57 protein-coding genes (1 of these 57 only partly in view) are annotated in these 55,140 nt (G+C 57.8%); 25 read left to right on the forward strand and 32 right to left on the reverse strand.

Features of this window, described 5'->3' with window-relative positions:
* Window positions 1-261, forward strand: partial view of a hypothetical protein gene (locus tag E3U32_RS15635; protein WP_134349507.1) — the 3' portion only. It extends 174 nt beyond the left edge of the window; only the last 261 of its 435 coding nucleotides appear in the window; its start codon lies beyond the left edge, outside the window; the stop codon is at window positions 259-261.
* Window positions 262-378: 117 nt separating this feature from the next.
* On the opposite strand, the gene E3U32_RS15640 is transcribed toward E3U32_RS15635, so the two are convergent.
* From E3U32_RS15640 to trpS, 7 genes are all read right to left on the reverse strand, one after another.
* Window positions 379-1,143 carry a LecA/PA-IL family lectin gene (locus E3U32_RS15640; RefSeq protein ID WP_134349508.1) on the reverse strand — a complete coding sequence of 255 codons (765 nt, stop codon included), beginning with the start codon at window positions 1,141-1,143 and terminating at the stop codon, window positions 379-381.
* A 342-nt stretch (window positions 1,144-1,485) separates the two neighbouring features.
* Complete coding sequence (gene guaD / locus E3U32_RS15645; RefSeq protein WP_286164369.1) at window positions 1,486-2,865, reverse strand: guanine deaminase; 1,380 nt, start codon at window positions 2,863-2,865, stop codon at window positions 1,486-1,488.
* 426 nt (window positions 2,866-3,291) lie between these two features.
* Window positions 3,292-3,663, reverse strand: coding sequence for a hypothetical protein (locus tag E3U32_RS15650; RefSeq protein ID WP_134349509.1), 372 nt, complete (start codon window positions 3,661-3,663; stop codon window positions 3,292-3,294).
* A gap of 114 nt (window positions 3,664-3,777) precedes the next feature.
* A complete protein-coding gene (locus E3U32_RS15655) occupies window positions 3,778-4,257 on the reverse strand; it encodes an Hcp family type VI secretion system effector (RefSeq protein ID WP_134349510.1) in 480 nt (159 codons plus the stop codon).
* 2 nt (window positions 4,258-4,259) lie between these two features.
* A complete protein-coding gene (locus E3U32_RS15660) occupies window positions 4,260-4,607 on the reverse strand; it encodes a hypothetical protein (protein ID WP_134349511.1) in 348 nt (115 codons plus the stop codon).
* Entirely contained in the window at window positions 4,600-5,283 is a 684-nt protein-coding gene (locus E3U32_RS15665; RefSeq protein ID WP_134349512.1) for a hypothetical protein, read from the reverse strand. The genes E3U32_RS15660 and E3U32_RS15665 overlap by 8 nt, the downstream gene beginning before the upstream one ends.
* Window positions 5,284-5,464: 181 nt before the next feature.
* Window positions 5,465-6,466, reverse strand: coding sequence for a tryptophan--tRNA ligase (trpS, locus tag E3U32_RS15670; RefSeq protein WP_134349513.1), 1,002 nt, complete (start codon window positions 6,464-6,466; stop codon window positions 5,465-5,467).
* Window positions 6,467-6,665: 199 nt separating this feature from the next.
* On the opposite strand from trpS, the gene fosA reads away from it, so the two are divergent.
* Window positions 6,666-7,091 (forward strand): FosA/FosA2 family fosfomycin resistance glutathione transferase, encoded by a 426-nt coding sequence (fosA, locus tag E3U32_RS15675; protein ID WP_134349514.1) that lies wholly within the window; start codon window positions 6,666-6,668, stop codon window positions 7,089-7,091.
* On the opposite strand, the gene E3U32_RS15680 is transcribed toward fosA, so the two are convergent.
* Window positions 7,077-8,084: a LacI family DNA-binding transcriptional regulator gene (locus E3U32_RS15680; protein WP_134349515.1), complete on the reverse strand. Its 1,008-nt coding sequence runs from the start codon at window positions 8,082-8,084 to the stop codon at window positions 7,077-7,079. The genes fosA and E3U32_RS15680 overlap by 15 nt on opposite strands.
* 185 nt (window positions 8,085-8,269) lie before the next feature.
* On the opposite strand from E3U32_RS15680, the gene E3U32_RS15685 reads away from it, so the two are divergent.
* Window positions 8,270-9,358 (forward strand): cellulase family glycosylhydrolase, encoded by a 1,089-nt coding sequence (locus E3U32_RS15685; RefSeq protein WP_134349516.1) that lies wholly within the window; start codon window positions 8,270-8,272, stop codon window positions 9,356-9,358.
* A gap of 50 nt (window positions 9,359-9,408) precedes the next feature.
* Window positions 9,409-10,803 carry an MFS transporter gene (locus tag E3U32_RS15690; RefSeq protein ID WP_134349517.1) on the forward strand — a complete coding sequence of 465 codons (1,395 nt, stop codon included), beginning with the start codon at window positions 9,409-9,411 and terminating at the stop codon, window positions 10,801-10,803.
* A 41-nt stretch (window positions 10,804-10,844) separates the two neighbouring features.
* On the opposite strand, the gene E3U32_RS15695 is transcribed toward E3U32_RS15690, so the two are convergent.
* The 4 genes from E3U32_RS15695 to E3U32_RS15710 are packed head-to-tail and all read right to left on the reverse strand — an operon-like array spanning window position 10,845 to window position 15,591.
* Window positions 10,845-11,666: an alpha/beta fold hydrolase gene (locus E3U32_RS15695; protein WP_134349518.1), complete on the reverse strand. Its 822-nt coding sequence runs from the start codon at window positions 11,664-11,666 to the stop codon at window positions 10,845-10,847.
* 30 nt (window positions 11,667-11,696) lie between these two features.
* A complete protein-coding gene (locus E3U32_RS15700; protein ID WP_134349519.1) occupies window positions 11,697-13,316 on the reverse strand; it encodes an MFS transporter in 1,620 nt (539 codons plus the stop codon).
* Window positions 13,313-13,720, reverse strand: a complete 408-nt coding sequence (locus E3U32_RS15705) for a DoxX family protein (RefSeq protein ID WP_134349520.1) — start codon at window positions 13,718-13,720, stop codon at window positions 13,313-13,315. Before E3U32_RS15705 ends, E3U32_RS15700 begins: the two co-directional genes overlap by 4 nt.
* Window positions 13,720-15,591, reverse strand: a complete 1,872-nt coding sequence (locus E3U32_RS15710) for an amidohydrolase (RefSeq protein ID WP_134349521.1) — start codon at window positions 15,589-15,591, stop codon at window positions 13,720-13,722. The genes E3U32_RS15705 and E3U32_RS15710 overlap by 1 nt, the downstream gene beginning before the upstream one ends.
* Before the next feature lie 217 nt (window positions 15,592-15,808).
* Between E3U32_RS15710 and E3U32_RS15715 the strand changes: the two genes are divergently transcribed.
* From E3U32_RS15715 to E3U32_RS15735, 5 genes are all read left to right on the forward strand, one after another.
* Window positions 15,809-16,495: a hydrolase gene (locus E3U32_RS15715; RefSeq protein WP_047059056.1), complete on the forward strand. Its 687-nt coding sequence runs from the start codon at window positions 15,809-15,811 to the stop codon at window positions 16,493-16,495.
* Window positions 16,496-16,556: 61 nt separating this feature from the next.
* A complete protein-coding gene (locus E3U32_RS15720) occupies window positions 16,557-16,778 on the forward strand; it encodes a DUF1427 family protein (RefSeq protein ID WP_134349522.1) in 222 nt (73 codons plus the stop codon).
* Window positions 16,775-17,035, forward strand: coding sequence for a XapX domain-containing protein (locus E3U32_RS15725; RefSeq protein WP_010427264.1), 261 nt, complete (start codon window positions 16,775-16,777; stop codon window positions 17,033-17,035). Before E3U32_RS15720 ends, E3U32_RS15725 begins: the two co-directional genes overlap by 4 nt.
* A gap of 23 nt (window positions 17,036-17,058) precedes the next feature.
* On the forward strand, window positions 17,059-17,439 hold the full coding sequence (locus tag E3U32_RS15730; RefSeq protein WP_047957675.1) for a response regulator transcription factor: 381 nt from the start codon (window positions 17,059-17,061) through the stop codon (window positions 17,437-17,439).
* Between the two features lie 9 nt (window positions 17,440-17,448).
* Window positions 17,449-23,031 (forward strand): trifunctional serine/threonine-protein kinase/ATP-binding protein/sensor histidine kinase, encoded by a 5,583-nt coding sequence (locus tag E3U32_RS15735; RefSeq protein WP_134349523.1) that lies wholly within the window; start codon window positions 17,449-17,451, stop codon window positions 23,029-23,031.
* 3 nt (window positions 23,032-23,034) lie between these two features.
* On the opposite strand, the gene E3U32_RS15740 is transcribed toward E3U32_RS15735, so the two are convergent.
* Together E3U32_RS15740 and E3U32_RS15745 are read right to left on the reverse strand one after the other, a co-directional pair.
* The gene (locus tag E3U32_RS15740) at window positions 23,035-23,652 is read right to left on the reverse strand and encodes a response regulator transcription factor (RefSeq protein ID WP_134349524.1); all 618 of its coding nucleotides are present in this window, start codon (window positions 23,650-23,652) and stop codon (window positions 23,035-23,037) included.
* 185 nt (window positions 23,653-23,837) lie between these two features.
* Complete coding sequence (locus tag E3U32_RS15745; protein ID WP_134349525.1) at window positions 23,838-24,224, reverse strand: VOC family protein; 387 nt, start codon at window positions 24,222-24,224, stop codon at window positions 23,838-23,840.
* Between the two features lie 81 nt (window positions 24,225-24,305).
* On the opposite strand from E3U32_RS15745, the gene E3U32_RS15750 reads away from it, so the two are divergent.
* From E3U32_RS15750 to E3U32_RS15760, 3 genes are all read left to right on the forward strand, one after another.
* Window positions 24,306-25,076 carry a DeoR/GlpR family DNA-binding transcription regulator gene (locus E3U32_RS15750; protein ID WP_134349526.1) on the forward strand — a complete coding sequence of 257 codons (771 nt, stop codon included), beginning with the start codon at window positions 24,306-24,308 and terminating at the stop codon, window positions 25,074-25,076.
* A 63-nt stretch (window positions 25,077-25,139) separates the two neighbouring features.
* Entirely contained in the window at window positions 25,140-25,742 is a 603-nt protein-coding gene (locus E3U32_RS15755; protein ID WP_047346219.1) for an ATP-dependent Clp protease proteolytic subunit, read from the forward strand.
* A 136-nt stretch (window positions 25,743-25,878) separates the two neighbouring features.
* A complete protein-coding gene (locus E3U32_RS15760; protein ID WP_134349527.1) occupies window positions 25,879-27,000 on the forward strand; it encodes a cupin domain-containing protein in 1,122 nt (373 codons plus the stop codon).
* Window positions 27,001-27,091: 91 nt separating this feature from the next.
* Here E3U32_RS15760 and E3U32_RS15765 read toward each other — a convergent pair whose 3' ends face one another.
* Window positions 27,092-28,507 carry a PLP-dependent aminotransferase family protein gene (locus E3U32_RS15765; RefSeq protein WP_134349528.1) on the reverse strand — a complete coding sequence of 472 codons (1,416 nt, stop codon included), beginning with the start codon at window positions 28,505-28,507 and terminating at the stop codon, window positions 27,092-27,094.
* A gap of 176 nt (window positions 28,508-28,683) precedes the next feature.
* Here E3U32_RS15765 and E3U32_RS15770 point away from each other — a divergent pair, with 176 nt between their 5' ends.
* Entirely contained in the window at window positions 28,684-28,845 is a 162-nt protein-coding gene (locus E3U32_RS15770) for a DUF1127 domain-containing protein (protein WP_134349529.1), read from the forward strand.
* A gap of 40 nt (window positions 28,846-28,885) precedes the next feature.
* On the opposite strand, the gene E3U32_RS15775 is transcribed toward E3U32_RS15770, so the two are convergent.
* Window positions 28,886-30,274: a PLP-dependent aminotransferase family protein gene (locus tag E3U32_RS15775; RefSeq protein WP_134349530.1), complete on the reverse strand. Its 1,389-nt coding sequence runs from the start codon at window positions 30,272-30,274 to the stop codon at window positions 28,886-28,888.
* 102 nt (window positions 30,275-30,376) lie between these two features.
* Here E3U32_RS15775 and E3U32_RS15780 point away from each other — a divergent pair, with 102 nt between their 5' ends.
* Entirely contained in the window at window positions 30,377-30,856 is a 480-nt protein-coding gene (locus E3U32_RS15780) for a carboxymuconolactone decarboxylase family protein (RefSeq protein WP_134349531.1), read from the forward strand.
* Here E3U32_RS15780 and E3U32_RS15785 read toward each other — a convergent pair.
* Entirely contained in the window at window positions 30,843-31,745 is a 903-nt protein-coding gene (locus E3U32_RS15785) for a LysR family transcriptional regulator (RefSeq protein WP_134349532.1), read from the reverse strand. The genes E3U32_RS15780 and E3U32_RS15785 overlap by 14 nt on opposite strands.
* A gap of 100 nt (window positions 31,746-31,845) precedes the next feature.
* Between E3U32_RS15785 and E3U32_RS15790 the strand changes: the two genes are divergently transcribed.
* On the forward strand, window positions 31,846-33,261 hold the full coding sequence (locus E3U32_RS15790; RefSeq protein WP_134349533.1) for an aldehyde dehydrogenase family protein: 1,416 nt from the start codon (window positions 31,846-31,848) through the stop codon (window positions 33,259-33,261).
* A gap of 50 nt (window positions 33,262-33,311) precedes the next feature.
* On the opposite strand, the gene E3U32_RS15795 is transcribed toward E3U32_RS15790, so the two are convergent.
* On the reverse strand, window positions 33,312-33,833 hold the full coding sequence (locus E3U32_RS15795) for a GNAT family N-acetyltransferase (RefSeq protein ID WP_134349534.1): 522 nt from the start codon (window positions 33,831-33,833) through the stop codon (window positions 33,312-33,314).
* A 3-nt stretch (window positions 33,834-33,836) separates the two neighbouring features.
* Window positions 33,837-34,106: a DUF1778 domain-containing protein gene (locus E3U32_RS15800; protein WP_134349535.1), complete on the reverse strand. Its 270-nt coding sequence runs from the start codon at window positions 34,104-34,106 to the stop codon at window positions 33,837-33,839.
* A 219-nt stretch (window positions 34,107-34,325) separates the two neighbouring features.
* Between E3U32_RS15800 and E3U32_RS15805 the strand changes: the two genes are divergently transcribed.
* From E3U32_RS15805 to E3U32_RS15820, 4 genes are all read left to right on the forward strand, one after another.
* The gene (locus E3U32_RS15805) at window positions 34,326-34,649 is read left to right on the forward strand and encodes an antibiotic biosynthesis monooxygenase family protein (RefSeq protein WP_134349536.1); all 324 of its coding nucleotides are present in this window, start codon (window positions 34,326-34,328) and stop codon (window positions 34,647-34,649) included.
* Window positions 34,642-35,037 (forward strand): amino acid-binding protein, encoded by a 396-nt coding sequence (locus E3U32_RS15810; protein WP_134349537.1) that lies wholly within the window; start codon window positions 34,642-34,644, stop codon window positions 35,035-35,037. Before E3U32_RS15805 ends, E3U32_RS15810 begins: the two co-directional genes overlap by 8 nt.
* A complete protein-coding gene (locus tag E3U32_RS15815) occupies window positions 35,012-35,707 on the forward strand; it encodes an ArsR/SmtB family transcription factor (RefSeq protein WP_134349538.1) in 696 nt (231 codons plus the stop codon). The genes E3U32_RS15810 and E3U32_RS15815 overlap by 26 nt, the downstream gene beginning before the upstream one ends.
* Before the next feature lie 178 nt (window positions 35,708-35,885).
* Window positions 35,886-36,689, forward strand: a complete 804-nt coding sequence (locus E3U32_RS15820; protein ID WP_134349539.1) for a DUF4225 domain-containing protein — start codon at window positions 35,886-35,888, stop codon at window positions 36,687-36,689.
* Here the strand turns inward: E3U32_RS15820 and E3U32_RS15825 are convergent.
* Entirely contained in the window at window positions 36,664-36,993 is a 330-nt protein-coding gene (locus E3U32_RS15825) for a hypothetical protein (protein ID WP_134349540.1), read from the reverse strand. The two genes, E3U32_RS15820 and E3U32_RS15825, sit on opposite strands and share 26 nt — an antisense overlap.
* Window positions 36,994-37,354: 361 nt before the next feature.
* On the opposite strand from E3U32_RS15825, the gene E3U32_RS15835 reads away from it, so the two are divergent.
* The 3 genes from E3U32_RS15835 to E3U32_RS15845 are packed head-to-tail and all read left to right on the forward strand — an operon-like array spanning window position 37,355 to window position 39,943.
* Complete coding sequence (locus E3U32_RS15835; protein ID WP_134349541.1) at window positions 37,355-37,825, forward strand: MarR family winged helix-turn-helix transcriptional regulator; 471 nt, start codon at window positions 37,355-37,357, stop codon at window positions 37,823-37,825.
* Window positions 37,822-38,889, forward strand: a complete 1,068-nt coding sequence (locus E3U32_RS15840; RefSeq protein WP_134349542.1) for an HlyD family secretion protein — start codon at window positions 37,822-37,824, stop codon at window positions 38,887-38,889. The genes E3U32_RS15835 and E3U32_RS15840 overlap by 4 nt, the downstream gene beginning before the upstream one ends.
* Window positions 38,879-39,943, forward strand: coding sequence for a DUF2955 domain-containing protein (locus E3U32_RS15845; RefSeq protein ID WP_134349543.1), 1,065 nt, complete (start codon window positions 38,879-38,881; stop codon window positions 39,941-39,943). The genes E3U32_RS15840 and E3U32_RS15845 overlap by 11 nt, the downstream gene beginning before the upstream one ends.
* Here E3U32_RS15845 and E3U32_RS15850 read toward each other — a convergent pair.
* Both E3U32_RS15850 and E3U32_RS15855 read right to left on the reverse strand, forming a co-directional pair.
* Window positions 39,934-40,314 carry a tautomerase family protein gene (locus E3U32_RS15850; RefSeq protein WP_134349544.1) on the reverse strand — a complete coding sequence of 127 codons (381 nt, stop codon included), beginning with the start codon at window positions 40,312-40,314 and terminating at the stop codon, window positions 39,934-39,936. The genes E3U32_RS15845 and E3U32_RS15850 overlap by 10 nt on opposite strands.
* Window positions 40,314-40,622, reverse strand: coding sequence for a carboxymuconolactone decarboxylase family protein (locus E3U32_RS15855; protein ID WP_134349545.1), 309 nt, complete (start codon window positions 40,620-40,622; stop codon window positions 40,314-40,316). The genes E3U32_RS15850 and E3U32_RS15855 overlap by 1 nt, the downstream gene beginning before the upstream one ends.
* A gap of 95 nt (window positions 40,623-40,717) precedes the next feature.
* Between E3U32_RS15855 and E3U32_RS15860 the strand changes: the two genes are divergently transcribed.
* Complete coding sequence (locus tag E3U32_RS15860; RefSeq protein WP_134349546.1) at window positions 40,718-41,581, forward strand: LysR substrate-binding domain-containing protein; 864 nt, start codon at window positions 40,718-40,720, stop codon at window positions 41,579-41,581.
* Here E3U32_RS15860 and E3U32_RS15865 read toward each other — a convergent pair.
* Together E3U32_RS15865 and E3U32_RS15870 are read right to left on the reverse strand one after the other, a co-directional pair.
* Entirely contained in the window at window positions 41,571-42,839 is a 1,269-nt protein-coding gene (locus E3U32_RS15865; RefSeq protein WP_134349547.1) for a DUF445 domain-containing protein, read from the reverse strand. The genes E3U32_RS15860 and E3U32_RS15865 overlap by 11 nt on opposite strands.
* Before the next feature lie 56 nt (window positions 42,840-42,895).
* Window positions 42,896-43,540 (reverse strand): hypothetical protein, encoded by a 645-nt coding sequence (locus E3U32_RS15870; protein ID WP_134349548.1) that lies wholly within the window; start codon window positions 43,538-43,540, stop codon window positions 42,896-42,898.
* A 208-nt stretch (window positions 43,541-43,748) separates the two neighbouring features.
* On the opposite strand from E3U32_RS15870, the gene E3U32_RS15875 reads away from it, so the two are divergent.
* A complete protein-coding gene (locus tag E3U32_RS15875) occupies window positions 43,749-45,119 on the forward strand; it encodes an NAD-dependent succinate-semialdehyde dehydrogenase (protein ID WP_134349549.1) in 1,371 nt (456 codons plus the stop codon).
* 43 nt (window positions 45,120-45,162) lie between these two features.
* Here the strand turns inward: E3U32_RS15875 and E3U32_RS15880 are convergent, their stop codons facing one another.
* On the reverse strand, window positions 45,163-45,483 hold the full coding sequence (locus tag E3U32_RS15880) for a hypothetical protein (RefSeq protein ID WP_134349550.1): 321 nt from the start codon (window positions 45,481-45,483) through the stop codon (window positions 45,163-45,165).
* Window positions 45,483-46,028 (reverse strand): YfaZ family outer membrane protein, encoded by a 546-nt coding sequence (locus tag E3U32_RS15885; RefSeq protein WP_134349551.1) that lies wholly within the window; start codon window positions 46,026-46,028, stop codon window positions 45,483-45,485. The genes E3U32_RS15880 and E3U32_RS15885 overlap by 1 nt, the downstream gene beginning before the upstream one ends.
* A gap of 412 nt (window positions 46,029-46,440) precedes the next feature.
* On the opposite strand from E3U32_RS15885, the gene E3U32_RS15890 reads away from it, so the two are divergent.
* On the forward strand, window positions 46,441-47,799 hold the full coding sequence (locus E3U32_RS15890) for an esterase-like activity of phytase family protein (protein ID WP_134349552.1): 1,359 nt from the start codon (window positions 46,441-46,443) through the stop codon (window positions 47,797-47,799).
* 430 nt (window positions 47,800-48,229) lie between these two features.
* Here the strand turns inward: E3U32_RS15890 and yjiA are convergent, their stop codons facing one another.
* The 6 genes from yjiA to hpaB form a co-directional block, all read right to left on the reverse strand.
* Window positions 48,230-49,183, reverse strand: coding sequence for a GTPase (gene yjiA, locus E3U32_RS15895; protein WP_134349553.1), 954 nt, complete (start codon window positions 49,181-49,183; stop codon window positions 48,230-48,232).
* A gap of 10 nt (window positions 49,184-49,193) precedes the next feature.
* Complete coding sequence (locus tag E3U32_RS15900) at window positions 49,194-49,397, reverse strand: YbdD/YjiX family protein (RefSeq protein WP_003856610.1); 204 nt, start codon at window positions 49,395-49,397, stop codon at window positions 49,194-49,196.
* Window positions 49,398-49,462: 65 nt separating this feature from the next.
* Entirely contained in the window at window positions 49,463-51,616 is a 2,154-nt protein-coding gene (locus E3U32_RS15905) for a carbon starvation CstA family protein (RefSeq protein ID WP_134349554.1), read from the reverse strand.
* Window positions 51,617-51,807: 191 nt separating this feature from the next.
* A complete protein-coding gene (locus tag E3U32_RS15910) occupies window positions 51,808-52,725 on the reverse strand; it encodes a helix-turn-helix transcriptional regulator (RefSeq protein ID WP_134349555.1) in 918 nt (305 codons plus the stop codon).
* A gap of 178 nt (window positions 52,726-52,903) precedes the next feature.
* Window positions 52,904-53,413, reverse strand: a complete 510-nt coding sequence (locus E3U32_RS15915; RefSeq protein ID WP_134349556.1) for a 4-hydroxyphenylacetate 3-monooxygenase reductase subunit — start codon at window positions 53,411-53,413, stop codon at window positions 52,904-52,906.
* A 17-nt stretch (window positions 53,414-53,430) separates the two neighbouring features.
* Complete coding sequence (hpaB, locus tag E3U32_RS15920) at window positions 53,431-54,993, reverse strand: 4-hydroxyphenylacetate 3-monooxygenase, oxygenase component (RefSeq protein WP_134349557.1); 1,563 nt, start codon at window positions 54,991-54,993, stop codon at window positions 53,431-53,433.
* Window positions 54,994-55,140: the final 147 nt, after the last annotated feature.

Here is a 55,140-nt window from a genome sequence, read left to right on the forward strand (position 1 = left end):
CCGCGACTAACGGAAGACTACTATTTTGAGGCGCATCCAGGCGAGGGTTATGCACCTTCAAATAGTATCGTTTTTAAAAGGGCTACCGAGGTTGCACCGTTGCGCGAGTATCTCACCACGCTGGGATACGTGAAGGAAAAGCGCAGCCTGGGAGAAAAGGAAATCTGGTCAAAGCCCGATCGGTTAAACGGAGATATTTTCTACCTGTACTTTAATGTCGCCAGGGGTCAAGCTGAACTGACCAAAGTGATGAATCACTGAAATAATTAACTTCCGTTGATTTACCCAACCCGAGAAAGTGATAGCGCTTCATCAACTCATGAGCATCTTCCTGGCAGGGTGAAAGTGAATCTGCATTCATTTTCACCCTGCATAACTTTACCGCGTGACGATCAGATTCACGTCGTAACCACCCGTGTTATTGGCATATTCCGATGCCTTGTTGGTATCGTTAAAAATAAAGGAGATTTCACCTTCTGCTGGGGCTTTCCACGGCTTGCCGCCGGAACCGATTGAATGGATATGATCGCCTGTTTTAATCAACAGCGCGCCTGCAATGGCACCCGGCAGAACAAAGGTCGGGTCAGGTGCCTTAGCGGAAGGATGCTGGCTGTCACCGTCCGGTCCGAAGGTGCGCCCGCGGCTGTCATACTGGGCCTGACCTGCGGCAACCAGCAGAATGCTATCGCCCTGGCGGACGGTGATCCCGGTCTTCACCCATTCACTGCTGGTTGCAGGAATGTGGCCTTTCCACTGAACGGGGTCTTGTGTCGCGAGTTCCTCATCACTCCCAAGATAAACATCCGCCTGGAATGAACCGGTATTATCACTGTGGGATGAATCGCTAATGAATAATCTCAGCTCGCCGCTTTCCGGTGCAGCCAGTTGATATACGCCGGTACCGATATCATAGCTTTTGCCAGATTCGCTAAAACGCGCCTTGAGGATGGCAATATCCTTTTTTTGTCCGCCCTTACCGATATTACCGCCCGGATAAGCCCATGCGTGCTCTTCCTTGCCATATTTGATCAGACCCGTAGCGATAATGGTGATCTTATCGCCTTTGTTGACCTTCAGACCGGTATTGATACCTTGTTCTTTGGTTGAATCAATGGCGCCAGACCATGCGCTTTTTGTAGACATGTTCTATCTCCCTTCGGATGTCAGTGTTTTGTATTTCAGCGGGGCTTAATTATTCCCGGCGTGATAATAGTTATCTGATATCAACGGTACGAGACCGTGTGACGTAGACAGCGTAGAATTGGTTATCAGTGACGGCAAATATAAAAATCACGAATTGATGGGTGTTATTTTGCTAAAAATAGGTCATGCCTGGGTTTGAGTATTTGTCTTTTAAGATAAATCTGAGTTAATTCGCTTTGACAAAAAACGGTTCTGAATGAAAAGAGAGGGTTATATAAAGCAATTTCATTCCCCTGAGAAAATACAGGTGTTTTCTCAGGGGGGAATTATTGTGCAGACGCGCTACTGAATATTGACGGCTTTGCCGTCCACCCAGACGCGGCTGATATTATTGCGTCTGGCGTTATAGATAATTTTCTGCAACCTGTCTTCCGGCGCGTCTTCAGCCGTATCGATATAAATGTCGCTCCCGGCGGCCCGGGTATCGATCACAATGGCATCGAACTGGTAGCCGACCGCCAGCTTGCCCACACGCAGGTCAAGCACCTCTCCCGCGCCGCCGGTCGCCAACCAGAACGCTTCCCGGAAGCTGATGGCCGAGCCGGGTCTGCCGCGCTGTTCCGCGGCGATACGGGCATCGACGCCATCATTCAGGGCTTTACTGGCGGTCATGGCGTGGCGGCAGGTATCAAATACCGAAGGGCTATGGCCGCCCGCAATATCGGTGCCTAAGCCGACGTTAAGCCCGCGGTCCAGCATAGCGCGCAGGGGGAAGACCGCATTGGCAAAATAGAAGTTGGACAGAGGGCAGTGTGCGACGCCAGCCTGAGTTTGCTTGATCAGGTCGGCATCGTCATCTTCGATGTGGTTTGAATGCGCGAGTACGGTCTTTCTGGTCAGCAGGCCAAAATCCCGCAGCGCCGTGGTATCCGTTTTACCCAAACGCTGCTTAACGTAAGCATGTTCCCAGTCGCTTTCCGAGCAGTGGGTCTGCACGTGGCAGCCTGTTTCAGTGGCAAGCTTGCCCAGGCCTTCCAGAAGCGCATCCGTACAGGACGGAATAAACCGTGGGGTGATAACCGGCAGCACGCGTTTTGCCGTATTGCCGGGGAGCTGTGCAACCGCGTGAATAAATGCGCGGGTCCCGGCGATGGCTGTCTCCGCGCTTTCATCCCGGTAGTAGTCAGGGCACTGGGAGGGGTCATCCATCGCCACGCGACCAACCAGCGCCCGCTGACCCTGCGCCAGACAAATACGGGCCAGCTCCACGCTGCTTTCGGTGTGTAGAGTGGCGAAGTAGACGGCGGTGGTGGTGCCGTTCGCCAGCAGCGCATTGACCAGTTCCGTGTAGTTGCGGCGGGCAAATGCGATGTCGGCGTATTTTGCCTCCAGCGGGAACGTGTAGTTATTCAGCCACTCTTCCAGCGGCTTATCGAGAGCCTTGCCCATCTGCGGCCACTGAGGGGCATGAACATGGAGATCGATCAGGCCCGGCAGCAGGTACTGGTCTGAAGAGAGTTCGGTCAGCTTGCCTGCCTTGCGGGCCGCGTCTCGCACGGGCCTGCACGCGCCATCGTCACCCTGTATAATATCGACAATGGTGCCGCTACCATCGATACAGAACAGCGTGTCGCTAAAGTGGGTCACACGGTCTTTCGATTCCGCCGTGTAGCCCTGAGCGCTGACAACCTGCTGCCAGGGGAATGCGTGTAGGGTATTCATATCATCGTCCTTATTCATCATCACGCTGAAAGGGAAATTGCCCGAGAGTCAGGTATTATTATTCGCTCAAAAAGCCTGGCATAAAACCAAAATACATCAACTTATTGATGGGTTAATAAGGCGGCATTTGTTTCTGTATTTGCGGGGATAATAAAGGGAGGCTGTAATGATAAACGGAAGCTACTGGAGCTTATTAGGCAAAATAGTTAAATAGCCAAAGTGTTATCCACTCTTTGAACCTCTTTTTTATCACGCTCTTTTTATTATACTTTTTATTGTGGTGAATCCCCCTGTGCGGTGGGGCATAATTTATGGGTTAACGTCATTATGCGGGCTTTGCTCACCGGGAGGCACCCGGCACCACACTCGTTAATTCTGAGGTGCCAGGATACAATTATTCTATATCGTTTCGATTTATATCATTCCTTAATCGTGTTGCATTCGTTCTTTCACCGCGTTAACCAGCACAGCGTGAAGTTCGCCAACGGTTAAATCGCGTATAACAGGTTCGGGTATGCCACGTACCCAGCGTATAAACCGACAGATACCAAAAAAATCTATACCCTCGCCCGTAAACAGATACTCGTTTTCAGCAAGAGAGAAAGTTTTCATATTGCCATCCTCTTCCGTTGCAAGCTGAACGCCAAACGCTTCTTCGCAGTCTTCCAGTAGGTCTTCGCCGTCGATACCGCAAATATGCAAATCGGCCTCAATCAACGTGTTGCTATCGATAGGTTTACGATGCTCGCCTGAGGAGTTTCGAACAACCTCAATGACTTGTGAGAGAGTGGGCTCCATAAAGATGTTCTCCTTTAAAGCGATAGAAATAATCGCTAGCGCTTCCCGGCAGCGCTCCGCTTGTGCGGACCAACAAGAACAAAGTTATATCGGCCCGCGAAATTATGAGTCGATTTAAGCTATTGCCATATGATTCCAGGCATCTCTGTAAATTATATTCCCATCACAGTGTTTCCAGGTGATTGCCTCATATCTTAGCTCGATCGTCTCTGTATGCGTCCCTGTTCCAGAACCCGGGAACAGATTTGGTGTGATACCCGTGATTTTTACATTCTCCAGTATAATGTTGAAATATTCTCTCTCGATTCCTGCATCATCAATTTGATACATTTTTATCGTAGCCGATTTTAATGTTTGGTGTTCACACAGTGCCCTAATGAGAACCGGTGTTGTCTTATCAAACTCTTTCTGAATGGCAATCGGTGTATGTACACGGGTGCCTGTTAGTCGGCCTGTATTTCCACTCGCAGGAATAGTGAGGTGATGAGCGACCGCCTTTAATTCAATAGCACCTAACCGACCGGACACCATGGAACCTCCTACGACTGGCGAGCCATTAGCATCGGTTAACCAAAGATATGCTGGATTTGACATGATTATTCCTCATCTATATTTACAAAAGAAGGTAGGTGCAACATCGCCACGACCCATATGAATAAGCCAATAAGCTTAAGTGGCCACGGTTCAAGGACAGCTATACAAGCAAATGCACCGATGATCAGTAAGGGACCTGATAGCACATCCAGGATCCCGCCAAAAATATGTATCTTTCCTGGCAGTAATTTATTCATTACTAATGAAATAATGTAAGCGCTTAGGGTAATGATGCAAAAGGCGATTGTTTTATCATGCCAGTTGTCAAATTCTACCCAGCTAAGGATATATAATAAGACTAAATATGAACAAAGAAGTAGATTTATAATGGGAATAATAAACTTACTCATACGAGCCTACCGTACGTTTTGCATTAAGTTTTTCATTAAGTTTGTTTATGATCTGATTAAAGACTGGTTTTCCTTCTGAGTAACCTGCATGTATAGCATCTACGAAAGGTTGGACGGCATCAGCAAAGAGAAAGTAGAGTAGGTCGTAGTCTCGGGGTCTGAGAAGTTCGTATATCTCCGGTGCTTCTGCTTTAAGCCTGGCAGATGTTCTGATTGAGCGTTCTGCCATGCCTCCAAACAAAAGGAGTGTACTCAGTCCTGTTATTGGATTTAATTTTCCTTTGAAAACCACAAATGTAAAAGACGTTCTTTCAATAACACGTTTCGCAATGGTTGCTGCTATAATATTTGTTGATACTCTACCCAGTATTGAAGAAGCTGCTGGTCTATAAACCTTATCTTGCTCAGCCTCGGTTAAATATCTGTTGAATAGTTTAAAAATTTGCTTGGCTGCGTTAACGATATTATCGTAATTCAAAATGTCTTTTATGATTGCGGTAGCTATCCGAATTCTTTCGGTTTCGCGTTCATGCCTTGTTTCAGTGTCAAAGATACCATAGATCAAATAGCCATAATCCAGCGGAACGGATAAGCCTCCATTTATAAACGCTGTGACTGTATCTGGAGAGTCGATTATGTTGAATAATCCCAAGGATATATTATCTACATCTGCCATGTTAATCCTTTAAGCGTGTCATAAAAGATTTATCAATGTAATATTAAAGTAACTAAAGCAATTTAAATTATCTAAAAGGAAAATTAAGTATTCTTATAACAAACAATATTTTAAATCGAGAGGCAAAGCGGCTTCGTGCCAATCCCACACTCCACCGCCCAACCTCAATCAACTCACCTCATCAAAACACCGGCACCCCCAGCCCAACCTTCACCTCCCTCAACGTCGCCTGCGTCACCCCCTGCGCCCGTTCCGTCCCGCGCTTCAGCATCGCCATCAGCTCGCCCCTGTCACGCATATACATCGCCCTCCGCTCCCGCATCGGCGCAATCAGCTCCTGCAGGCATGCCTCCAGCTCGTTCTTGCACGCCCGGTCGCCCAGCCCGCCCGCCTGATAGTGCGCCTTCATCGCTGCCACTTTCTCCTTGTCCGGATGAAACGCGTCGAGGTAGGTAAACACCACGTTCCCCTCAATCTGCCCCGGGTCGCTCACCTTCAGGTGGTTCGGGTCGGTGTACATGGCGCTCACCGCACGGTGAATGGTCTCTTCGCTGGCCGAAAGGTGCAGCGTGTTGCCCAGCGATTTCGACATCTTGGCGCTGCCGTCGATGCCGGGCAGGCGGCTGGTGTCGCTCAGCATCGCCTTGCAGTGGCGCAGCACCGGGGCGGGCAGCAGGCTGTTCATCTTGTGCACAATCTCGTTGGTCTGCTCAATCATCGGCAGCTGGTCGTCGCCGACGGGCACGCACTCGGCTTTGAACGCGGTGATGTCCGCCGCCTGGCTGATGGGGTAGGCCATAAAACCGACCGGCAGCGAGCGGGCGAAGCCCTTCTGCGCAATCTCGTTTTTCACCGTCGGGTTACGCTCCACGCGGGCGACGGTGACGATGTTCATATACAGCATCGTCAGCTCGGCGAGGGCGGGCAGGGCGGACTGCAGGCAGATCGTGGTCAGGTTCGGGTCGATGCCCGCGGCGAGGTAGTCGGCCAGCACTTCGGGGATGTTGTCGCGAATTTTCTGCGGGTTGCTGCCGTTGTCGGTCAGCCCCTGCAGGTCGGCAATCAGCACAAATTGGCTGTGCGTCTGCTGCAGCGCCACGCGCTGGCGCAGCGATCCGACGAAGTGTCCAAGGTGCAGCGGGCCGGTTGGGCGATCGCCGGTGAGGATGGTTGGTGCGTTCATAAAGACTCCTTAATGTGCAATTGCCGAAAGGGGTCTTAGAAATGTGAAAGCCGCCTTTCGGCGGCTATCTGAAAATGGGGAAAACAACTCCGTGCCGCCTTTAAGAAGGCAGCCACCAGCGGTTTACGGTGAGCACGGCGTGGTTTATGTTCATCTCTTTACCGTATCACGTCCGGCGCGAAAAACAAAAGGGCACGTCATGCTGCAATCACTCAACCATCTGACCCTCGCGGTCAGCGATCTGCAAAAAAGCGTCACCTTCTGGCACGAGCTGCTGGGGCTGACGCTGCACGCCCGCTGGAATACCGGGGCCTATCTCACCTGTGGCGAACTGTGGGTCTGCCTGTCGTACGACGAGGCGCGCCAGTATGTGCCGCCGCAGGAGAGCGACTACACCCACTACGCGTTTACCGTGGCGGAAGAGGATTTTGAACCCTTCTCGCACAGGCTGGAGCAGGCGGGCGTCACCGTCTGGAAGCAGAACAAAAGCGAGGGGGCGTCGTTCTATTTTCTCGACCCGGACGGGCACAAGCTGGAGCTGCACGTGGGCAGCCTCGCCGAGCGGCTGGCGGCGTGTCGCGAGAAGCCCTACGCGGGCATGGTGTTTACCTCAGACGAGGCTTGATGCCCGCACCTTCAGCCTGCCCGCCAGCGTCACGTGCGTGGCGGCATCTTCCTGATTGCACAGGTACTCCACCGCCAGCCGTCCCAGCTCGCTGTAGGGCAGCTGGATACTGGTCAGCGGCGGGGTGAGCTGCTCGGAGATCTTCTGGTCGTCGTAGCCCGCAAGCAGCATGTCTTGGGGGATGCGCACGCCGTTCACCGCCAGCGCCTGATAGCAGCCAATCGCCAGCCAGTCGCTGGCGCAGAAGATGGCGTCCGGGCGCTCGGCCAGTTCCAGCAGCGAAGTGGTGGCGGTAAAGGACTCGCTGAACTGCCAGTTGGTCTGGCGCACCAGGCCGTCATCGCACGCGAGTCCGGCCTGCTGCAGCGCCGCCTGGTAGCCTGCCAGACGCTGACGCGAGGCCTCCATCCAGCTCTCGCCGGTGATGTGGGCGATGCGCGTGGCTCCGCAGCCGATGAGGTGTTTAGTCACCTGGAAGGCATTGGCGTAGTCGTCCGGGATAAACGACGGCAGCAGCGGCGAGCCGGGGTCGCGCTGGTTGAGCAACACCAGCGGGATGCGGGTGCAGTCCTGGAAGGCCGTCATGTCGACCAGCGTGGTGACCGGAGACGCGAGAATAATCCCGATGCAGTTGCGCTTCTCCAGCTGGCGGATGATGTTCAGCGCCAGCTCGATGTCGTCGCCGTAGTCGTAGACGGTGAGCAAGGTTTCGTTGCGCCACGCGGCTTCCCGCGCCTGGCTGATGGCGTCGATAAACGGGTCGAAGCTCTGCATGGAGCTCACCAGCAGGGCGATCTCTTCCTGGTTGCGCGGAGCGTGAACGGCGGGGAGGCGGTCGTAGCCGAGTTCGGTAGCGACGCCAATCACCCGCTGGCGGGTGTCGTCGCTGAGCTTGATGTTGCGGGACTGGTTAAGCACCAGCGATACCGTCGCCTGCGACACGCCCGCCGCTCGCGCAATATCGTTCATCGTCACTTTCGTTTTTCGCTTCATCCGTCCTCTCCCTTTCGCGACTTCGCATCATACCCTAACCGCGCGCTTTAGCGCCGTCGATCACGTTTCTCATTCATCGAAGCGTGAACTTTGTGAGGGGCATCGCTTTTCTCAACGCCGTGATTTGCGCATTTATCCTGCAGCTAATATTTATTAGCTAAATATTATCAGTAAGAGGACGCGTAATGAAAGAGCAGTGGAGCAGGGAGCAGGCACAGGCGTGGTATCAGCAAAAAGGCTGGCTGTGCGGGTTTAACTATCTGCCGTCGACGGCGGTGAACTGGACCGATATCTGGCAGGAAGAGACCTTCGATGCCGCAACCATCGAGCGCGAGCTGGGCTGGGCGGCGGAGGCGGGCTACAACACCCTGCGCATCAACCTGCCGTTTATCGTCTGGGAGCATGACCGCGACGGGCTGATGGCGCGCATCGACCGGTTTTTGACGATTGCCGACGGCCGCGGCTTCAGCACCATGCTGACCCTGATGGACGACTGCGGCTTCTCCGGCGACGAGCCGTACCTCGGCCCGCAAAAGCCGCCCGTGCCGGGCAAGCACAACAGTCAGGCGGCAGCGAGCCCGGGGCGCGATAAGGTGTGCGATCCCGACTGCTGGCCGCAGATTGAGCGCTATATCCGCGACGTTGTCCGCCAGTTCCGCGAGGATAAGCGCGTGCTGCTGTGGGATCTGTATAACGAGCCGGGCAACCGCGGCATTTTCGCGACCGGCACGCAGGAGGTGCAGTACGATGCGAAGCTGGAGACCTGCGCCCACGCGCTGATGAAGCTGGCGTTCCAGTGGGTGCGTGAAGAAGATCCGACCCAGCCGCTCACCGTCTGCGCGTGGCGTCTGCCGCCGGAAGAGGAGGGCGAGACGTTCTTTCAGCATCCGCTGGACCAGACCGCGCTGGTGCTCTCGGACGTGGTGAGCTTCCACGCCTACACCCACACGGGCAGGATGACGGCGATTATCCAGCAGCTGCAACAGCTTGGTCGCCCGCTGTTTTGCACCGAATGGCTGGCGCGCCACGTGGGCAGCACCATCGAAGAGCAGCTTCCGCTGATGTACGCGGCGAAGGTCGCGCCGTACCAGTGGGGGCTGGTGCGCGGCAAAACCCAGACGTGGCTGCCGTGGCCGGTGGTGATGAAGGAGTCCACGGACTACTGCCGCCTCTGGTTCCACGACGTGTTCGAGGAGAACGGCATTCCGTTCTCGCGCCGTGAAATCGCCCTGATGCAGCAGCTGCGCAAGATCGCCCCGAAGGCACAAGGCTAATAATATCGACCCGGCGGCCGACCGCCGGGCAACCAGGCAGGCATATATCAATGGCAACGACAATGAAAATACCGTCTCGCGAGCTGTGGTCTTATTTTGGTTATGGATTAGGTCAGTGTTTTAGCTTTGGTTTAGTGGGTTCGTTTATTAACTATTTTTACACCGACGTGCTGGGGATTTCGGCGCTGGCGGCGAGCACTATCTTCCTGATTGCCCGCGCGTGGGACGCGGTTCACGATCCGCTGTTTGCCAGCATTATGGACACCATTAACAGCCGATTCGGCAAGTTTCGCCACTTTTTGCTGATTGCCCCGCTGCTGATTACCGGCGTCACGCTGCTGGCGTTTTATAAAATCGAAGCGGACATGACCACCAAAATTCTCTACGCCGGGGTGACGTATATCCTGTGGGGGACGCTGTACGCCATCTCCGATATCCCGTTCTGGTCGATGTCATCGGTGATGACCAACGACTCCGCCCAGCGCACCCGCGCGGTGACGGCGGCGATGCTCGGGGTGAACGCCGGGATTGCCTGCGCCAATATCTTCTTCCCGAAGCTGGCGGCGTTCTTCGCCCAGTACAGCAACGATAAAGGCTACTTTATGGCGGCGCTGGTGATGATGCTGGTGGGCCTGCCGCTGATGCTTAACGGCTTTATGCAGATCAAAGAGCGCGTGCCGCCGAGCCCGGAGAAGGTGACCATCCGCGACACCTTCCACAACCTGCGTCAGAACAAGCCGCTGTTTATCGTCCTGCTGTCGTTCTTCTTCTGCGTGTTCCACAACGTGGCGGGCGGGCTGTATATCTACTTCTTTATCAACAACCTGGGCGACGGCAGCCTGCAGATGGCGATTGGTGTAATGGGAATTGTGGCGGCGGTGCTGTGCCTGGTCGCGCCGATGCTGACGCGCCGGATGCAGAAGCGGAAGCTGTTTATGATCCTCTGCGGGCTGGACGTGGCGGTGCGCGTGGTGATGTGGTTTGTCGGGTATCAGCAGGTGACGATGCTGTTTATTCTGCTCGGCCTGAGCACGCTGTTCGTGATGATGACTAACATCCTCACCTCGTCGATGATTGCCGACACCATCGAGTACGCGGAGTACCACACGAACAAGCGCTGCGCGGCGATCACCTTCTCCGGGCAGACCTTTACCGGCAAGATGTCGGTGGCGGTGGGAGGCGGGCTAATCGGCGTGTTCCTGACGATGATCGGCTACGTGCCGCAGGCGCAAATCCAGAGTGAAGGCGTGCTGTCGGGGCTGTTCTTCGGGATCTGCCTGCTGCCGGCGATTGGGTCGCTGATCCGCATCGTGTTTATGTCGCGCTTTACCTTTACCGAGGAGAAGCATGCGGAGATTTGTCGGCTGCTGGCGGAGCGGAACGCGTCTGCGAAAGCGCCGGGCGGCGGCTGCGCCTTACCCGGCCTACAGGACCAGCCCTTGTAGGCCTGATAAGCGAAGCGCCATCAGGCTTCGCATTTAAAGAGTTACAGCGACTTCACAAATGCCAGCAGATCTTCGTTGAGCTGGTCCTGGTGGGTCAGCGCGAAGCCGTGCGGCGCGTTGTCGTACACCTTCAGCGTGGCGTTTTTGATCATCTCTGCCGCCAGCTTGCCGGTGCTTTCAAACGGCACGATCTGGTCGTTGCTGCCGTGGATCACCAGCGTCGGCACGTCGATTTTCGCCATATCCGGGCGGAAGTCGGTTTCGCCGAACGCGGTCACGCAGTCGATGGTGCCTTTTAGCGACGCCAGCAGGGCGATGTTCAGGGTCTGGGTCAGGGCACCGGCAGAGACGGTCTGCCCGGCGTTGATGCCGTAGAACGGCGTCGCGAAGTCGCTGATGAACTGGGCGCGATCTTTACGCAGCCCGTCGCGAATACCGTCAAACACGCTCTGATCCACACCCTGCGGGAAGGAGTCGGATTTGCCGAAGATCGGCGTCACCGCGCCCAGCAGCGCCAGACCGGCCACGCGCGCGCTGCCGTAGTTGTTGATGTAGCGGGTCACGTCGCCGCCGCCCATGGAGAAGCCCACCAGCGTCACGTCCTGCAGGTCCTGGGTGGTAATCAGGTCGTTGATGTCGGATGCAAAGGTGTCGTAGTCGTAGCCGTTCCACGGTTGATCCGAGCGGCCAAACCCGCGACGGTCAAAGGCGATGGCGCGGAAGCCGCGCTCGGCCAGGTAGTTCAGCTGGCTGTCCCACATGTCGCCGTCCAGCGGCCAGCCGTGGCTGAAGAGAACCGGTTTGCCCGCGCCGCCGTCTTTGTAGTAAATCTGCGTGCCGTCTTTTGCCTTAAACGTTGCCATAGTGTGTTCCTGTGCAGGTGATGATTATGGTTATACCGGCGCGACCAGGTAGCGAATAGCCGGTGATGTTGTGCCCTGATGAAAAGCCAGAACGCGGCTCTGCAGCAGGAGGTCATTCATGGTGTGGCGCTCCTGCTGGCGCAGATGCTCAATCCAGGAGCCCATCAGGAAGGTCTCGATAAACAGGCCGGGGCGCTCAATATCTTCGTATACCGCCCAGCTCATCGCCCCGGCGCGGCGGCGCACCCGGCGCAGCTCGTGGACCGCCTCGAGGAAGGCCTTCGCGTTGTGCGGGTCGATGATGTACTCGTGCGACACCAGCACCGGGCCGCGCTCGTTCGGTAGGTCAATCTCCACGCCGTCCAGCGGCTGACCGCTCAGGTCGAGGTTCAGGTCCGGATCTTTGCCCAGCTTCCAGCGGAACACGGTGGCGCTTGCCAGCACCATCCCCAGCGTGGCGACCACCAGCGAGGTCGGGGTGCCGAACTGCGACGCGATCTGCCCCCAGATGGCGCTGCCCGTGGTCATCGAGCCGAAGAACACCGTCAGGTAGACCGCCAGCGCGCGGGCCTTCACCCAGCGGGCGGCGCTGCGCTGCGCGCCGAGGTTGAGGGTGGAGAGCACCGCAATCCACGCGAAGCCGGTGAAAAACTCGAACAGGTTAAGCAGCCAGACGTGGCGCACGAACGCCAGCGCCAGCATGGTGAGAGCAAACGTCAGGCTGGCGGCCACCATCAGGCGGTCGGCATTCAGCCGCTGGCGCAGGCGCGGCAGCAGGATGGCCCCGGCAATTGCCCCCAGACCAATGCACGCCAGCATTACGCCGTAGCCCGCCGGGCCTAAGCCCAGCTCGCGGCGCGCTACCAGCGGCAGCAGGGCCCAGCCCGCGCTGCCGAAAACGAAGAAAGCCACTGTGCGCACCAGCACGTTGCGCAGCACCGGTGCGGCGTGCACGTAGCGAATCCCGGAGCGCACCGCCGAGAAGAAGTGCTCCGGCGGCAGACGCTGTATGGACGGGGCCGGACGCCAGCGCCACAGCACCCACGCCACGCCGACCACGGACAGCGCGTTCAGGGCAAACACCATCCACGGCCCGGCGAGCGACAGCAGAAAACCGCCCAGCGCGGGGCCAATCGCCCGGCTGATGTTCACCCCGAGCGAGTTGAGCGCCACGGCGGCGCCCAGCTCGGGCTTGCTCACCAGATCGGGCACCACGGCCTGGAACGGCGGCGAGCTCATCGCCGCGCCCACGCTCAGCAGAAACGTCGCCACCAGCAGAACGGTGGGGGTGACGTGTCCGGTGAAGGAGAGCACCGTCAGCCCGGCGGCGGCGATGAACACCCACAGCTGGGAGAAGAGCAGGTATTTACGTCGGTCGACGATGTCCGCCATCACCCCGGACGGCAGGGCGAAGAGGAACATCGGCAGGCTGCTGGCCGCCTGTACCAGCGCGATATCCAGCGGATCGGCGCTCAGGGTCAGCATGCTCCAGTTGATGCCGACGTCGCTCATCCATGAGCCGACGTTAGAGACCACCGTGGCGATCCACAGCATGCGGAACACCGGCTGGCTCAGCGGCTGCCAGGGCGAAACCGTCGGTGCGGGCGTCGTCTCGACGTGGGCGTCGCGAACGTCGTTAACCTGGGTCATGCGAACCTCTCCGCTGCCTTACGCTGCAGCCGCCACTGGCCCGGCCCGGTGAGGGCAAGGGTGGTGAAGATAATCAGCAGCAGCCAGCCAAACTGCCCTTCGGCAATCGACCAGTTCGGGTGGACCGCCAGCATCGCCACCAGCAGCACGGCGATAATCGGCAGGCACGCCAGGCGGGTGTAAACCCCCGCAATGATAAACAGCGGGCAAATCACCTCGGCGACAATCGCCGGGATCAGGCTCGCCCAGGGCCCGAAGCCGAACGGATCCTCAATGCGCGTCAGCTCTTCGCTGAAGTGCAACACCTTCGGCAGGCCGTGCACGTAAAGCAGCAGCAGGCTGCCGGTCAGGCGCAGGAAGAACAGCCCCAGGTCGATCCGGGGCGGCATAGTGGTATTTTTCATCAGAATGCAAAGCAGCTGCAGCCCAGCGCCCCCCAGAAAGCGTTATCGTCGGACACCGGCATCTCTGACGTGCGGGCGAAATCATGCTGGTGGCTGTGAACCCCGCACGGGCCGCTGCAGTGGTGGATAGGGCTCATGCCGACGCGGGCGGCCTGCGGCGGTGCGCTGCGGTAGTGGCCCGGCACCTTCACCACCGGTGACCACTCGGGCAGGACCGGAATGGCCGGCGGCGCGAGCGGGCCAAAGCTGCCTGCGGCGTAGACGATGTCGCCGTTAACCACCGTCAGGACGGACTCGATGCCCTTGATCTCCTCTTCCGGCACGCGGAAGTAGTCTTTGCTCAGCACCGCCAGGTCGGCGAGCTGGCCGACCTTGATCTGCCCCTTCTGGTTCTGCTCGCTGGAGAACCACGCGCTGCCCTGGGTCCAGAGCATCAGCGCGGTATCGCGATCCAGACGGGCACTGTGGTCGTACATCTGCATCCCGCCGACGGTACGGCCAGAGACCAGCCAGTAGAGCGCGGTCCACGGGTTGTAGCTCGCCACGCGGGTGGCGTCCGTCCCTAAGCCCACCGGCACGCCGGTTTCCAGCATTTTCGCCACCGGCGGCGTGTGGCGCGTGGCTTCGATGCCGTAACGCTCGGCAAAGTATTCGCCCTGGAAGGCCATGCGGTGCTGTACGGCAATGCCGCCGCCCAGTTCTTTGATGCGGTCGATGTTGGCCTGGGTGACGGTTTCCGCATGGTCGAAGAACCAGTGCAGGCCGTTGAACGGAATGTCGCGGTTCACCTTCTCGAACACGTCCAGCATGCGGCTGATGGATTCGTTATAGGTGGCGTGCAGGCGGAACGGCCAGCGGTGCTCCACCAGATGGCGCACCACGCGCTCCAACTCGTCCTCCATGCCCGGTGCGAGGTCCGGGCGCGGCTCGAGGAAGTCTTCAAAATCGGCGGCGGAGAAGACCAGCATCTCGCCCGCGCCGTTGTGGCGGAAGAAGTCGCTGCCCTGGCCCGGCGTGAGCATGTCGGTCCATTTTTCAAAGTCTTCCAGCTCGTGGCCCGGACGCTGGGTAAACAGGTTGTAGGCGATGCGGATGGTCATCTGCTTTTTCTCGTGTAGCTCGGCAATCACCTCGTAATCTTCCGGGTAGTTCTGGAAGCCGCCGCCCGCGTCGATGGCGCTGGTCAGCCCCAGGCGGTTCAGCTCGCGCATGAACTGGCGGGTAGAGTTGACCTGCTGCTCCAGCGGCAGCTTCGGCCCTTTCGCCAGCGTGGCGTAGAGGATCATGGCGTTTGGACGGGCGATCAGCATCCCGGTCGGGTTGCCGTTGGCGTCGCGCTGGATCTCGCCGCCCGGCGGGTTCGGCGTGTCTTTGGTGTAGCCGACCACCTTCAGCGCGGCGCGGTTGAGCAGGGCGCGGTCGTACAGGTGCAGAATGAAGACCGGGGTGTCCGGCGCAGCGTCGTTAATTTCGTCGAGGGTCGGCATGCGGCGCTCGGCAAACTGGAACTCGGTCCAGCCGCCCACCACGCGCACCCACTGGGGCGACGGCGTGCGCAGGGCCTGCTCTTTCAGCATCCGCAGGGCGTCGGCCAGGGACGGCACGCCTTCCCAGCGCAGCTCGAGGTTGTAGTTCAGCCCGCCGCGGATCAGGTGCAGGTGCGAGTCGTTCAGGCCGGGGATGGCGGTGTGGCCTTTTAAGTCGACCACTTTGGTGCCGTCGCAGTGGTGTTGCATCACCTCGGCGACGGTACCCGCTTCCAGAAATTTTCCGTCGCGCACGGCAACGGCTTCCGCGACAGGGTTCTCGCGATCGACGGTGTGAAACTGGCCGTTAACCAGAATGAGATCGGCTTTACCGAGGGTAACCATAACTGCTCCTGACTGAGAGGGGAATGGTCAGGATTATGGGAACCGGTTTCGGCAAAGATCCAGTTATACAATAGGATAGGTATACCAAAGTATAACTATACCTAAGGTTAACTATACGAAGAGATAATTACGCGCAAAGACGGAAAACCGCAGGATGAGGGTGATTTTATCGTCGTGGCACTCGCGGCGATTTCACCCTTAACCACTGGAAAATGCTATGACCTCTTCAAAGCTCGAAGTGTTAACCCCTGCAAACTGTCAGGTAATCTTTATCGATCACCAGCCACAGATGGCGTTTGGCGTGCAGTCGATTGACCGCCAGGTGCTGAAAAACAACACCGTGGCGCTGGCGAAAGCGGCTAAGGTGTTCAACATCCCGACCATCATCACCACCGTTGAGACCGAAAGCTTCTCCGGCAATACCTACCCGGAGCTGCTGGACGTGTTCCCGGGCCAGGACATTCTGGAGCGTACCTCCATGAACTCCTGGGACGACCAGAAAGTGCGCGACGCGCTGAAGGCCAACGGCAAGAAGAAGGTGGTGGTTGCCGGCCTGTGGACCGAAGTGTGCAACAACAGCTTCGCCCTGTGCGCGATGCTGGAAGGCGATTACGAAATTTATATGGTGGCGGACGCGTCCGGCGGCACCTCCAAAGAAGCCCACGACTACGCGATGCAGCGCATGATCCAGGCGGGCGTGATCCCGGTGACCTGGCAGCAGGTGATGCTGGAGTGGCAGCGCGACTGGGCGCGTAAAGAGACCTACACCGCGGTAATGGATATCGTGCGCGAGCACTCCGGCGCGTACGGCATGGGCGTTGATTACGCCTACACCATGGTGCACAAAGCGCCGTCTCGCCAGAAGAGCGAGCACCGCACCTTAGCGCCGGTCCCGGCTCGCTAAGCCTCGCTGGCGGGCTGGTCCCTCATCCGGCTCGCCGCTGCCTTTTTCTCTGGAGTTCACAATGAGTATTGGGCTGATATCCCTTGCCGCAGGCGTGTTGATTGGCCTGATGTATGCCGTGCTGAAGGTGCGCTCCCCCGCGCCGCCCGCGCTGGCGCTGATTGGCCTGCTGGGGATGCTGGCAGGTGAACAGGCGACGCGGCATCTGTTATCCCGCGACGCCGCGCCGCCGCCTCAGGTGACCGTTCCACAGGCTACATCGCAGACGGGAGCGTCCTCATGAAAGCGTGGATAATTTCGCTGGTGTGCGGCGTGGTTGCTGGGGTAATTTACGCCCTGCTCGACGTCCATTCCCCGGCGCCGCCGGTTGTTGCCCTGCTTGGCCTGTTTGGCATGCTGGTAGGTGAACAGCTCATCCCGGTGGGACGGCGTTTACTGAGTCGCGAACCGCTTACCCTCGCCTGGTTTCGTCACGAATGCGTGCCGAAAATCAGCGGCACGGCGCCTCCTGCGCCCGCGAAGGACGATCGCGACGTTTAATGATTTGTGAGAGGAAAGACAGCATGACGCTGCCGTGGCGCATTGCCATCATTGATGACGAACGTTCCGTCCGCAGCGGGTTGAGTAATCTCCTGGAGTCGGAAGGCTATTCGACCGATACGTTTGATTCGGCAGAGGTATTTCTCAGCCATCCTCTCGCCCTGTCCGGCGCGGCGCTGGTGATCACCGATATCAAGCTGCGGGGCATGAGCGGCCTGGAGCTGTTTGACAAGCTGCGGCTGCTGGCCGTACCGCCGCCGCCCGTGCTCTTTATCTCCGGTCATGCTGATGAAAATATGCAGCGGTACGCTCTCAGCCTGGGCGCCGCTGCTTTTTTGCGTAAGCCCATTAACATCGATATTCTGCTGGATCATATTCAGCGGGAGCTGGCCCGCCGACAATAAGGATCGCGGATGAACGAAAACGAGCAGCCTGCATTCTGGCCCGCCCAGGGGAATCTTCATCAGGGGCGGGTTTTTGTCCTTAAAGAGGATGTGATTTTTACCGTGCTGGCGCAGGAGGGCGGAATCGCCTGGATGCACGCGCGACATCCTCATTCCGGCGGCTCGTTCATTATCGCTACCGCGGTCAGCGACGAAGAGGAAGAGCGGGCCACCCGGCTGCTCAAAAACGAGTTTGCGCTGCGCGATATGCTGCAGGACAGCTGGGCCATTCGCGCCGTCGCGTCCACCCAGTACCGGGGGCGCTTCGCGCTGGTGTACGCCCCGTTTTCGTTTGAACTGCTGGCGCGACGCGCGGGCAGGGCGATCTCAGGGATCGCGCGCTTTATCGAGCTGGCGATCCAGATCTGCGTCCCCCTGCGCCAGATGCATCTGCAAAACCTGATCCACGGCGATATCAAACCCGGCAGCATTTTTGTTCAGCACGATGCCACCTGCCGTCTGGGCAGCTTTGGCCTCTCCTGTACTCTCTCTGATGCGTTCTCCCAGACCCGGCTTGCGGTTTCAGGCGGTACGCCCGCCTGGATGTCGCCGGAGCACACCTCCCGCACCCAGCGTCCCGTTGATAACCGCAGCGATCTCTACAGCCTCGGCATGGTGCTGTATGAACTTCTGACCGGCCGCCTGCCGTTTGAGCTGGGGGAGGACGATCTGACCAACTGGGCGCATTACCACATTGCCTCGGAGCCGCTGGCCCCGGACGCGATCCGCCCGGACGTGCCGGGAATGTTGTCGACCATTATCCTGAAGCTGCTGGAAAAGCACCCCGATAACCGCTACCAGACGGTCGACGGGCTGATTGCCGATCTCCGCCGCTGCCAGGCGACGTTGACCTGCGAGGGCGAGATCGTCGCCTTTACCCCCGGCCAGCAGGACCGCACCCCGGCGATCCATCTGGCGGATTCCCTGTTCGCGACCCATCCGCAGGCGAACGACGTCATTGCCGCGTTTGAGCGGGTGGGGCAGAACCGGGTGCCGGAGCTGGTGACGATCGGCGGGCCGTCGGGGATCGGCAAATCCTCGATCATCGCGACGGCGCTCAAAACGCTGCAGCAGCGCACGGTGCTGCTGGCGGTGGGCAAAGTCGATCAGTTTTCGCCGTCACTGCCCTACGGTGTATTAAGCTCCGCGTTCCGCACCCTGACGTTGCACCTGCTGGGGCTGCCGGCAGACGAGGTGGCGAAGTGGAAAATCCGCCTCTCGCGCGCCCTGGAGGGATACGAGGCGCTGGCCGTCAGCCTGGTGCCCGAGCTGGGCCTGCTGCTTGAGAGCAAGCCGCGCTTCTCGGCGGATACGTTTTCCATTGATGCCCGGGCGCGCTTCAGCCATATGGTGCTGGCGCTGGTGAAAACCTTTGCCTCGCAGGGCTGCCCGCTGGTGCTGGTGCTCGACGATCTCCAGTGGAGCGACGCCGCCAGCCTGCATACGCTGAGCTATCTGCTGGTGAACTGCGGCGCAATCCCGCTGCTGGTGGTGGTGGCCCACCGCGATATCGGTTCGTTATCCGACCCCACGCTGCAACAGCCGCTGGCGAGCCTGCCGGAGGCGGCGCAACACGCGAGCGAGATTGTCCCGCAGGCGCTGTCTGTCAAAGCCGTGGCCCGCTGGCTGGCGACGGTATTTCGCACCCGCAGCGCGGCGACGACCGACCTCGCCACGCTGATCCATGAAAAAACCGGCGGCAACCCGCTCTTTGTGCACGAATTTTTCCGCCGCATCGTCGATGACGGGCTGGTGGTACATAACAAATATCAGGACAAGTGGCACTACGATCTGCAGGCGATCCGCGCCAGGCATTACACCGAAAACGTGGTTACCCTGGTGCTGGAGCAGCTTGAAGAGCTGCCCGACGAGACGCGCCACCTGCTGGGCAGCATCGCCTGTCTCGGCGGCACGGGCGAAATGGAGATGATGTGCCGCGTGGTCGGCCTGTCGATGGCGGAAATGCGCTATGCGTTGCACCCGGCGGTGATGGCGCAGCTCATCGTGCTGACGGAAAAAGAGTACGCCTTCACCCACGACAGGGTGCAGGAGGCCGCCTTTGCGCTGCTGGATCGGCATGAGAAAAGCCGCCTTCACCTGACGACTGCCAGCCTGCTGGCCGACGCCGCGCGGCAGGCGGCGGGAAACGAGCTGCTGTTCCGCGCCGTTCACCACGTCACGGCCGCGCTGGACAGCATACACCCCGCCCCGCAGCGCCAGAGGTTCCGCGAGCTGAGCCTGCTGGCCGCGCGACGCGCGAAGCGTTCGGGAGATTACCTTTCGGCGCTGAGCTATATCCAGACCGCCAGAGCGCTGGGCAACGCCGGGACGGTGTCAGATTTTATGCTCGATATCGAAGAGGCGGGCTGCGAGTTTGCGCTGGGGCATCTGGAGCGTACCCGCGAGTTGTGTGACGCTATCCTCGGCTGCCCCGGCGGGCTGACCGAAAAGGCGCTGGCGGCCAACCTGCTGGTGGAAGTCTACATTCGCCAGTCGGACAGCCGTCTGGCGCTGGAGGCGGCGCTCTGCTGGCTGGGGGTTTTTGGTATCCAGATTGGCCGCTATCCGGAAGACGCCGACTGCGACGAGGCCTGGGAACGCTTCTGCAACCGCGCGAATGACGCGCCGCAAAACCTGTTTGCCCCGCTCTCGCGAATGGAGAACCCGGAAACCGAAGCGGTGATGAACCTGCTCTACAGCGCCAGCATTTGCGCCAGCTTCATCTGCCCGCGCCTGCATTTCTTACTGCTCTGCCGCATGATGCACCTGACCCTCGACCACGGCATCACCGGTGCTTCCACCACGGCGATGGCCTGGTTTGGCGTGCTGATGGGCCACCGCTACGCCGAGTATCGCCTCGGGTTTCAGTACGGCACGCTGGCTCGCGAGCTGGTGAGCCGCCACGGCTACGATGCGTTTGAAGCCAAAACCCTGCTGCCGCTCGACCAGCTTAGCGTCTGGACCCAGCCTTTATCGTTTACCATCGAGTGTGCGAAAGCCTGCTTCAGCGCGGCGGTTACCCATGGCGATATGACGATGGCCTGCTTTGCGGCCTGCCACCAGGTGATTAACTTCCTCTCGCGGGGCGATCACCTGGACGGGGTGCTGACCAGCATCGATCGCGGTCTGGCGTTTGTGCGTAAAACCCACTTCCAGGACGTGGAAACCATTTTAATGCTCCAGCGCGGCTACGTTGAGTTCCTGCGCACGCCGGTCATCGGCACCTGGACCGCGTCGCAGGTGCTGCCTGAGGCGCTGCTTCCCGCGTCGCCGGAGCAGGCCCCGGAGCAGACCTCCACCATGCTGTTCTGGTACTGGCTCTACCGGGGCATGGCGCACTTTACCTGCGGGGAGTATGCCGACGCGCAGGCGGATCTGGAGATGGCCGGCTGGTACGCGTGGTCTGCGCCGGGGCACATCCATCTGCTGGATTACCATCTCTACAGCGCCCTGGCGCTGTCGCGTCAGCTGACGCCGGAGACCTTCTCGGCGAACCACCGCCGCAGCATTCACGCGCACTACGACAAAATCGCCCTCTGGGCGCGCATTAATCCCGGCACGTTTGCGGATAAAGAGGCGCTGATCTATGCCGAAATCGTGCGTCTGGACGGGATGAACAGCATCGCGCTTGAGCAGTATGAGAAGGCGGTCCGGCTCTCCCGCGAGGGCGGGTTTAATCCGATCAACGCCCTGGCCCACGAGCTGGCGGGACGCTTTTCCCTGGCCTGCGGCTACCCGACCGCCTCGGACGCGCACTTCCGCGGGGCCATTGCCGCCTGGGGACGCGCGGGCGCGCAGGCCAAAATCCGCCAGCTGGAGCAGGATTTCCCGCATCTGCTGGCCTCGGGGCAGGCCAGCGCCTATGACACGGTGGCGTTCGCCCAGAATGAGACGATCCGCGATCTGCAGAGCGTCATCAAAGCCTCACGCGCGCTGTCGGAAGAGATCAACCTTGAGCGTTTAATCGAAAACCTGATGACGATCCTGCTCGAACGCGCCGGGGCGCAGCGCGGCCTGCTGCTTCGCGTGAGCGATAACCTCATTCCGGAGATCGAAGCCAGCGCCTGGACCAGCACCGAGGGCGTGCGGGTGCGGATCCTGAAAGACGTGCCGACGGCGACCGACCTGCCGCTGTCGGTGCTGGCGGCGGTGATCCGCACCGGGCAGGAGATCCGCACCGGTAAACCGGAGGAGTTCCATCCCTTCAGTCAGGATCCCTATCTGGTGACCTCGGGGGCGGCCGTCATGTGCGTCCCGATGTTCAAACAGGCGCGGCTGGTGGGCGTGCTGTACCTGGAAAACCGCCTGATGCCGGAGGTCTTCACCGCCGAGCACTCGCGGGTGGTGAGCCTGCTTGGCGCGCAGGCCGCGGTCTCCCTGGAGACGGCGCGGCTGTACGCCGAGCTGCTGGCGGAGAACATCCAGCGCCGGCGGGTGGAAAAAGAGCTGCGCGCCAGCCAGACCTCGCTGATGCTGGGCGAGCAGATCAGCCACACCGGCAGCTGGCGCTGGGAGCTGGAGCAGGATCTGATGTTTGTCTCGGACGAGTACGCCCGCATTCTCGGCCTGCCCGAACGGCAAAAGATGATCTCCATGGCGGAGTTTTTGACTTTCGTTCATGAAGACGATTACGCCCGCATCAGCGCCATCGTCACCCAGAGCGTGCGCGACGGGCTCTCCATGCGGGCGGAGTTTCGCGTTAAGCGTACCGACGGCTCAACGCGCTACATCCTCGGGATTGGCGATCCGGTGGGCGTGGGCAGCGAGGTGAACGAGTATTACGGCATCATCACCGACATCACCAGCCAGCGCGCCGCGGAAGATGCCATGCGGGTGGCGCAGGCGGATCTGGCGCGGGTGTCCCGCGCTACCACCGTCGGACAGCTGACCTCCTCCATCGCCCACGAGATCAACCAGCCGCTGATGTCGATCGTCTCTAACGCCGGGGCAAGCCTGCGCTGGCTTAACCGCGAGCCGGCCCGTCTGGATAAAGTACGGGAAGGGCTGGAGGAGATTGCCGAGGAAGGCGCGCGGGCGGGGGAGATCATTCGCAGCATCCAGTCCCTGACGCGCAAGCAGGATCCCACCTTCTCGCGCATCGATCTGCACTACCTGATCCACCATATCATCACGCTTTCGCGCAGCGAGCTGGAGCTGCGACATATTAGCGTTGATTATCTGTTGAAAGCGCAGGAGAGCTTTGTCACCGGCGATAGCGTGCAGATCCAGCAGGTGCTGCTTAACCTGGTGATGAACGCGGTAGAGGCGATGGCCGAGGTGACGGATCGCCCCTGCACCATCACCCTCAGCACCGACAACGCGGACGGGAAAGTTATCGTCGAGATCGCCGATACCGGCAGCGGCATTGAGCCCGAGCGGCTGGAGCAGATTTTTGACTCGTTCTATTCCACCAAAGCGCAGGGAATGGGGATGGGGCTGACCATCAGCGCCAGCATCATTGAGCGCCACTGCGGGAAGCTGAGCGCGCGCCGCCGCGCGCCGCACGGCACCGTATTTGCCTTTGCGCTGCCGCTGGCCGAACAGGGCGCGTAAACGTTACTCCGCAGGCTGGCTTTTGGTCAGGCGCTCAACGGCCCTGACCAGCTCTGCCACGGAGCGCACCTGCATTTTCTCCATCACGCGGCGGCGATGCACTTTCACCGTGATCTCGCTGACGCCCAGCTCGGCGGCAATCTGCTTGTTCAGCATGCCGCTAATCGCCAGCGTCAGCACTTCGTGTTCGCGCGGCGTGAGGGACATATGCCGCTGCTTCAAGGCGTAGTGCTCTTTATTGCGCACGGCGTTGTGTTCCGCCAGCCGAAGCGCGGATTCAATGGCGTCGATAAGCGCGGCGGATTCAACGGGCTTGGTGAGAAATTCGTAAGCGCCGCCTTTTATGGCGCGCACCGACATCGGGATGGTGCCGTGGCCGGTGAGGAAAATAATCGGGATCTCGCGCCCGCTGTCTTTGAGCGCGTCAGCCACCTCAAAGCCCGAAATGGCAGGCATTTGCATGTCGAGGATCACGCACGACGGCAGCTCCTCAAACCGGTGTTGAAGAAACGCTTCTGCCGATGAAAAGCCGATGGCGTTTAAGTCTGCCGATTCCAGCAGCCCGATTACGGACTGCCTGACTGCGTCATCGTCATCAACCACATACACAATGTGTTCCATTCACCGCCCCGGTGCTGATTTACATGTCGAGGATGCAAACAGTCCCGACGCGTACGTAAGAGACTGTTTATGCTGACTTTCATCTTAACACATTAACTATCATTATCATTTAACAATATGATAACCGTATGAAGATGAAGTATAGCGAGCCGTAGCAGGGGCGGTTAAGGAACGAAACGCTGATTTTATGCACCGACAAGCTCAATGCGGTTGCCGTCCGGATCCGCAATCACCGCTTCATAAAACCCGTCCCCGGTCATGCGCGGGGCGCTGAGCAGCGTGCCGTTTGCCTGCGCCCGCTCTGCCATGCTGTCCACCTGCGCCCTGCTGCCGACGTTAATGGCGATATGCGCCCAGCCGATAAACTCCGGGTGTGACGGCGCGCCTGGCAGGTCCGGCAGCGTCATCAGCTCGATGGTCGGTCCGTCATCCAGCGTAATAAAATGGGATTCAAACCCCGGGCGGTTTTGACTGACGTAGCGTTCATTGCTGCGGCCACCAAACACCGTTTCCCAGAACTGAACCTGTGCCTTGAGGCTGCGGGTCCAGAGTGCGACATGTGCAATATTCATAATAACCCTCGTTGTGTGTATTGCGCGGTTATGCAACATTATGCGCATTGATACTCGATTAGACTTTTACAGGGACTTTCTATGCTCGATTATGCTGCTTTTCCGGAACAACGACAAGAGCGGATCCGTCAGATCCTTCAGCAGAGCGGAAGGGTGGTCTGTACCGAGCTGGCGAGCCAGATGAACGTGTCCGAGCACACCATTCGCCGGGATTTACATGAACTTAGCAAAGAAGGGATCTGTAAAAAGGTCTACGGCGGCGCGGTACTTCAGCTGCCTGACGCGGGGAATTTTTTCAGCCGCGAACAGAAAATAAGTGCAGAAAAGAACACAATCGCGCAGAAAGCAGCAGCGCTGGTTAAGCCTGGCGGCTGTATTTTTATCGACGCGGGCACGACCAACCTGGCGCTGGCGAAAGCCCTTCCGGCGGATCTTCGCGTTACGGTAGTCACCAACTCCCCGGCGATTGCCGCGGAGCTGCTGCATCATCCGCTGTGTGAAGTGATTGTCACCGGCGGGCAGATCCAGCGGACCTCCGGCGGCGCGGTGGACGCCACGGCGGCAAGCCAGATTCAGGGCATTATCTTCGACCAGGCGTTTATCGGCGGCTGCGCGATGGACCCGGAGATGGGGCTCACCGGGTTCGATTTTGCCGACTGCGCGTTCAAAAAAGTCGCGATCGCCCAGAGTAACCAGACCATCGTGGCCCTGACCGCCGACAAGCTGCCCGGCGTGGCGCGCTATGTGGTGGCGACGAGCCGTGACATCGATGTGCTGGTGGTGGAAGAGGGGATGGAAAAGGGCGTTCTCGACGCGTTTGCGGCGCAGGACGTTCGCATTGTGTGCGCCTGAGGACTTTCACGGGTAAAACAGGCTACACTCTGGTTTTGAGCGCTAAATGCTGAGGACATAACAATGCACTACACACTGAAAGAAAGTGACAAGGATAAAGCGGAAGGGTCAAACGGCACGGGTGCGCTGCAGCAAAAACTGCTGGAGTCCCGTTCGATTGTGATCTCCGGTGAGATTAACCAGGAGCTGGCGCAGAAAGTGATCACCCAGATGATCCTGCTGCAGAGCGTCAGCAACGATCCGATCAAGCTGTACATCAACAGCCAGGGCGGCCACGTGGAAGCGGGCGATACCATCCACGACTTTATCAAGTTCATCCGCCCGGAAGTGCACGTTATCGGCACCGGCTGGGTGGCAAGCGCCGGGATCACCATCTTCCTGGCGGCGAAAAAAGAGCACCGCTACTCGCTGCCAAATACCCGCTTTATGATTCATCAGCCGCTGGGCGGCGTGCGCGGTCAGGCGACGGATATTGAGATCGAAGCGCGCGAAATCATCCGCATGCTGGATCGCGTGAACAAGCTGATCGCTGACGCCACCGGCCAGCCGCTGGAAAAAGTGAAAAAAGACACCGACCGCAACTTCTGGATGTCTCCGGCAGAAGCGCTGGACTACGGCATCGTGGGCAAGCTGATTACCCATTATGACGAGCTGAAGCTGGATTAAGATTTTATCGCCGTGTACGTGTCGGGTGGCGGCTACGCCTTACCCGACCTACACGCCCTCGTTTGACCCATGACAAGTTCCCCCTCCGCCTTCTTGCCTATAATCGCGCCTGTTTCCCCTCTCACTGGTGCTATCCATGGCGTATCAACTGAACCTGAACTGGCCGGAATTTCTTGAGAAATACTGGCAAAAAAAACCCGTTGTGCTGAAAAATGCTTTCCCGAATTTTGTCGATCCGATTACCCCGGACGAGCTGGCTGGGCTGGCGATGGAGCCGGAAGTCGATAGCCGTCTGGTGAGCCATTTCAACGGCAAATGGCAGGCCAGCAATGGTCCGTTTGAGCACTTTGACGATCTGGGCGAAACGGGCTGGTCGCTGCTGGCGCAGGCGGTAAACCACTGGCATATGCCCGCGGCGGAGCTGGTGCGTCCGTTCCGCGTCCTGCCGGACTGGCGTCTGGATGACCTGATGATCTCTTTCTCTGTCCCGGGCGGCGGCGTGGGTCCGCATATCGATCAGTATGATGTGTTCATCATTCAGGGGATGGGAAGCCGCCGCTGGCGCGTGGGTGACAAGCTGCCGATGCGTCAGTTCTGCCCGCACCCGGCGCTGCTGCATGTGGATCCGTTCGAACCGATCATCGATGAAGATCTGGCCCCGGGCGATATCCTCTACATCCCACCTGGATTCCCGCACGACGGCTTTACCCATGAGACTGCGCTGAATTACTCCGTCGGCTTCCGCGGGCCAAACGGCCGCGATCTGATCAGCAGCTTCGCCGATTACGCGCTGGAAAACGATCTGGGCGGCGAGCACTACAGCGATCCGGATCTGACCTGTCGCGAACACCCTGGCCGCGTGGAGCAGTACGAGCTCGATCGCCTTCGTCAGATGATGATCGATATGATCGGTAAGCCGGATGATTTCACAAAATGGTTCGGCAGCTTTGTCTCCACGCCGCGTCACGAACTGGATATCGCCGCTGCCGAGCCGCCGTATGCGCCGGAAGAGGTGCTGGACGCGCTGCAGGGCGGCGAAACGCTGTCTCGCCTGAGCGGCCTGCGCGTGCTGAACATTAACGGCAGCTTCTTTATCAACAGCGAACAGCTGGAAACGGTAGACGCGAAGGCGGCGGATGCGCTGTGCCGCTACACCGAGCTGGGCCAGGCTGAGCTGGGCGATGCGCTGAACAACCCGGCGTTTGTTGAGGAGCTCACCGGGCTGATTAACCAGGGGTACTGGTACTTCGACGAGTAGTGCGGTCTGTTGCCCGGTGGCGCTGCGCTTACCGGGCCTACAACGGCAAGAACGTAGGCCGGGTAAGGCGAAGCCGCCACCCGGCAAAAAACTACTCCTCCATCGCAATCACGATCGCTTCTCCCATCTTCCTCAACGCCTCGCGATGCTTATCCGTTGGCGGCAGCGCCACGTTGATCCGCAGGCAGTTGCGGTACTTTCCGGAGGCGGAAAACAGCGACCCGGCCGCGGCCTGGATCTTCAGCCGACACAGCTGCTTGCTGACGCATACCATATCCACCTTTTCCGGCAGCTCAACCCACAGCAGGAAGCTTCCCTGCGGGCGCGTGACGCAAATCTCTGCCGGAAAATACTGCCGCACCCAGCAGGTATAGGTCTCCATATTCTGCTGATAAATCTGGCGCATACGGCGCACGTGGCGATGGTAATGGCCGTCGCGGACAAACGCCGCCACCGCCATCTGCGTGCCCGGCACGTTAAACCCGCCCGCGGCGTATTTCATGTGCATCACCCGGTCGTAATAGCGCCCCGGCACAATCCAGCCGACGCGCAGGCCCGGCGCCACGGTTTTGGTAAACGAGCTGCAGAGGATCACGCGACCGTCAATATCCATCGAATGAATGGTGCGCGGGCGCGGGTACTCTGCGGCCAGCTCGCCATAAATATCGTCCTCAACAATCACGATATCGTGCCGCTGGGCGAGGGCTAAGACCTGCTTTTTCCGCGCTTCCGGCATGATAAACCCGAGCGGATTGTTGCAGTTGGGCACCAGGATCACCGCTTTGATTGGCCACTGCTCCAGCGCCAGCTCTAACGCCTCGATGCTGATCCCGGTTTCAGGATCGGTGGGAATTTCAATGGCCTTAATGTCAAAGCCGCGCAGCATCTGCATGGTGCCATGAAACGACGGCGATTCTACCGCCACGATATCCCCCGGCTTACAGACCGAGAGCAGGGCGATCGACAGCGCGCCGTGACAGCCGTTGGTGATCACAATCTCGTTTGCCGCGACGGTGGATCCGCCGTCCAGCATCAGGCGGGCGATCTGCTCGCGCAGCTCCAGCCGCCCGTCAAGCACGTCATAGCTCAGCATCTCGCCCGGGTTATGTTGCGCAATGCGGCTCATCTCGCGCCACAGCGGCTTCAGGCTCGGCTGGTTAATGTCCGGCGAGCCGCCGCCGAAGGAGATCATCTCTTTGTCGGCGCGGGCATCCAGCAGCATCATCACCTCATCCCACTGGGTGACGTCCACGGGACGCTGCACCGGGCGCGTCATGGCCGGGACGGGCGGCTGCGCTTTGCGCTGCGAAACAAAATAGCCGGAGCGCGGCTGAGGGGTGATCAGCTGGAGGTTTTCGAGGATCTGATAGGCCTGCTGTATGGTGCTGATGCTCACTCCGTGTTCCTGGCTCAGCGTGCGTACCGACGGCAGACGTTCGCCGCTGCGATACAGCCCCTGTTCGATACGTTCTGCCAGAAGGTTGGCCAGATGTTGGTAGCGTGTCATGCTGTATCCTTTGTTTTCACCATACAGATTGTTAAACCAGTACAGATTGATGGGTAAATCGCCATGCAGATACCGTTTTAGCGGATCTGTATGGTAAACAAAAGCAGTTTTTGAATCTGTATTGTACAGGCCATTTTCCGTGATGATATGCCCACTGGCACAGCGAGGAGAGCATCATGGAATTCTACGAGAATCGTTCAAAACGTCCGTTTATCGCGTTTGTCTGGGTAGCGAAAACGCTGCGTAACTGGTATCGCATCCACCGTACCCGCCGCATTCTGAGCCAAATGAGCGACGAGCAGCTCAGGGACGTTGGGTTATCGCGCAATGATATTTAAACCGTAGGCCGGGTCAGGCGCAGCCGCCACCCGGCGATGTTCAGCTCAACAGCTCAAGCGTCTGCCGTTTCGGCCTTTCCAGCAGCGCCACCGCTTCCTGATACGACCGCACGTTGTTATAGCCCATCACCAGCCCGTAGCGCTTCCCGGACCCGCGATACCACTCGGAAAGCGCATTGACCTGCAGCTGCTGTTCCTGCCAGCAGCGCGCCACGTCACGGTCACCGCTTCCTTTGGTGAGAAACGCCACGATATGCATCCCACCGTCGTTTTGCTCGGTGAAAAACAGATCGCCATAAACCTCCTGCAGGGCGGCAATCATCCAGTCGCGGCGGGTCTGATACAGCGCGCGCATCTTCTTCAGGTGACGGAAGAAATGCCCTTCGTTGAGAAACGCGGTGAGGATCTTTTGCGTCAGCACCGGCTGGCCGCTGGTGGTGATGTCCGCGCAGTCGGTAAAGACCCCGACGGTGCTGGCGGGCATCACCACGTAGCCCATACGCAGCGACGGCATAATGGTTTTACTGAAGGTGCCCATAAAAATCACCCGGTCGTGTGGGTCGAGGCTTTTCAGCGACGGCAGCACCTTGCGGGTGTAGTGAAATTCCCCGTCGTAATCGTCTTCAATAATCCACGCGTCGTTCTGGCTGGCCCAGTCGAGCAGCTGCTGCTTACGCGGCAGGGAGAGCGTAACCGCCAGCGGGCTCTGGTGCGACGGGGTCACGATGGCAAAACGGGCGTCGCGATGGTGACGGAGCAGGTATTCCGTGTCGATGCCGCTGCGATCGACCGGCACGGTGTGCAGGCGCGGCACGATCCGCTTGAGCAGCTGCTGGCCCATAAAATAGCCCGGATCTTCAAACACCACCTTGTCGCTGCGGCTGGCAAGCGTGTCGAGGATCAGGCGCAGGCTGCCGCTGTAGCCGCTGGTGATCAGCACCTGCTCGGCGCTGCAGGAGAGCCCGCGTGAGATGTTGAGATAGCTGGCGATGGCCTGGCGCAGCGGATACCAGCCCAGCACCGGCGGGTTAAGCATCTCTTCCTGGCGCATGGAACGCGTCGCCTGGCCTGCCAGCAGCAGCCATTTTTTATAGGGGAAGCTGTCGAGGGAAGGAATGCCGGGGCGCAGAAATCCCGCTCTCTCTCGCTGGCTGATAAGCGATGCCGGGAGCGTGCCGGTGGGCTGTTCCGTCGGTGGACTTTTATCCGGCAGCAGTAAATCCGGGTTCACCCGCGTGCCGCGTGCCCCCTGGCTTACCAGATACCCTTCGCCCGTCAGGATGGCATATGCCGTTTCGACGGTTTTGCGCGCCACCTTCAACTCTTCGGCCAGCACGCGGATGGCAGGGACCTTATCGCCCGGCTTCAGCACGCCGCGCGTGATGTTGTCGCGATAGCGGGAATAAATCTCGTGATAGCCCGGCTTCATGTCCTACCTCGTTTCACGCTTTTTGTGTCTTTTTACTATGTCATGAACGGCGTAGATTTGCCTCATCGCATGACACATACAGTATAAATTAGAGGAAAGACCATGAGCACTCGCGTCAACCACCATAAAGTCACACCTGCCCTCGCTAACGCGCTGTCTGCCCTGAGCATGGAGGTGGCAAAAACCTCCATCGACCCGGCGCTGAAGCACCTGATCGACATTCGCGTGTCGCAGCTGAACGGCTGCACCTTCTGTCTGGATATGCACTCGAAAGAGGCTAAAATCGCCGGCGAGCGCGAGCTGCGTCTCTACCATCTGGCGGCCTGGCGCGAGTCTCCGCTGTTCAGCGCCCGTGAAAAAGCGGCGCTGGCGTTCTCCGAAGCGCTGACCCAAATCGGCGTTCACGGCGTGAGCGATGCGCTCTATCGCAGCGTGGCGGAGCATTTCTCCGACGTGGAGATTTCAGAGCTGAACTTCGCCATCGTGGCGATCAACGCCTGGAACCGTCTGGGGATCACGTCCCGCATGGCGCCCGGCGCGCTGGATGCGGCTTACGGGCTGAACAAAGCTAACCTGGAATAATTCCGCGCTCGCGGATCATCGCCACCAGCGCCCGCAGCCCCGGCGGGACGTGGCGATGGCCAGCGTAGTACAGGCGCAGCCCGGCAAACGGCTGCGCCCAGTCGTTTAACACGCTCACCAGTTCTCCGCTTTTCAGCTCGTCCTGAATATAGAGTTCCGGTAAAAACCCCACACCTAAACCTGCTTTCACGGCGCGGATCGAGGCGAAAAGATCCGAGGTGGCAAAGCGCGGCGGCACGGCAAGCGCGTACGTTTCCCCCCGACGGGCCAGCTCCCAGCGGTAGATCCCGCCGTGGGCCATGCGCATGCCGATCCCCTGATGCTGGAGCAGATCGTCCGGCGTCTCGGGTATACCGTGACGGGCGAAATAGTCCGGCGTGGCGGTGACAAGCTGGCGGATCTCACCGGTCAGCGGCACGGCGATCATATCCTGCGGGACGGACTCTTCGAGGCGGATCCCCGCGTCATAGCCTTCCGCGACGATATCGATCATCCTCGCTTCACTCACCGTTTCAACGCGCATTTTCGGGTAGCGGATCATGAAGTCGATCAGCAGCTGGTCCAGAAACAGCGTGCCGATATGGTTCGGCACGTTGAGGCGCAGCGTGCCGGCGGGTTCCCCGGTGTCGCTGTGGATCTCCTCCCCGGCGAGACGGATCTCCTGCAGAGCCGGGCCAATTCGCGCCACGTAGCGCTGCCCGGCGTCGGTGAGGGCCACGCTGCGGGTGGTGCGGTTGAAAAGGCGCGTCTCAAGGCGGCTCTCCAGCCCGGCGATGGCGTTGCTGACCGCCGTGGCGGACATCCCCAGCTCCTGCGCCGCGCCGCGAAAGCTGCCGCGCCGCACCACCGCCATCACCACTTCCAGCTCTGTCAGACCTGAACGATGCATAGATTATCCTGAAAATCGAAACAACCCTTGCATCATAGCGTGGATTATCGCAACGGAGAAGCCGTGCCAGACTGTGCCCACACGGCCTGAGGAGGGTTATATGCACAACATCGAACAGATCTTTATCAACGGCGAGTTTGTTACCCCGCACGGTAGCGAACGTTTTGACTTGTACAACCCGGCAACGGCACAGGTTATTGGTCAGGTTCGCCTGGCGGATGAGGTTGACGCCGAACGCGCTATCGCGGCGGCGAAAGCGGCGTTTCCGGCGTGGTCGCAGACCACAAAGCAGGCGCGCATTGCCGCGCTGAAGCGCATGCATGCCGCCGTAGTCGCCCGACATGACGATCTGCTGGAAGCGGTAATCGAAGAGTATGGCGCGCCGGCCTCGCGCTCGGCGTGGATGGCCAGCTATCCCGCGGAGGTGATTGCCCAGGCCATTGAAGCGCTGGAGGCGTTTGAGTTTGTCACCACTGCAGGTGCCGCAACGGTACAGATGACGCCGCTTGGCGTGGCCGGGCTGATCACGCCGTGGAACAGCGATGCGGGATTTATCTGCGGCAAACTGGCGGTTGCGCTCGCGGCGGGCTGCACGACGGTGATCAAGCCTAGCGAAATGAGCGCGCTGCAAACGCAGATCGTCACCGAAGCGCTGCGCGATGCCGGATTACCGCCGGGCGTGTTTAATATCGTCACCGGACGCGGCGATACGGTGGGCGAAACCATTAGCCGTCACCCGGACGTCGCGAAGATTTCGTTTACCGGTTCGACGAGTACCGGCAAGGCGATCCTGCGCAACGCGTCGGAAGGCTTTAAGCGCGTGACGCTGGAGCTAGGCGGTAAATCGCCGACGATCCTGCTGGATGATGTGGATCTGACTCAGGCGATCCCGCTGGCGATTCAGGCCGGGTTTATGAACAGCGGGCAGGCGTGCGTGGCCGGGACGCGCATTCTGGTGCCCCGGTCGCGTCAGACTGAAATTGAAGCCGCGCTGGCGCAGGCCGTGGCGGCGGTGAAATCCGGCGACCCGCGCGATAGCGCGACAGAGGTTGGCCCGATGGTCAGCGAGAAGCAGTGGCAGCGGGTGCAGGGGTATATCCGCAAAGGGATCGAAGAAGGGGCGCGCCTGCTGGCGGGCGGCGAAGGGCGACCGGACGGGACGCGAGACGGCTGGTTCGTGCGTCCGACGCTGTTTACCGACGTGAACAACCAGATGACCATTGCCCGTGACGAGATCTTCGGCCCGGTGCTGTGCGTGATTCCGTATCAGGACGAGGCGGAGGCTGTCGCCATTGCCAATGACACAGAATACGGCCTGAGCGCGATGGTTCTGGGTCGTGATACAGAGCGGGCTCGTCGCGTGGCGCAGCAGATAGTCTCCGGCCGCGTGCTGGTGAATACCCTGGCTCATGAACCGAAAGCGCCGTTCGGTGGCTTCAAACACTCAGGCGTGGGGCGCGAGATGGGCGAGTGGGGGATCCGGGCGTTTATGGAGCCGAGGTCAATTCTCGGTTAGCTCTGCCTATGGATAGCACGCCCCGCTTGCCGGGGCGTTACGGGCTGGGATCACTCTTCAAACACGTTTTCAAAGGTTTTCGTCGGTAAGAACAGTGTGAATTCATTCTCTGCCAGGAGCGGTATGAACCCCAGCTTGAGGTAAAAATCTTTGGCTTTATGGTTGAGTGCTTCGACAAACAGGCCATGAATGCCGACGGCAAAGGAGGCTAAATAAACGGTCTTCATGGCATGGATAACGAGTAATTCGCCATATCCTTGCCCCTGAATACGTTTATCAATCGCCAGACGGCCAAGGGTAACGCTCGGCACATTTTTATAAGGAACACGTTTTTGCTGTGTTTTTGAGGGCAGGTAAGCCTTTTCAAAACAGCTTCCGGAGAGCGTGTAATAGCCCAGAATACGCGGTTTTGACTCTCGTGTGGTGAGAACATAACCCCGCAAAAACTTTCCGCGATGCTGGCGTTTCAGGTGCTCCGTCAGAAAGATATTAAGGCTCTCTTCTCCGCAGTCGAAATGGCTTACGTCGTACTCAACGTCTTCTGAAAAAATCCCTATCTTCACGTCGTTCACGTATTACTCCATATCCCGGAGACGCTTAGCCGCTCGCTTCAGATGGTCATTAGGCGCAGGCGGATTGCTTATGGCATCCATCACCGTATTCCAGGATGCTTCGCTAAGGACCAGGCGGCGGTGCTGGTCAATTACCTCTGCTGCGCGTTCAGAGGCTGTGCTGACCATGAATTGTGAAATCGACTGGTTTGTCATTGCCGCCGCTTCTTCGATCATATTTTTGTCATCTTCGGTTAACCGGAGATCGATGCGCTGCTTCTTCAGTGCTGACATGGTTTCATTCTCAATCTTTATCCAGGCTTTACGCCTCGTTTTACAGGCAAAATTACTGTACGGCATTTATCCGTACAGTAATCATCATAAGTGCGTCATCACGGGAATTCAACGAGAAGTTGAGCGCAGTGCCATCCGGCACAACATTTCGCTCCTTACCGAAGCATTGTGCTTTTTCCCCCTGCATTCTCTCCTCACCCTCATAACGGAGAGACACTCATGATCGCAGTCCTTTTCGAAGCCAAAGCGGAACCTCATCATCAGGCGCGCTACCTGCAGCTCGCCGCCGAACTCAAGCCTTTGCTGGCGGACATCGACGGCTTTATTGATATCGAACGTTTTCAGAGCCTGACCACCGACGGCAAAATTCTCTCGCTCTCCTGGTGGCGTGACGAAGAGGCTATCCTTCGCTGGAAGCAGAACGCGTTTCACCAGGCGGCGCAGGCCGAAGGGCGGGAGTCGATTTTCGCGTACTACCGCATTCGCGTGGCGCAGGTGGTGCGGGAATACAGTTCCGAAACCGGAGGGCATGCTGATGTATGACGTTCATGTGATTTTTAGCGATATCCCCGGTGAACTGGCGCGCTTTGGACAACTGCTGGGCCGCAGCGGCGTGGGGCTGGAAGGCGGTGGCGTATTTGGCACGCATGCCCACTTCCTGGTGGAAGAGGGGGAAAAAGCCCGTCGCGTGCTGACCGATGGCGGGTTCAACGTGCAGGCCGTACGCAAGCCGGTTATCAGAAAACTCAAGCAGGAGCGGCCCGGCGAGTTGGGCGAGCTAGCGGCCGCGCTGGCCGCAAAGGGCGTGTCTATCCTGACCCAGTACAGCGATCATGCGAATCACCTTATTCTGCTGACGGATGATGATAAGCTGGCCGCAGAGATCACCGAACCCTGGGCGACGAATGTTAAAGACGAGCTTACCCCCTGATAACAGCGCGGCGCTGGAGTTGGCCATTGCCGCGGTGGCGTCTGCAATGGCCGATCCGTCGCGGGTGAAAATGCTCTGCGCGCTGATGGACGGGCGGGCGTGGACGGCTACCGAACTGAGCGCTGCGGCAGACGTTGCGCCGTCGACCGCCAGCGGGCATCTCGCCCGGCTGGTGGAGGGGAAGTTGATTACCTGCCTGTCTCAGGGGAGACACCGCTATTATCGCCTTGCCGGGCCCGACGTGGCGGCGCTGGTCGAGCAGATGATGGGGCTCTCCTGGAGCCGCATTGCGCCGCCGGAAACCTCCGCGCCAAAAGCCCTGCGTGAAGCCCGAACCTGCTACGACCATCTTGCCGGAACGGTGGCGGTGCAGATCTATGAGTTCATGCAGGCAGAAGGCTGGCTTGAGGCAGACGGTTCCGCGCTAACGCTGTATGGGCGGGAGCAGTTCCTGATGCTCGGCATTCCGCTAAGTTCTCATCCCCGTCGCAAGGCCTGCTGCGCCTGCCTGGACTGGAGCGAGCGGCGGTTTCATCTTGGAGGCGAAGCCGGCGCGGCGATGCTCATGCATCTGGAAAGTAAAGGTTGGATCCAGCGGGTGGCGGGGTATCGGGAGGTGGTGGTGACGGCTGCAGGAAAAGTTGCCGTCAGGAAGCATTTTAGCCGCTAAACTCCGCTGCGGATGATGCCCTCACTCCGACTCTCTCCCACAGGGCTGGAGTACCCCCTATTGCTACAGAAAGCCTGTTCCAAAAACAGGCTTTCTGTACAATAATTCTCTACACCCAAACTGACCCAGGCTGGTCGGTTAAGGAATATTCGTCCTGACGGCAGAAAAGGAATATGCAATGGATATCGCTCTTTTTCCGGGGCAGAGTCGGCGCCAGTGGGCTGATACGATGATCAATCTGGAAGCCCGAAAGCTTGTGAATACCGCAAATACCGTCGCAGCCATGCACCTCAGTGATTCACTGACCCGTCTGAAATTCGTGGATGAGATAAGACAGGTTGTCATGCAACAGTTTGACGCGGCGAGGAGAGCAAGGAGCGATGAAGAATGCATTACCTGCCTGAAAAAACTCAGGGCTGAGAATGAGTTCCTGCTTGAACAGTCGCGCATGCTGAAAACCGGTTATGCCCGAATCTACGCTGAAATTCAGTATGTAACAGAGCAGAATAAAATTGTCGGATACTTCATATCCGGGATTAAGGTCGTTCTCGCCGGCGTTCAGGCTGTGCTTGGCGGTGTTATGATCGCAACTATGACGCCTGCTGGTATGCTTGCCGGTGCCGTTCTGGTCGGTGATGCCCTTAATACGGTATCACGGGAGGCAGCCCGCCAGCTCCTGAATGAACCTGCTTCAGAGGGGATCCTGGCGGACGGCGCTATGTCCGTAGCGGAATTTATGGGCTTCAGCCGCGATGTCGGCCTGGGGATCTTTAATGCAACCACGCTTGCAGCCAACGTTTATGGTGTGTTTGGTCTGACCGGGAAAGCTGAGGCCTGGCGTCTTTTCCGTTATCTTCCCGGAGACTATTTCCGCAAGGTGGAAACTATGTCTCCAGGCAAACTGACGATGAAGGTTTTGGGATGGGGGGTCAGTGCGAAGGTGGTACTGGAACTTCTTACCCGTGATGGCCGGAGTCGCTGATATGTGATCTCATCAGCTTCCATGATTTATAGCCAAGTCTGACCGGCATCACCAGAAGCAGCACAATCAGCAGAAAGACGACGGCAATCACACAGGAGATAACATGGCTGGCGCTGCCAAAGATCACGGTGAGCAGGGTGATTATGGCCATCCCGCCGGTGATCCAGACTACCGACAGGAAATAGCCGGCCAGATCCTTCAGAACCTTTTCCTGCGAGTCCCCAGTCGCCTGGTGACGTTTGATTCTCTCGATATCCTTACTGGTGAATCCTGCCGCGATAAGTTCCTGGTCTTTCACTGTCATTCACGTCTCCTTTAACCTGATAAAAAGAATACACTATTTAAAAGTTCCGTTCCTTCCTGCTTTTGTCTTCACCTGTCCGGATTATTGTGCCGTTGCCGTTAAATGATGTGGTTGGCAGGCTACAGGGCAGAAAGGCAGTGTTTACACTGGCACTATCAGGCAAGCAGCATCAGGCACAGGCGGGTTCTGCCATACCTGAGTCTGGTAGAAGAAGTTATCCGGCATGAGCATATTACTGGGGATCCCTCAGCCCACCGGGAGCGGGAGATATCCTTTCGCAATTCCTGCTCTTTCGCCTCGCGTTTCTTGATACTTACCCTGATAACTATTATCGTGGCCGCGTGTGACGAGAGGATTTCCCATGAGTGAAGAAGAACTGTTCAGCCGCAGGCCGATGGGCATGCGGATGGCGATGATCGTGCGCCAGTGGCGTGCCGTCATCGATGACGCCATTCTCGATACCGGGTTAACCCAGTCGAGCTGGACGGTGATGATGCAGCTGCATCAGCTTGGGGATAACGTCTCGGTGAGTGAGCTGGCGGAGATGCAGGGCATTGAACTGCCGCCGCTGATGCGCACCCTTACACAGCTGGAAATACAGGGTTACCTGCTGCGCACCGTATCGCCTTATGACAAGCGCATCCGGCTTCTGACGCTGACGCCTGAGGGAAAAGCCATATTAAAAAGGCTCACTCAGGTGATTGAGACATATCAGGCGCGCGTATCGCAAAACATCGCGCCTGAACATATCGACATTTTCAGCGCCACCCTGAATCAAATCGCCTGCAATTTGCGGACAATCCGCGAAGAAGATAACAAGACCGAAAAATAATGACTCCTGAACAAAAGTTTGCCCGCTGGGTAAGGGTGAGTATTGCCTCTTTCCTGCTGATGTTTGTCTACTTTGTCATCGCCGATATCTGGATCCCGCTGACGCCGGACTCCACCGTGATGCGTGTGGTAACGCCGGTTTCTCCGCGCGTCTCCGGCTATGTGGCGGCGGTACATGTCCATAACAACAGCCAGGTGAAGCGGGGCGATCTGCTCTTTGAGCTCGATGACACGCCGTTTCGCAATAAAGTGGAAGCGGCGCAAATTGCCCTCGAGCAGGCTCGCCTTTCCAACGAACAGCTGGACGCGCAGATCGTTGCCGCGCAGGCCAGCCTGAAAACCGCGGTGCTGACCGCGCGTAACGACAAAGTGACCTTCGATCGCTATCAGAAGCTGAGCACGTTACAGAACGTCTCGCAGGCGGATCTGGATAAGGTCCGTACCGCCTGGCAGAGCAGCGAGCAGTCCGTCAGCTCGATTCAGGCGAATATCCAGAACCTGCGCATCCAGCGCGGCGAGCGGGATGAGCACCGCAACGTGACGCTGCAAAAGTACCGTAACGCGCTGGATGAAGCGGAGCTGAATCTCGGCTGGACGAAGGTCTACGCCCAGGCGGACGGTACGGTCAGCAACCTGCAGTTAAGCCCCGGTTTTTATGCCTCCTCTGGCTCGGCCGCGCTGGCGCTGGTGAACAACCAGACCGATATCGTGGCCGATTTCCGCGAGAAGAGCCTGCGCCATACCCACCAGGGCACCGATGCCGCCGTGGTGTTTGACGCCTTCCCGGGGCACGTTTTCCGCGCCCACGTGACCAGCAGTGACGCGGGGATCCTCGCCGGTCAGGAGGCCGTTAACGGCCAGCTCTCCGAGCCGGAAACCTCTAACCGCTGGGTACGTGACGCCCAGCGGATGCGCATTCATGTTGCGCTGGACGAACCGCTGCCAAAGCATCTGCCGACCGGCGCCCGCGCGACCGTGCAGCTCTACAACAGCGAAGGTCCGTTTGCGCGCTTCTTCTCCGGGATGCAAATCCATCTGGTGAGCCTGCTTCACTATGTCTATTAGCACCCTGGCGCGGGTGTTTACCCCGCACGGCAACATCGTCTACACGGCAAACGACTTTCGCCAGACCCTGCGCATCGTCTTTGCCGGGATGATTGCGCTCAGCATCTCCAGCTTTTACAACACCAGCTACGGCGTCTTTTTCGTGGTCTACCCGATCATGCTGCTGTCGCTGGTCCCGGTGTTTAACCGCCACGTGGCGAAGCAGTTTATCTTCAGCGCATCGCTCAACTGCGTGGAAATGGTGATAATCATCGGCTATCTGTCGCAATGGCCGGTCATCATGACGCTGGTGGTGTTTGCCCTGTACGTGATGCGCTTTCGCTTTATGAGCAAGGGGCCGCTGTTTCTGTTCGGTTCAATGGGCGTGGTGTGCCAGAGCGTAATGCTCAATTTTATGAGCTACCCCACCACCAACTGGCACACGCTGCTGTTTTCCAACATTGAAGCAAGCGTCATGGCGGTGTGCCTGAGCGCGCTGATGAACTATCTCCTGCCGGATGTGGAGCCGCGCAAGCCGCCGCCGCTTATCGAGAAAGACGATGCTCGCGTGCGCCACGAGTCGCTGCTCTCCGGCACCGTCGCGACGCTGATTTTCGTCGTTTTTCAGATGAGCGATTTAAGCGATTCGCTCTCGGCGCTGATGGCGGGGATTTTGATTCTGTTCCCGATGCACTATCGCGGCGCGGTGATGAGCTCCATCTGGCGCGTGGTTGGTGTGGTGCTGGGCTGTCTCTATATTCTGGTCGTCCAGCTTATCCTCTACGACCACAGCAGCCATATGCTGCTGATGATGCCGCTGATCGGCCTTGGGCTGGCATTTGGCGCGCGTCTGCACGTGATGGAAAAGGTCGGTGCCGGGGTGGGGTTCTCCAGCATTACGACCATCGGCATTATGTTCGGGCAGAACATGCACCCGGACAGCGACCTGGTGTTCAGCGATCTTTATCGCATCACGTCCGTTACCTTTTCGCTGGTGGCGACGCTGACGATGGTCTTTCTGGTACACCTGATCCTCAACCGATTCGCCCCAACGCGCTACGTCATTCAGAGGTGATAGCGTATGCCGCCGCTGAAGCTCCAGTCCTCAGCGGCCGTAAACTGGATAACGACCATCACGTCCGCGCCGTCGATACCCATCTTCAGATTCAGTTCCGTAGCCAGCTGGCGGTACAACGCCGCTTTCTGTTCTTCGCTCCTCGGCTTACCGGCAACGATATTGAATAATATCGCCCCCTCCGTTCTGCCCGGACTGAGATAGTGCCGATCAATGTATCGATCCCCGGCAGCGAAGCATTCAAAAAAATGAAACCGGTCCTGCGCGGGAACGGCGAAGGTCTCCGTCAGCGCCTGATGCAAAATGTCCGAGATGTGTTTCTTTTGCATCTCGCTATAGCGGTCACCCGTCATGATACGGACAAACGGCATTATCGTTTCTCCTCAGCAAGGCAGGCCAGAGCGCTGACGGCCGCAGGCCAGCCTGCGTAAAACGCCAGATGGGTAAACGCCTCGGCAATCTCTTCGTCAGTAACGCCATTTTGTCGGGCGTAGTCGATATGCCAGGGGATCTGTGCGGTGCGCCCAAGCGCCGTCAGGGCAGCAAGGGTGATCAAGCTCCGCTCCCGCGGTGACAGCTGTGGGCGCTGCCAGATATCGTCAAAAAGCACCTGCTGGCTGAGTTCCGCCAGTTTAGGTGATAGCTGCGCCAGTGTGTCGCGATGTAATGTTGTGCTCATTTTTTCCTCCTGTTGTCTGGTAAAGACTCTCGCAGGGTGCCACCATAAATAAAATCGCAATGTTTTTGATTTAACGTCCTGAAAATGAGGATGGTATGGATAAACGACTTTTGGCATTAGACCTGGACGCGCTGCGCAGTTTTGTGGAGGGGATCCAGTCCGCCAGTTTTGCCGAGGCGGCGGACAGATTGTGTCGGTCCACATCTGCGGTCAGCGCCCAGCTAAAAAAGCTGGAGCAGCAGTGCGGTGTTGCGCTCACCGTGAAGCAGGGCCGTACGCTGGCATTGACCTCCGCGGGTGAAATTCTGCTGAGCTACGCCCGACGCATGCTGGCGTTAAATGATGAGGCGCTACGGGCAATAAAGGGCGAGTTGCTTCAGGGGGAAGTTCGTCTGGGAATGCAGGAAGATTTCGGCGAGTCCGTGATGCCGCAGGTTCTCGGTGAGTTTAACAGACAGCACCCTGAACTGCGGATAACCGCACGCGTCGATCGCAACCAGCCGCTGCTGAACGGCGTGGCGGCAAACGAACTCGATCTTGCGCTGGTCTGGCAGGAAGGGCGAGAAGGCGACTATGTGCGCAGCGAACCGCTTGCATGGGTTTGTCGATCCCGCGAGGATATTGAAGGGTATCTGCGCCGGGGCGAGCCGCTGCCGCTGGTGATGTTTGACGCGCCCTGTATCCTGCGCAGCAGGGCCATCGCGGCGCTGGATTCGGCTGGCATTCCCTGGCGTATCGCCTTTACCAGCCATAGCCTGAGCGGGCTGTGGGCGGGAGTCAGCGCGGGGCTGGGTATTACGCTTCGCACGCGTATTGGCCTGCCTGATACGCTACAGGTCGACAGCCGTTTGCTGCCGGATGCAGGGGAGCTGGGGATTGCGCTGCATCAGGGAAATATCCCGGCTGATGCAGCCGTAAACAGGATGCGTGAACTGATCTTCAGGACGCTCAATGGATAAGCGTCGGAATTTGCGAGAGTAAAAACAGGATCAGACCAATCGTCCCGCCCACCAGCGTACCGTTGACGCGGATAAACTGCAGGTCCTTGCCGATGTTGAGCTCAATCTGGCGGGACATGTCTTTGGCATCCCAGCTTTTGACCGTGTCGCTGATGTGGCGAGTAAGAAACGCCGCGAAATCCGGCGCGAGGCGGTGCGCGGCCTGTTCCAGATGCTCGTTCAGCGACGCCCGCAGGCTGGCGTCGTGCGTCAGCGTTTCGCCAAACCACAGCCCGGCGTTGGCGATGCGCTGCTTCACGCGCGAGTCCTCACTCTGCATATCCGCCTTCAGCCACTGGCGCAGGTCGGCCCACATCTCGCCCAGGTAGCGGTTAAACGCTTCGTCATTTTTCAGGTAGTGCTTGATGTTATCGGCTTTCTCCGCCATTTCCGGATCGTTTTTCAGGTTGTCGATAAGCTTCAGCGTGGCGCGGTCAAACGCCTGGCGGATCTGGTGCGTGCGGTCGTGGCTGATGTCGTCCAGTAGCGTGTTCACCGCGTTCGATACCATCTCCGCACTCTGGTCCCCCAGCCACTCGGTGGGCAGCACCATCGCCTTGCGGGGATGCTCGGTCTTCAGCCAGTGAACAATCTGGTCGGCAATAAATTCCCGCGTGCTTTCTCGCTGAATCAGGGTAATCAGGCGGTTGATGATGGCGTCCAGCAGCACCTGGTGGCGGTTGTTTTTGGTCATGCTCTCCAGCATCACGGCGCTGGTTTCGGTGAAGTCGACCTTGTCGATGGCCTTATGCACCGCGCGTTTGAGCAGACGCTGGATGCGCCCGTCGTCGGTCAGTTCAAGAAAACCGCTCATCACCTGCATCAGATGCAGCCCGACGCGCTGGGCGTTTTCAGGCTTGCTGAACCAGGCACCGATCATCTGTGCAGGTTCATAGCGGCGGATCAACGCCACCAGCGACTGAGTATCCAGAAACTTCTCCTGCACGAACTGGCCGAGATTGTCGCCGATCCGGTCCTTATTGCGCGGAATAATCGCCGTATGGCGCGAGATAAACGGAATGGGCACCCGACGGAACAGCGCGACCACGGCAAACCAGTCAGCCAGCGCGCCGACCATCGCCGCCTCGGCAATGGCCTTCACGCCGCGCACCCAAAAGGTCTGCGGCAGGAACAGGGTGGTGATAAACGCCGCGGCGGCAACCAGCAGCAGCGACAGCGCCAGCAGCTTGGCGCGTTTGAGTTCAGCTATTTTTTCCATGGGTTAAGGATAGAGGGAGACGGGGGGAATGTGCAAAGCCCTTAGCTAAACAAAGATTAGTCATTATCATTTAACATATTTTCTTTAATTTTATATGATACAGGCAGCATAACGGCATACTTTATGATGTCGTCAATCTCCTCGATTTTTTGGTTGCTATTATTGTGAATGTAACCTTCAAAATATTCATAGGCTTTTTTATCAGTAGGTGAAACTTCCTTTTTTTTGTCGGGAAGTAATGATCTTGAATAAGAAATAATATCAAACTTTGTTTTTCCTTTTGTTGATATTTGATAAATGGCGGTGCTAAGGAGTTTTTCCCGCAGCATATCTAGTTTTCCGAGGATAGTTTGCTTTTGTGCTACAACAAGATCTCTGTTTAATTTATCAAGCAAATTTTGCTTCTCTAACAGAACGGTGTTTGTTTTGTTAAGTTTTTCATTGAGTTCATTCAAACGATTACTCGATGCTGTGAATTTATTTTTCAATAAGAGGTTGTCAGTATTTAATCTACTCTTCTCTGATTCAAGACTAAGCTTTTCTGCTCTTAAGCCTTGCAATTCTTTTTCTTTTTCAAATACGGGGTGTATCGTATTAAAGTAGGCATAAATGCCGAAGACTAACGTCCCCGTTGTAGCAAATATTGTGCTAATTTTTGATACTCTATCGAAGAAAGCATCATCATTTTTGAATAGTTTCACTATGTTACCTTGATGGTCTAAATAACTATTGTAAGTAATTAGTAGGTTTTCAGATTAATCGATTGATAGTAGTTAATGCCATTATCTATCTCAAGAAGAAAATGGCGAGGCGGGAACTTCGAGTCAGCATACATACCAAACTTTACTTTTACTTCCAGTCATGTTGACTACCCTTAATACCCTAAGCGGTAAAACAAGGAGATTCGACATGGCTTATCAGACAGTAAATCCTGCCACTAACCAGCTCATCAAAGAATACCCCTCACATACCGACGCGGATATTGAAGCGGCGCTGAAGGCGGCCGATGCGCTCTACCATTCAGAATGGGCGAAAGGCGACATCAGCCAGCGCCTGCCGGTGCTGCATAAGCTTGCCGACCTGATCGACGAGCGTACTGAGGAGCTGGCTAAAATCGCCAGCCAGGAGATGGGGAAGCTTATCGAACAGAGCCGCAGCGAGGTGAAGCTGTGCGCGCAAATCGCCCGCTACTATGCGGACAACGCGAAGCAGTTCCTGGCTCCGGTGAAGTACCCATCTGAACTCGGGGATGCGTGGGTGGAGCATCACCCGATCGGCGTGCTGATGGCCGTTGAGCCGTGGAACTTCCCGTATTACCAGCTGATGCGCGTTCTGGCACCGAACCTGGCGGCGGGTAACCCCGTGCTGGCTAAACATGCCAGCATCGTGCCGCACTGCGCCGAGGCTTTTGCGCATCTGGTGCGCGAGGCGGGTGCGCCGGAAGGGGCGTGGACGAACCTCTTTATTTCGTCTGAGCAGGTGGCGAACATCATCGCCGACGATCGCGTGCAAGGTGCCGCGCTGACCGGTTCCGAAAAAGCCGGCAGCGTGGTGGCCGCGCAGGCGGCGAAGCACATCAAGAAATCGACCCTTGAGCTGGGCGGGAACGACGTCTTCGTGGTGCTCGATGACGCGGATCTGGACAAAGCCGTGAAGACTGGCGTGAATGCGCGGCTCAACAACGCCGGGCAGGTCTGTACCGCGGCGAAGCGCTTTATCCTGCACGAGAAAATTGCAGATGCCTTTCTGAGCAAATTCACCGAGGCATTTAAGCAGGTGAAGATTGGCGACCCGCTGGATGAAAGCACCACGCTGGGACCACTCTCGTCTAAAGATGCCCTGGAAACGCTGACCAGACAGGTTAACGAGGCGGTGAAAAACGGTGCGACGCTGCACTATGGCGGCAAGCCGGTTCAGCGCGACGGGAGCTTCTTCGAGCCGACGATCCTGACGAATATCTCGCGCGATAACCCGGCATATTTCGAGGAGTTCTTTGGCCCGGTGGCGCAGATGTACGTGGTGAAAAATGACGACGAGGCGGTCGCCCTGGCGAACGATTCCCACTATGGCCTGGGCGGCGCGGTGTTCAGCAAGGATATTGAACGCGCGAAGAAAATGGCGTCGCGGATTGAGACCGGGATGGTGTATATCAACTGGCTCACCGATACCGCACCAGAGCTGCCGTTCGGCGGCGTGAAGCGTTCCGGTTACGGACGCGAGCTGTCGGATCTGGGGATCAAAGAGTTTGTGAACCAGAAGCTGGTTGTTGTTCGCAAGTAAGAGGTAATAAAAAACCTGCCAATCGGCAGGTTTTTTTAAGGGGTCATTGCACTTCGATCTTGTCCCAGCCGCTTTTGAACATGCAGCTGTCGACTAACGTATTACGGCGATATTCATTCGCGTCTTCAACCGTGTAGCTCGTGGAAGTGTCCTTTTTCTTTTTCGATTTGTCCGTTTTTTCCGAGCTTGAACCGGTCACCACGTTATCCGGGGGCAGATCGATCAGTGCCTGCGCTTCGCATTCCGTGAGCTTTTTATTCATTTCAACGTCGCTGACGCCCGGTTTCACCCATTTGTACTGGACGCAGCCGGTGAGCATCAGCGTGAGGCTCAGAACGCAAAGCGCGGTGATGCGGTGTTTCATCAGAAGGTGACTCCACCGCCTACATATGCGCCGTCAATCAGCGTGTGGCCAGGACGGCCGTCTTTGCCATCAACGCTCACGTGGCGGTAACCCACCTTCAGGGTCACTGGCGTAATTGGCGTCCAGCTTACGCCGCCGTTGGCTTCAACGTAGTTTTTCACGCTGTTGTTCAGGCCTTCAGGTGCCACATAGCCTTCACCATACACGTGGATGCTGTCGGTCAGCGCAACGTTTACGCCGCCACCGATCGGGAACGCCACACCGTTATCGCCTTTTTTCGGGCCGAGGTAGATTGCCTTCGCGCCCGCATTCAGCATCACCGGACCCACTTCCAGGTTGTAGCCTGCGCCAACGCCGCCGGTCTGGGTACCATCTTCGGTGTTTTTGAGCCAGTTACTTTCGACATACAGACCGGACGAGGATTTACCCATTTCCAGATTAAGGTTAGTAAAGTTCTTACCCTGCTCAACGGTGCCGCCCATTGCCAGTGCGGAACCCGATACGGCAGCCAGAGCAGAAAGAAGAAGGATATTCAGTTTTTTCATGTTTTATGCCTCGTCATTAAATTCATCTGGGCGCACCTTAACAAGCGATGTTTATGACTGCAAATGTGATAGCTATCGCGCTTTTATACTGATTTTGTTAATTGCTTTACTTTTAAATGTTGCGCTGATGTTTTGTTGTAGAGGCGTCAACCGATAATTTTTTTGCCGTTTAGGAACGGTTTGGTTTTTTGACTAAACATAAACTGAACGAGGTGGGGATAGTGATTCGACATGAATTAATTGGGTTTCTAATAATTTCCAAAGATGTTTCATGTGTCATACAAAAAAATAAATTATTACATTTTGGTCGATAAACATACGTTCGATCGCCCAAGTGGTTGTCCATTCCATGTCATTTTTCTGACACGTTTATTCTTTACGTTGTTGGCTTCACTTACTGGATGCTAACAATATGAAAAGAAAAATTATTCCTGTGCTCATCGGTTGTGCGCTCTCTTTCTCTGGCCTGGCGGCACAGCCCACGGCTGAACGCTATGTCGTCAGCTTTCCCGAAGGCTCGCATGTGAGCTACAGCGGCGAATTTGCCGATGCGTTCCCCCATGGACTCCCTGTCGGCATTGGCTCTGGCCTGCTGTTTACGGGCAAGCAGGGCGATGCCCTAACCTTTGCCACCGTGACCGATCGCGGTCCGAACGCGGACGCGCCAAAAAGCGGGAAAAACGAAGCCAAAATTTTTGTCACGCCGGATTTCGCGCCGCTGCTGATGACCATTCGCGTCCAGAACGGCAAAGCAGAAGCAACGGATGCCCGCCCGCTGCATGACGATAAAGGCGAGATTAACGGTCTGCCGCTGCAAAGCGGCGTGATTGGCTCCACCAATGAAGTGGCATTCAGCGACACGTTAAAGACGTTGAAGGGTGACAACCGCGGGCTGGACACGGAAGGCATTACGCCGGACGGCAAAGGCGGATACTGGCTGTGCGATGAGTATGGCCCGTTCCTGATTAACGTCGACAGCAAAGGGAAGATCCTGGCGATCCACGGGCCGCAGGCGGCCGAAGGGGAGAAATCTATCGCGGGCGGTCTGCCAAACATCATCAAATGGCGCCAGCCGAACCGGGGCTTTGAAGGCCTGACCCGGATGCCGGACGGGCGTATTATCGCCGCCGTACAAAGTACGCTGGATATCGACGGTAAGAGCAAAAAACAGGCGCTGTTTACGCGTCTGGTGAGCTTTGACCCGGCGACCGGGAAAACTGCGATGTACGGTTACCCAATCGACAGCGCGGCCTACAGCAAAAACAGCGACGCCAAAATCGGCGACATTGTGGCGCTCGATGACCAGCACATCCTGCTGATTGAGCAGGGCAGCGATAAAAACGACGGGATGCGCAACCTTATCTATAAGGTGGATCTCAGCAAGGCGAGCGACCTGACCGCCTTCGACAAGCCGGGCGAGTACCCGGAGTTTGATGATGAGAAAACCCTGGCGCAGCGCGGCATTACCCTTGCGGCTAAAACCCAGGTTGTCGATTTGCGTGCCCTTGGCTGGCAGCAGGAAAAGGCCGAAGGGCTGGCGCTGATCGACAGCAAAACGCTTGCGGTGGCGAACGATAACGATTTTGGCGTGAAGGTGGCGATGCAAAACCCGGTCGAGGGCAAGAAGCTCAAGGATTATCGGGTGAACGCGGAAGGCACGCTGACGCTGGATGATAAGCCGGTTGAAACCACGCTCAGCGTGAAGCCGCTGAAGAAGCCGGAGTCGGACAGCGAGCTGTGGATTGTGACGCTGCCGGAGGCGGTGAAATAAGTATCCCCACGAAATAATGCCTGCACAGACGGCTCCCTCTCCCTTGAGGGAGAGGGCTGGGGTGAGGGGGAACATACGGCTGTGGTGGTCATTCCGTTCACTTTATGTTCCTTGCTACTCTGTAACGACATGACCGGTGAACGTGCCAGGGTGGCTCAATCGCCACCACCCTGGCGACCCGGGCTCCCGGCGGTAAATCGCCGCTTCGCGGTTCCCTCAGCTTATTCCTTCAGGCTATCGGGTCGGGCATGAGCCTGCATCCCTGCAGGCCACGCCCTCTCGGCGCATCCCTGCGCCTCGCCCCGGCCTTACGGAAACGCCTCGGCGATTTACAGCCGGACCAGGACATCGCTGTAATTTATTCATTTTCCTGATACAAAACTCATCGCTTCAGGTTAATAAATTACTGGGCAGAGGAAATGCATAGCGGTTATTTCTTCAGACCTGCAAACGCCGCCCGAATCTCCTCTTCCGGCAGCTGTATGCCAATGAACACCATCACGCTGTGCGGCGGTTCATCGCCCCACGGTCTGTCCCAGTCGGCGCTGTACAGGCGCTGCACGCCCTGGAACAGCAGGCGGTTCGGCTCGCCGCCAATCCACAGCATCCCCTTGTAGCGCAGCAGCTTGTCGGCAAACGACAGCAGCAGGTTCTCCATGACGCGGGACACGTCGCTGATGTCCACCGGGTAGTCCAGCTCCACCACAATCGACGCCACGTCGTTTTGCTTATCCCCCATAAAGTGGAAGCGCGGCTTCGCGGTGACGTTCTCTTCCAGCATAAAGCCGTTGGTGTTGAACAGCTGAGACAGGTCGATATCGCCGTGGGTCACCGTGTAAATCGGCGCGCGGGAGTTAATGCGGGTCAGACGCTCGCGCAGCTTTTCGCTGTCACCTGCCACGTCGGTTTTGGTCAGCAGGATGCGGTCGGCGTAGCCCACCTGAGACTGGGCGATAGTGAACTGGTTCATCTGCTCGTCGGCGTGGACCGCATCGACGAGGGCAATGACGCCGTCCAGCAGGTAGCGCTGGCAAAGAATATCGTGCGAGAAAAAGGTCTGAATAATCGGGCCGGGGTCGGCCATGCCGGTGCACTCGATTACCAGACGGTCGAAATCGATGTCACCGCGATCGCGGCTGTCGAGCAGGTCAAGCAGGGCGTCTTCGAGCTCGTTAGAGCGGGTACAGCAGATGCAGCCGTTGGTCAGGGTTTTGATCTGCGTGGCGCGATCGCCAATCAGCTGGTCGTCAACGGAGACTTCGCCGAACTCGTTTTCTATGACGGCGATTTTGAAGCCGTGCTGCTCGTTCAGAATGTGGCGCAGCAGGGTGGTTTTACCGGCGCCGAGGAAACCGGTCAGCAGGGTAACGGCAATCGGGGTCATGGTCTCTCCTTTAGCAGCAGCGAACGCCGCCTTCTCCACTTCCGCCGTAGCGCGCTTCCTGGCGCTCGCGGAAGAATTCGGTGTAGGTCATGTACGGCTTATCCGGATGGTTGGTCTTCATATGCTCAACGTAGTTGTCATAGTCCGGAATGCCAATCAGCATTTTTGCCGCCTGACCGAGGTATTTTTTTGCTTCGCCTAAGTTACCAAACATAACGTGTCCTGATAAGAAAAAGCCCGGTGGCGCTACGCTTACCGGGCCTACAGTTACAGGCGGGATTAATGGTGCGAAGAGGTCTTCACGCCGCCTTCCGGCACGGGTACGTACGGGGTTTCTTTATCCGTACGGCCCTCGGCGTTACGCACGTTCATCCAGGTTTTGATGCCGTAGAAGATGATGCTGTACACCACCACCAGGAACAGAATGCTCAGACCCGCGTTGGTGTAGTTGTTCACCACGATATGGTTCATGTTGGCAATCTGCTGCGCGGTCAGATCCGCGCCGCCTGCGGCAATCTTCTCTTTGTACTGGTTAGCCATGAAGAAGAAGCCTTCCAGCTGCGGGTTGGCGCTGAACAGCTTCAGGCCAAGCGCCCAGGTGGTGCAGAGCAGCAGCCACAGCGCAGGTACCACGGTGACCCAGATGTATTTGGTGCGCTTCATCTTCACCAGCACGACGGTGCCGAGCACCAGCGCAACCGCTGCGAGCATCTGGTTAGAGATACCGAACAGTGGCCACAGGCTCTTCACGCCGCCCAGTGGGTCGACAACGCCCTGATACAGCAGGTAGCCCCACAGGCCTACGCAGCCCGCGGTGCCCAGTACGCCCGCCACCAGAGAGTCGGTTTTCTTCAGGAACGGCACGAAGTTACCGAGCAAATCCTGGAGCATGAAGCGGCCCGCACGGGTACCGGCGTCCAGCGCGGTGAGGATGAACAGCGCTTCGAACAGAATACCGAAGTGGTACCAGAAGCCCATGTCCGCCCACGGCAGCACTTTGTGGAACACGTGTGCGATACCCACGGCCAGCGTCGGTGCGCCACCGGCGCGGTTCAGCACGGACGGTTCGCCGATGTCTTTCGCGGTTTGCATGATCTGCTCTGGCGAAATCACAAAGCCCCAGGAGCTGACGGTCGCCGCAGCGTGTGCGCTCGCGTCTTTCAGCTGCGCCATGATCAGCGCCGCGTTGTCGCCGCCCATCTCGTGCAGGTTTGGCATGGTAATGCCGAGGCCAGCAGGCGGGGTGTTCATCGCGAAGTAGAGACCCGGTTCGATGATAGACGCAGCAACCAGCGCCATGATCGCCACGAAGGATTCCATCAGCATGGCACCGTAGCCGATCAGACGCGCGTCTTTCTCGTTCGCCAGCAGCTTAGGCGTGGTACCGGAGGCAATCAGGGCGTGGAAGCCGGAGACCGCACCGCAGGCGATGGTGATGAACAGGAACGGGAACAGGGCGCCTTTCCACAGTGGACCGGTACCGTCGATGTACTGGGTCACTGCCGGCATTTTCAGATCCGGGTTAATCACCAGGATGCCGATCGCCAGACCGACGATAACGCCGATTTTGAGGAAGGTTGCCAGGTAGTCACGCGGGGCCAGAATCAGCCAGACCGGCAGCAGCGCGGAGATAAACGCGTAGCCGATCAGCGCGAAGGTGATGGTGGTGTCCTTGAAGGTCAGCGCCGGGCCCCAGTACGGGTCGTGCGCAATCACGCCGCCGAAGTAGATGGAGGCGACCAGCAGCACGATACCAATCACCGACACTTCGCCCACGCGGCCCGGACGCAGGAAGCGCATGTAGATACCCATGAACAGCGCAATCGGCACGGTAGAGCAGACGGTGAAGACACCCCACGGACTTTCGGCCAGCGCTTTCACCACGATCAGCGCCAGCACCGCGAGGATGATGATCATGATCAGGAAGCAGCCGAACAGGGCGATGGTCCCCGGCACGCGGCCCATCTCTTCTTTAACCATCTCACCCAGAGACGCGCCGTTACGGCGAGAAGAGATAAACAGCACCATAAAGTCCTGCACCGCACCCGCCAGCACCACGCCAGCGAGAAGCCACAGGGTACCCGGCAGGTAGCCCATCTGCGCGGCCAGCACCGGGCCGACCAGCGGGCCTGCCCCGGCGATAGCGGCAAAGTGGTGACCAAACAGCACGTATCGGTTGGTTGGCACGTAGTTCAGGCCGTCATTGTTAATGACCGCCGGGGTGGCACGCGTCGGGTCGAGCTTCATGACCTTCTGCGCGATGTACAAGCTGTAGTAGCGATAAGCAACAAGATAGACGGAAACGGACGCGACCACGATCCACAGGGCGCTTACGTGTTCGCCCCGGCGTAATGCGACAACCGCCAGACAAAAAGCGCCGAGGATCCCGAGTAAGGCCCAGGGCACGTGCTTCAGTAGTTTTTTAGTATCCATAGTAAGACCTGGTTTTTTATGTAAAGAAAAAAGGGTCAGGGTTTGTTGTGAGGAGGTATTGATTAATGCTGAGGCGATCTTGCCAGATCCTCGCGCGCGTAAAGGACGGTAAATGAATGAGTGGTTGAAAGTGCCAGGTGAGCGGTCAAAGGGGGCGACGAGCGGTTCCGGCTCGCCGCCAGGGGGCGAAATTATGTGATTGAGATCACTTGATTATTCGGGTCTTGCTCCACGGCCAGATAGCTCTCCAGCGTCCTGATGAGCTTCTCCTTCAGCCAGCTCGGTTCCAGAATCTGAATATGGGGCAGCCAGTAGAACAGCAGCGGCAGGATCTGGTTCTCGTGTGCCGCCTGGCAGCGCAGCGTGACGCCGCCCTGCTGCTCTTCCAGCAGCTCCTGTTCCGGCAGAAGATCGCGGCGCAGGAAGTAATGTGAAATATTATCTTTGATGAATATTTTCACCGCGAAAGTATCTTCTGATACCCAGGGGTCGAGGCTTTTTTCCAGCAGCTCAAGGACATTTTCTTCCGGGGTGAATGTCGTTTTCTGAATATCAAACCAGGTAATCTGGCTCAACGAGAAGGATTTCAGATGGCTATTTTCGGTGGCTTGTAAATACCATATATTTTTTTTGTTAATGAGTTTATAGGGATTAATCAGACGGGTTTTACCCTTATAAACAATCTGGCAAACATTATGGTTTTTAATCGAGCTCTCGATTTTCGTTAAATGACGACGAATATCGCGTTGTACCGTGTGTTCGGCTTCATTCGCAAGAATAAGAATATGGTTCTCGTCAACGCGCGTTTCCAGCTTTTGCCAGAATTCCGTATTCCTGTCAGGGAAAAAACTATCAGCATTCAGAAAGTTAGCAAGGGTATGGTGTAAGCCTTGTCCGCCAGGCGATTGTGCGGAATGGATCAGCCGATATAGCCCGTTACCGGTATGTTCAACAATGGGAGAAAGGGCATTTAAATCCCGGTAGACGGTACGCTCGGTAATTTTAAATTTTTCCATTAACGCACTGCGGTTTACCACACCGTTTAAATGGAGCTCAAGGAGAATATCGACCAGACGTTCAGCCGAGCGGCTCCGCGTCGTTTTAGCCATAAGGTCATCCTGTATATTTAGGTATGCGCTGAATGATGCGGGTGCACTGACACGTAGTGTCAGTATTCAGGCACAGAAAATTTCTCTTATGGTTATATAACGGCGTGATTTAGCGGAAACCTTAGGAGTTTTTGTAGAAAGCGGCGCTGGCCGGGAAAAAGGCCAGCGCGAGGGGGAATTACACGGCGACTTCCGTCTCCAGCATGACCGGGTGGAAACGGCGTTTGAAGTAGATCAGCCCGTGTCCTGCTTCACTGAGAATGATGTTTTTAATTTCAACAAGATAAACAAGATGCGTGCCGATGGTTTGTACCTGGCTAATCTCCCCTTCAAGGCTGGCCAGCGCGCCCTTGAGCACCGGTTGCGCCAGCGGGCCTTTCTGCCAGCAGGAGAGGGCAAAGCGCTCCTCCATCGTCATACCGGTCATCCCGGCGAAATGGCGAGCCATGATCTCCTGCTCGTGGTTCAGCACGTTAACGCACAGCCTGCCGTTGCCCTGGAATACCGGGTTCATGGCGCTGTTGGCGTTGATGCACACCATGACCGACGGCGGAGTGTCAGTCACCGAACAGACGGCGGTGGCGGTAATGCCGCAGCGGCCCGCTTCGCCCTCGGTGGTCACCACATTGACCGCGGCCGACAGGCTGGCCATCGCGTCGCGAAAACGCAGGCGTTGTTCTGATTGCATGAAAACCTCCTGCTGCATTATTTCAGCAGCTGATCCAGCATGTTGATATCGCTGTTGTTGTGCAGGTGCGGCACCGTCCAGCCGTGTTGGTCGTATTCGGACATACAACGGTCGACCATCGCCATCATCTTGTCCATATTGCCGGAGCTCTGCGCCTGGCGCAGACACTGCAGGCGGATCTCATCCTGGCTGCCGGAGTAGTTGATCTCATACAGCTCGTGACGGCCGCCAAACTCGCTGCCGATGGCATCCCACATCAGCTTCAAAATCTTGATGCGTTCAACGTGATCCATACCGTTGGAGCCGCGCACGTATTTCGCCAGATACTGGTCGATCTGCGGGTTGTTCAGATCCCGGGCGCTGGACGGGAGGTAGATCAGACCGGAGGTGACGTTACGCTCGATGATGTTCTTGATCTTGGCGTAGGCCATTGGCGCCATCACGCGGTAGGTTTGCAGCGCGGCGTGATCCGGCAGATACGCCCCGTTGACCCACGGTGTGGCTTCGGAGCACATGGAGTCGCTCAGGGCCCAGAACATGTTGCGCCAGGCCACCACTTCGCCGAGATCCGCCTGCACGCCGCGAAACTCCAGGGTACCGGTGCACTCCAGGGATTTCTTCAGCAGGGCGGTGATGAAGTCGAGTTTGACCGCCAGACGCACGCAGGCTTGCAGCGGGTACATCCGCGCAAAGCCACCCTCCATCGTCCAGCGACGGCAGCGGTCGAAATCGCGGTAGATCAGCACGTTTTCCCACGGGATCAGCACATGATCCATTACCAGGATCGCATCGTTCTCATCAAATCGGCTTGAGAGCGGGTAGTCATACGGGGAGCCGGTTGCGCCGGCCACCATCTCGTAAGAGGCGCGGGAGATCAGCTTCACGCCCTCGGCATCCATCGGCGCAACGAACATCAGCGCGAAGTCCGGGTTTTCGCCCATCACCTGCGCGGAGCCAAAGCCGATCATGTTGTAGTGGGTCAGCGCCGAGTTGGTGGCCACCACTTTCGCACCGCTGACGATGATCCCGGCGTCGGTCTCTTTCTCCAGCTTGATGTAGACGTCCTTCACCTCGTCCGCCGGTTTGTGACGGTCGATGGGTGGGTTAACGATGGCGTGGTTGAAGTACAGGCCGGTTTCCTGAATGCGGGTGTACCAGTTGCGGGCGTTCTGCTCGAACTGGCCGTAGAAGGCCGGATTAGCCCCGAGCGCGCAGCCGAAAGCGGCTTTGTAGTCCGGCGTGCGGCCCATCCAGCCGTAGCTCAGGCGCGACCACTCGGCGATAGCGTCGCGCTGCTGGCGCAGGTCGTCGGCACTTTTCGCCACGCGGAAAAACTTATGGGTGTAGCCGCCGCTGCCGGTGTCGGTGCCCCAGCACAGCGTGTCCTGCATGTCCGGTTTGTGCAGCGCGTCATACATCTGCGCGATGGAGGCCGCCGCATTGCGAAACGCCGGATGGGTGGTGACATCTTTGACGCGTTCGCCGTAGATATAAATCTCACGACCGTCCTGCAGGCTTTTTAAATACTCTTCGCCGGTTAACGGGCGTTTGGCATCAGTGCGGAAATCTTCAGGCTTCATAGGGACCTCGTATCGGAATTTGGTTGTTAAATTTATGTTTTGTTTTTGTTGTTTAATTGAAGCCTGAGAGGGGCGGAACGTGAAGGGACGTTTGGGACAACGGCGGGTACTTTTCGGGTGGGTGTGGGTTTTGTGATCTGTGCGGGG

The sequence above is a fragment of the Lelliottia nimipressuralis genome (assembly GCF_004402045.1).
Taxonomy (GTDB): domain Bacteria; phylum Pseudomonadota; class Gammaproteobacteria; order Enterobacterales; family Enterobacteriaceae; genus Enterobacter; species Enterobacter chinensis.

Bases quoted from the DNA above. Each gene is read 5' to 3' on its own strand.
- E3U32_RS15735 (WP_134349523.1), top strand. From the start codon at position 17,449: ATGAACGAAAACGAGCAGCCTGCATTCTGGCCCGCCCAGGGGAATCTT.
- E3U32_RS15850 (WP_134349544.1), bottom strand. From the start codon at position 40,314: ATGCCGTTTGTCCGTATCATGACGGGTGACCGCTATAGCGAGATGCAA.
- E3U32_RS15755 (WP_047346219.1), top strand. From the start codon at position 25,140: ATGCACTACACACTGAAAGAAAGTGACAAGGATAAAGCGGAAGGGTCA.
- guaD (WP_286164369.1), bottom strand. From the start codon at position 2,865: ATGAATACCCTACACGCATTCCCCTGGCAGCAGGTTGTCAGCGCTCAG.
- E3U32_RS15780 (WP_134349531.1), top strand. From the start codon at position 30,377: ATGAGCACTCGCGTCAACCACCATAAAGTCACACCTGCCCTCGCTAAC.
- E3U32_RS15770 (WP_134349529.1), top strand. From the start codon at position 28,684: ATGGAATTCTACGAGAATCGTTCAAAACGTCCGTTTATCGCGTTTGTC.
- E3U32_RS15790 (WP_134349533.1), top strand. From the start codon at position 31,846: ATGCACAACATCGAACAGATCTTTATCAACGGCGAGTTTGTTACCCCG.
- E3U32_RS15650 (WP_134349509.1), bottom strand. From the start codon at position 3,663: ATGGAGCCCACTCTCTCACAAGTCATTGAGGTTGTTCGAAACTCCTCA.
- E3U32_RS15820 (WP_134349539.1), top strand. From the start codon at position 35,886: ATGGATATCGCTCTTTTTCCGGGGCAGAGTCGGCGCCAGTGGGCTGAT.
- E3U32_RS15835 (WP_134349541.1), top strand. From the start codon at position 37,355: ATGAGTGAAGAAGAACTGTTCAGCCGCAGGCCGATGGGCATGCGGATG.
- E3U32_RS15760 (WP_134349527.1), top strand. From the start codon at position 25,879: ATGGCGTATCAACTGAACCTGAACTGGCCGGAATTTCTTGAGAAATAC.
- E3U32_RS15685 (WP_134349516.1), top strand. From the start codon at position 8,270: ATGAAAGAGCAGTGGAGCAGGGAGCAGGCACAGGCGTGGTATCAGCAA.
- E3U32_RS15710 (WP_134349521.1), bottom strand. From the start codon at position 15,591: ATGGTTACCCTCGGTAAAGCCGATCTCATTCTGGTTAACGGCCAGTTT.
- yjiA (WP_134349553.1), bottom strand. From the start codon at position 49,183: ATGACCCCGATTGCCGTTACCCTGCTGACCGGTTTCCTCGGCGCCGGT.
- hpaB (WP_134349557.1), bottom strand. From the start codon at position 54,993: ATGAAGCCTGAAGATTTCCGCACTGATGCCAAACGCCCGTTAACCGGC.
- E3U32_RS15700 (WP_134349519.1), bottom strand. From the start codon at position 13,316: ATGACCCAGGTTAACGACGTTCGCGACGCCCACGTCGAGACGACGCCC.
- E3U32_RS15815 (WP_134349538.1), top strand. From the start codon at position 35,012: ATGTTAAAGACGAGCTTACCCCCTGATAACAGCGCGGCGCTGGAGTTG.
- E3U32_RS15845 (WP_134349543.1), top strand. From the start codon at position 38,879: ATGTCTATTAGCACCCTGGCGCGGGTGTTTACCCCGCACGGCAACATC.
- E3U32_RS15690 (WP_134349517.1), top strand. From the start codon at position 9,409: ATGGCAACGACAATGAAAATACCGTCTCGCGAGCTGTGGTCTTATTTT.
- E3U32_RS15750 (WP_134349526.1), top strand. From the start codon at position 24,306: ATGCTCGATTATGCTGCTTTTCCGGAACAACGACAAGAGCGGATCCGT.
- E3U32_RS15785 (WP_134349532.1), bottom strand. From the start codon at position 31,745: ATGCATCGTTCAGGTCTGACAGAGCTGGAAGTGGTGATGGCGGTGGTG.
- E3U32_RS15855 (WP_134349545.1), bottom strand. From the start codon at position 40,622: ATGAGCACAACATTACATCGCGACACACTGGCGCAGCTATCACCTAAA.
- E3U32_RS15775 (WP_134349530.1), bottom strand. From the start codon at position 30,274: ATGAAGCCGGGCTATCACGAGATTTATTCCCGCTATCGCGACAACATC.
- E3U32_RS15900 (WP_003856610.1), bottom strand. From the start codon at position 49,397: ATGTTTGGTAACTTAGGCGAAGCAAAAAAATACCTCGGTCAGGCGGCA.
- E3U32_RS15765 (WP_134349528.1), bottom strand. From the start codon at position 28,507: ATGACACGCTACCAACATCTGGCCAACCTTCTGGCAGAACGTATCGAA.
- E3U32_RS15665 (WP_134349512.1), bottom strand. From the start codon at position 5,283: ATGGCAGATGTAGATAATATATCCTTGGGATTATTCAACATAATCGAC.
- E3U32_RS15705 (WP_134349520.1), bottom strand. From the start codon at position 13,720: ATGAAAAATACCACTATGCCGCCCCGGATCGACCTGGGGCTGTTCTTC.
- fosA (WP_134349514.1), top strand. From the start codon at position 6,666: ATGCTGCAATCACTCAACCATCTGACCCTCGCGGTCAGCGATCTGCAA.
- E3U32_RS15660 (WP_134349511.1), bottom strand. From the start codon at position 4,607: ATGAGTAAGTTTATTATTCCCATTATAAATCTACTTCTTTGTTCATAT.
- E3U32_RS15865 (WP_134349547.1), bottom strand. From the start codon at position 42,839: ATGGAAAAAATAGCTGAACTCAAACGCGCCAAGCTGCTGGCGCTGTCG.
- E3U32_RS15805 (WP_134349536.1), top strand. From the start codon at position 34,326: ATGATCGCAGTCCTTTTCGAAGCCAAAGCGGAACCTCATCATCAGGCG.
- E3U32_RS15875 (WP_134349549.1), top strand. From the start codon at position 43,749: ATGGCTTATCAGACAGTAAATCCTGCCACTAACCAGCTCATCAAAGAA.
- trpS (WP_134349513.1), bottom strand. From the start codon at position 6,466: ATGAACGCACCAACCATCCTCACCGGCGATCGCCCAACCGGCCCGCTG.
- E3U32_RS15885 (WP_134349551.1), bottom strand. From the start codon at position 46,028: ATGAAAAAACTGAATATCCTTCTTCTTTCTGCTCTGGCTGCCGTATCG.
- E3U32_RS15715 (WP_047059056.1), top strand. From the start codon at position 15,809: ATGACCTCTTCAAAGCTCGAAGTGTTAACCCCTGCAAACTGTCAGGTA.
- E3U32_RS15740 (WP_134349524.1), bottom strand. From the start codon at position 23,652: ATGGAACACATTGTGTATGTGGTTGATGACGATGACGCAGTCAGGCAG.
- E3U32_RS15825 (WP_134349540.1), bottom strand. From the start codon at position 36,993: ATGACAGTGAAAGACCAGGAACTTATCGCGGCAGGATTCACCAGTAAG.
- E3U32_RS15880 (WP_134349550.1), bottom strand. From the start codon at position 45,483: ATGAAACACCGCATCACCGCGCTTTGCGTTCTGAGCCTCACGCTGATG.
- E3U32_RS15800 (WP_134349535.1), bottom strand. From the start codon at position 34,106: ATGTCAGCACTGAAGAAGCAGCGCATCGATCTCCGGTTAACCGAAGAT.
- E3U32_RS15890 (WP_134349552.1), top strand. From the start codon at position 46,441: ATGAAAAGAAAAATTATTCCTGTGCTCATCGGTTGTGCGCTCTCTTTC.
- E3U32_RS15720 (WP_134349522.1), top strand. From the start codon at position 16,557: ATGAGTATTGGGCTGATATCCCTTGCCGCAGGCGTGTTGATTGGCCTG.
- E3U32_RS15695 (WP_134349518.1), bottom strand. From the start codon at position 11,666: ATGGCAACGTTTAAGGCAAAAGACGGCACGCAGATTTACTACAAAGAC.
- E3U32_RS15655 (WP_134349510.1), bottom strand. From the start codon at position 4,257: ATGTCAAATCCAGCATATCTTTGGTTAACCGATGCTAATGGCTCGCCA.
- E3U32_RS15860 (WP_134349546.1), top strand. From the start codon at position 40,718: ATGGATAAACGACTTTTGGCATTAGACCTGGACGCGCTGCGCAGTTTT.
- E3U32_RS15915 (WP_134349556.1), bottom strand. From the start codon at position 53,413: ATGCAATCAGAACAACGCCTGCGTTTTCGCGACGCGATGGCCAGCCTG.
- E3U32_RS15745 (WP_134349525.1), bottom strand. From the start codon at position 24,224: ATGAATATTGCACATGTCGCACTCTGGACCCGCAGCCTCAAGGCACAG.
- E3U32_RS15810 (WP_134349537.1), top strand. From the start codon at position 34,642: ATGTATGACGTTCATGTGATTTTTAGCGATATCCCCGGTGAACTGGCG.
- E3U32_RS15640 (WP_134349508.1), bottom strand. From the start codon at position 1,143: ATGTCTACAAAAAGCGCATGGTCTGGCGCCATTGATTCAACCAAAGAA.
- E3U32_RS15680 (WP_134349515.1), bottom strand. From the start codon at position 8,084: ATGAAGCGAAAAACGAAAGTGACGATGAACGATATTGCGCGAGCGGCG.
- E3U32_RS15730 (WP_047957675.1), top strand. From the start codon at position 17,059: ATGACGCTGCCGTGGCGCATTGCCATCATTGATGACGAACGTTCCGTC.
- E3U32_RS15905 (WP_134349554.1), bottom strand. From the start codon at position 51,616: ATGGATACTAAAAAACTACTGAAGCACGTGCCCTGGGCCTTACTCGGG.
- E3U32_RS15725 (WP_010427264.1), top strand. From the start codon at position 16,775: ATGAAAGCGTGGATAATTTCGCTGGTGTGCGGCGTGGTTGCTGGGGTA.
- E3U32_RS15910 (WP_134349555.1), bottom strand. From the start codon at position 52,725: ATGGCTAAAACGACGCGGAGCCGCTCGGCTGAACGTCTGGTCGATATT.